We start from the raw sequence: 57671 nt of genomic DNA, 5'->3' as shown, positions 1-57671 counted from the left end.
GTTGGCCATGCCGTCAATGCCACCCTGTCCTGTGACCGGACTGTTGGGGCCAGTGGTCTGGATCTCGCAGCCGGAGGGGCAGCGGTCCACGTTGCCGACAAACGCATACTTGATGTCGGTACCGCCCAGGGTCGCGCGCGTATGGAAACCGCAATAGCGCGTGCAGAAGCCCGAGGTTTCATTGATGTTGGAGGAACTGATGACAAAATACACGCCGTTGGCATCGCGCGGCAGGGGCCCGCTGGGTGTGATCGCGTTGCTCACGGTGCTTTGCAAGCTCCTGTCGCTCAGGTTCTTGCTGGAGCTGACAATCGTGCTGCCGCCAAAATTTACCAGGCCGGTCACATTGTGGGTGGCATCGCCATAGGTGCTGTTCACCAGCTCAAGGGCTGAGCCGCCGATTGTCGAGAAGAAGTGCTCAATCACGCTACGCGTGGCCGCGGTGTTCGATCCGGTGCCGTTCCAGTTGCCGTACCAGATTATGTAAACATTCGGAGTGTTCGGCATCACCGGGCCGCCGTTGTAGTTGATGCCGTTGCCCAGGTTCACGGTCTCGCCAATAGGGCCGGCCTCGGGCGCGGGGGCCGGATTACCCTGGTGCTTGCCGTCGGGGAACTTTTGCCCGCCGCCGTCGTGGGTTTGCTGCGCCATCAGGAAGTTGGCGGCCAGAATTACAAAAAGAAAAGCTAAGGCATATCTCATTTTTCCAAGGGGAAATTTCATTCGGATGACCTCACAAGTTTGGAATGTTGTCCGTCGATAAAATCGAAGAAGCCGTTAAAAAAATGCGGGTTTTGGGACAAACCGGACCTTCCGGTTTCACGCGGCCGATTGTTTCTCTATTTCACCCTTCGTCCCCGGCCCTGAAAGCAGTTCAACGTTGCAGGAGTTTACTACGAAAGCAAATCGTTTTGAGCAAGAAAAATGACGTTCCAAAGCGGGATGGCGGCACAAAAATAGCCTCGCGCGCGAGCATCCCGGCGGCACGCTTCTGCAACGCGATGCAGTCCGAAGCAGCGATGTCTGCTCGTAGTAAGGAGAAATCGCTTACGCGGCGCTGGGTGTGAAGAGAAACATCAAATTCAACTTAAGAAGCACGGATCAGCGCCTTCGCCGAGACCAGGTCTGCGATCGGCGCGAGGTGGGAAGCAGCTTGACGGTCATCGGTACCACCGGGGACCCGAGTAGAGCTCGACGTTGTCAGGCAATGCGCTGTGAATCCAATAAATAGGGGCCGTCCAGCCCAGCAACGGCCCCGTGACAGCTAGAGGTGCAAGCTTAGAGGTGCTGCGCGCAGGCGCCGCCGCCGGAGTTGCGCCAGTTCTGCTGGAGCATCCAGTCGTTGCTGCCAAAGGTCTGGTTGTATTTCGCCTTAGCGGACGTGCCCGCGGCAGAACACAAACCATTCGCATTGCAGGTGGAGGTTGCGCCGAAGTTGAAGTTGCACTTGTCGGCGTTTTCCTGCCCGCTGGCGTCAAACCAGGCGTTCAGGTCGGGATCGGAAATCGCTTCTTCCAACTCGTGGGAGATGACATTGGCCATGCCGTCGGCGCCGCCTACTCCTGTAGCCGGGCTGTTGGGGCCGGTGGTCTGAATTTCGCAGCCGCTGGGGCAGCGGTCCGGGTTGCCGACGAAGGAGTACTTGATGTCCGCGCCGTTGATTGTGGCATGGGTGTGCCAGCCGCAGTACTGCGTACAGAAGCCCGAGGTCTCGTTGATGTTTGAGGACGTCAGCACAAAGTACACGCCGTTGGTGTCACTGGGAAGTCTTCCGCTGCTGATGGCGTTGGCTACCTGGGTGCGCACGCCCGAGTCGCTCAGATTGGTGCTGCTGCTGACGATGGTGCTGCCGGAGAAACTGACGTTGCCGCTCACGTTGCCCGTGGTATCGCCGTAGGTGGTGTTGACCAGCTCAATCGCCGATCCGCCGATGGTTCCCAGAAAGTGCTCGATCAGACTCCTGGTCGCAGCCGTGTTCGATCCGCTGCCGCCCCAGTTGCCATACCAGATGATGTACGTATGGACGGGATTGCCCTTCATCACCGGGCCATTGTGGTAGTTGATGCCGTTGCCCAGAGTCACGGTCTCGCCAATCGGGGCGGGGACCGCCGCTGTGGTCTGGCCGGACTTGCCGTGCTTCCCGTCCGGGGTATCGTCGCCGTTCTGGCCCCGGTTCAAGGGGACTTGCGCCATCAAAAAGTTGGCGGCCAGAATCACAAAGAGAAAAGCTAAAGCGTATCTCATCTTCCCAAGGGGAGCTTTCATTCGGATGACCTCACAGGTTTGGAATTTGCTGCGTCTGTTGATGATGAATGAACAGAAGAAGCCGAGGTTAAATTTGGTTGGGCCCGTGGGCCGTGACTTTCATTTCCAGAAAAGCAATGCAGATCTGCCCCCGAAGTTTCAGAACTGTACCACGAGCTTGATTGGAACGGCTGGCTTGCTCTCGTGTTGTATCGAAAACCGGATTTATGGAGAAGGCGTTCCATTTCGGGAAGGATCTTGCAAGCCGCCAGCCGTCACGGCTGGGCCACAAAACAAAGGCCGCCTGCATGAGCAGACGGCCTTTTTGATGCGGTCAAGGATTAGAGGTGCTGCGCGCAGGCGCCGCCGCCGGAGTTGCGCCAGTTCTGCTGGAGCATGTAATTGTTGTTGCCGAAGGTCTGGTTATATTTGGCGGCGGCTGCCGTGCCCGCCGGAGTGCAGAGACCGTTCGCGTTGCAAGTGGAGGTGGCGCCGAAGTTGAAGTTGCACTTGTCGGCGTTTTCCTGGCCGCTCGAGTCGAACCAGGCGTTCAGGTCAGGATCAGAGATGGCTTCTTCCAGTTCGTGCGAGATCACGTTGGCCATGCCGTCAATGCCGCCCACGTTCGCCGCCGGGCTATTGGGGCCGGTAGCTTGGATTTCGCAGCCCGAGGGGCAGCGGTCCACGTTGCCGACGAAGGAGTACTTGATGTCCACGCCGCCCAGGGTGGCGCGCGTGTGCCAGCCGCAGTAGCGGGTGCAGAATCCTGAGGTCTCATTGACGCCCGAGGAGGTCAGCACGAAGTACACGCCGTTGGCATCACGTGGCAGAGCTCCGCTGTTGAGCGCGCCAGCCACAACGTTCTGTACGCCGTTGTCAGTAAGGTTCTTGGTGGATGTGTTGGTGGTGCTGCCGCCAAAGGCCACATTGCCGCTCACGTTGCCGGTGTTGTCGCCGTAGGTGGTGTTGACCAGTTCAATCGCCGAGCCGCCGATCGTGCCCAGGAAATGCTCGATCGCGCTCTTGGTGGCCGCGGTGTTCGATCCCGTGCTGTTCCAGTTGCCGTACCAGATGATGTAGGCATTGACGGTGCCCTTCATGACCGGGCCGCCGTTGTAGTTGATGCCGTTACCGGTGACCACGGTCTGGCCGGTGGGGGCAGCATCGTGGGTGCCGTGGCCTGCGCCGTCCGGCGCCTTGTTCACGCCCGCGCCGTCGCGGACATTCTGCGCCATCAAAAAGTTGGCGGCCAATAGTACAAAAAAGAAAGCTAATGCATACTTCATCTTCCCAAGGGGCGTTACCATTTCGGAGTGACCTCACAAGTTTTTGGAATTCTGCCGCATCTGTCGTTCTTAATAGTGAACAGAGGAAGCCGGGAAGGGCGGTGATGGTGGTTCCTTCAGGGCAGGAATCTCCCTTCGTCCTTCAATATTTTTCGCGCTGAAATTGGCCTTTATCCCAATACCTGGAAGACAGTTCAATGTTGAAGGAGTTTACTACAAAGCTACTTGTTCTGTGAACAGAAAATTGATGTCTCCAAATCGGGAAGACATGCCCTGATTCCCGTTCCTGGCTGACAACTCCGTTACGCGCTCCGCGCAACGCGACTTCTCCGGCCGCGCTGGTTAAAAAGAAGGACTCGCGAGAGGTGGGGTCGTGAAGAAGACTGCAAAGTCGATTTAAGAAATCGCGATCTTCGGTCCCTATGGATTTGTTCCCTCGAACGGAGGTTGATGGGCCTGGTGATAACCAGAGTTGCTTAAGGAATAACGATCTTCCCGTTCCAGGGATCAGGGCTTTCCGTGCCGGCTTGGGGCTCAGGAACCCCGGTGGAACTAGCTTGGGGTAACGGCTGTGATACCTGGGGATCAGGCGCCGTTTGCACCAAAGGCGGTGCAATAGGGCGGGCATCTACCGGCAGCAGCTGGGGGTTCTGCGCCGCCCATTTTGCCGCCAGGCCGTTCAGGGGGCTCTTGGTGTTGTATTCCTGATAGGCAATCATGCGGCCGATGCGGACGATCAGGTCGTCCAGCCCTTCGGAAGCCGCCCAGAAATCGCCGATGCATACCGAGCTGTCGTCAAAATTAGGATGAAACACCGGAGTGAGCATGCGGCATTGCGGCGCGCGGCGCGGGTAGCCCAGCGACAAATTGACTTCCAGCACATGCTCGTCGCGCTCCAGAATGGCGCCGTCCGGCGCGACGTACAACCCGCGCAGCAGGTACTGGAAGCGGTACAACTCCGGCGGCATGCCGGCGGTGCCGACCATGCGAATCACCGGCCAGCCGGCAAGACGCTGCTGCAGCGATTCATAGTCGAGTTTCAAGCGGCGGATTCGGGGCGAAAGCATACGGTTTCCAACAACTCACATCAAGGTCAGATCGAAAACCCGAAGCCCATGTTGCGGGCCACGGCAAAGAGCACAACCAGCACGTACAGACCAACCATCACGGCGCGCGGCATGCGGAATGCAGGCGACCGTCCATGGCGCATCAGCGAGTAGTACCAGAAAGCAAACCAGGCAAGAAAAAGAGGGGCCGCCACGGTGACCAGCGCGTTGTAATTCCAGGCAGCAGATAAGTTCAGATGCAACAACTGGTAGAGCGCGCGCGTGCCGCCGCAGCCGGGACACAACAGATGAGTCAGCGCATAAAACGGGCAGAGCGGGTAGAAGTGGTAATCCTGCGGGGGAAAGTTGTAAAGGACCCCGCATCCCAACAGGAATGTCCCCAGCCAAAGGTTCGCTCGACGCTGCACAGAGATAATCATTATTATTGTGGCGCCAGGTATCCGGTTTTCTTCCACGCAGCAATGCGGCTGAAATGGTATTGGAAGTAGTAGAGGGCGAAAAAGAACGTCATTACGCCACTCAGGCGCAAGTTGATGGGCTCGACTGTGTTGTAGTACTCCACCAGCCCATCACGCAATTTGAAACTGCCGATGATCATCAGCGCCCATGCGGTCACACCCAAAAGCAAACAGAACAGTAAAGCTCCAACGGGCAGCTCCGGCTCCCGGCCGCCTGTCGTGCCAACAGCGCTTATGATGACGCCGAAGTAGACGATTACCGTCAGAACGTAGACAACAACGGCGCCTATATAGAACGCCATGCCGCTGTTTTGTGGCCGGAGTTTTTTGACAAAAGACGCTTCCATGAACATCCACACCAGGCTGAAGAGGCCGCAAAAGAAACCGATCAGCAGCACCAGAGCCCAGTGCAAATCCGGTGGCATCAGGGCCCCGCGCATCGCTCCGGTTTCATACGCCGGCAGGGCTCCGGGGTACGCGGGACCGCCTGGAGCGCCGGGGCTGCCGTAGACTGTGCCGCCGGCCGGTGTTGATGCTCCTGTGTACGACCCGGCAGGATTGCCATAGGTTGGGATGGAGCCCGGAGAAGAAGGACCAGACGCAGCGCCGGTCGCCGACGCGGGAGTTGCGCCGCCGTACACCGTGCCCGTGCCCGCTGCGGGAGTTGAACCGTAGGGTGCGCCTGCGGACGCCGCCGGGGCCGGCAAAGGAATGTTGCCGATGACCTCTGATACCGGCACCCACTCGGTCATGCTTTCATTGCGGGTCAGGTCGCTGAGCTGGATATTGCCGGAAGCGATATACCGCTGCAGGTCGGCGAGAGTATAGGGTCCATACTCGTTCAGCCCGCGCTGAATGTAGTACTTCATTCACTTTCCTCCGCTAGCTGAACTGTAAACCAGCGCTGTCTTTTTGAACAACGCAAATCTCCACAATGGCCCAGATCCAGGACACTACCAGCAAATAGCCGAGCGTGAGGATGGACAGGCACAATTGGCCGACGGCTTTTCCGGTATAGCCAGCATAGAAGTTGTGCGCGCCGAACATTCCCAGAAAGACTCCCAGCACTACAAACGTGGTCCGGCTCTTGGCGGTCCCCGCCGGGTAAGGCGACGGCTGCTGCTGATATTGGGCATAGCGGCCGTATTGGCCGAACGTGGGCACATTCGTTTGCGGCGTCATCATCACCGAGCCCAGTTCCTGCTGGGACACCTGCAGTTTAGGGTCGTCCGCCGGAGCGCGCGGGCAACCGAATACCGTGCAACCGCCGTTTTCCATGTAGCAGTCTTCATGGTGCGGCATGCCGCACGCCGTGCAGTAGATCTTCGCCGGACCGTCTTCGGCGAAATCCATCCGGCAATAAGGACAGACCGCGGGGCCGCTCATCGCTGCCTCTCGCGGAAGTGGAACGCGTAACGTCCCACCTGGATGAGGTCGCCGTTCTGCAGGGCGCGGGCTTTCACCGGCTGTCCGGAAACATAGACCTGGCCGGCGGCGTAGATAAACGTTTGCGCGCCGCGCAGTTCGATGGTCGCGTGCTGGGGAAGGATGGAGGTGTCTTTGAAGAGATAGATGTCGCACTGCTGGCTGCTGCCGATGACCGTCTGCGGCTTATACAAAATGAACTGCTTGCCTGCCAGCGGGCCGGAAGCAACGTACATCCAGCGGTCTTTGAGGGCGCTTTCCACAATGCCCATGGCCACGCCCGTGGCCAGACCGAGCATGGCAAAACCAATCGCGCGGCTGGGAGCGCCGGCGTGCGTCGCCATGGAGATGGGATCAAAAACCATCCCGCCCAGCCCGGCGCCCACGATCCCGCCCAGAATCCCGTAGCGGACTTTCTTGCCGGAGCGGTCCACCAGGCCGTAAACAATTCCGCCGACCACGCCGAAAACCATCCACGCCAGGCCGCGCGAGATCCAGAACGCAGGATTCCTGTAGGTCTGTACGCCCAGCTCAAATATGATCGCCCGAAGAATGTAGAACAGAATGCTGGCTATCCGATCAAAAATGAAACCGCCGACCACTCCCAGCAGCAGCGCCGGCAATCCGCGCCACAGCGCTTTCTGCAACGACCGTTCGACAATGCTTTCCGCAATGCCGTAGCCCAGGCACATGAACGCCGCGATCAGAGGCATCATCCAAATGTTGCCCCAGCGATGCGCTACCGGCGGGTCCATGAACCGAGGCTCGCAAATCCCCCAGCCGATCAGCGCCCCGATGAGTCCAGCCGCGCCCAGATAGAACCAGCCTTGCAGAAAGATGTTGGACTTGCCTTCGTCGTCGGCCACCGGCTCCGTGCCGGACATGGAGATGTTGCCGTACTGCCGCGCCGCTCCGGGCGCTCCGGGCGCAAGCGGGGCCCCGGCAGCTTCGCTGGAGACGGCCACTTTCTCCAGGTCCTCCAGCGTGATCTTCAAAGTCGGTTTGTCGTCAGCGTTTGCCATTCTTTCCTTTATCCGCCGGTGGCTTCTCCTGCTGCGCAGCCGGTGGCGGATTCTGAGGCTCCGGCGCTACGGCGCCGGGCGGCTGCAGGTATGGCTGCAAGAGCTGCTGGCACGCCTCAATCGGATGCCGCAAGATCTGCTGGTAGGTCTCAAGGACAGGCGCGTAGCGGTATTCGAAGAACATGTAGCCCAGCCCGAACCCCAGCGCCGCTACCGCCAAATAGCCCAGAATGCGGCTGGCCCATGTTACCCACACCGGCTCCGGCGCAGGCCCGGCGCGGCCCTTTTTGCCCGGCGGGCCGCCCAGCATGAAGCCGTGGTCTTCGGCGTCTTCGTCGGCAGCGGCTTCATCTTCGTTGCCCTGCGGTCCAGTCAGCTCCACGCTTTGCGAATAGCCAAAGCGCACTCCGGAAAGCTTTTCGATTTTGCCGCTGACCCAGCCGAAGCAGCCTTCTTCGTCGGTGTGAGGATCGTAGACCCAGGCGATCTGCTGCGGGCTGGAAAAAAAGTTTTCGTGGATGAACAGGTCATGCTCAGACAGAAATACGCCGAAGCCGGGATGCGAGTGGTACCAGCCGACGATCTTGGAGTCAGGATACTGGCGGTCTTTGATCTGGTAAATGTGCTCCCAGGTGTCCTGGGTAAAGGTGACGTGGGCCCCACCCTGGGCGGCGTTCACGCCGGCAATACAGGCTTCCACCAGAGTGCGTTCGTCGCTGGTCTCGCCGATCAGCACGCCGCAAACCTCGGCTTTCATGGAAGTCCGGGAGTGCTGGCGGATTTTGCGCGCAACTTCGGCTTCCATGACCACCGCGGGCTGGATCTTGACTTTGATTTTTGGAGCCTTACTCATGCCGGCGGAGCCCCCTTGCGCGATGCAGACTCCAAAGGCCCCAGCACGGCGGGCGCGTCGCCGGCGATCAGGTAGGCGATCTCCCGCTCTGCTGAACGTGCGGTGAAAACGTCAAACAATGGGAGTCCCAGATTGTCCAGGGTGCGCGCGCCAAAGTCTTCAGCGCCGCTGAAGCCGTGGGCGGTGATTACAGTTCGCATCGCGCCGCACCCTGGACATTTGCCGCGCGCGTACGGCACCGTGCCCACGGCGGCAAACAATTCTTCTTCCGCGCCAGGCATCTCTTCCGCTTCGCACTTGGGACACTGCAGCTTGTGCACCACGTCGCGGCTGAATTCGAGTGAGATTTCCTGGGCGCTCAGATCGCGTTGTGCTTGGGCGAAGAGCGCGGCTAGAGTCAGGTCAGACGATTTTTGCGGCAGCTTCACAACTTCGGCAAAAGTGTAATGGCTCATGCAATCGGAGTTTTCCGTGTACTCCACACGGTACGAAGTGTGGTTGAGCCCCTCAAAGATGAATCCGCGCCCGCCCAGCACGGGCAATCCGTGCAGCAGCTTCAACGCTTCCTGCACCTGCAGGCCGGCAATAATAGAGGATATGGTGGGCGTGGTGGGTACTTTGCCTTCGGCGTCACTCTCCAGCGTGAGCAGGTTGCAGGACATCCGCTTGTTCAGGATGGCCCAGTCAGTTTCTCCCAGCGTGCATTCGTAGCAGGGCGGCGTGCCGGGCAGAAAAACGCGGGCCACACCGTTGATGCCCTCGATGGCGCCGTCAATCCACGGCTTGTTCATCTTCCAGCAGGCACGGTTGATCCACAGGCGGGCTTCGCGGTTGTCCAGGCCGGCCAGCACCACGTCCGCCCAGCCGAAGATGCCCAGTCCCAGGCCGTGGACCACGTTGGCGGTGATGGGATGCACCTGGGCTTCAGGGAAAATTTCACGCGTGGCGCGCGCAGCCACGTCGGCCTTGCGCTGCCCGATGTCCGAGGAGCGGTACAGAATGCTGCGGGAGAGGTTGGAAGCGTCAATCGAATCCAGATCCACGACGACGATTTTGGCGAAGCCCAGCAGCGCCAGGTTTTTCAGGATTTCATTTCCCAAGGCCCCGGCGCCGATCACCAGCACACGGGCCGCACGGATTTTTTCCTGGTCCCACCAGGGAATGAGACGAAAGCGGCTGAACCGGTCTTCTTCCGAGACAACCGCCGCAGATTCTTGCCGCCCAGCGTTCCCGCCGGCAGGTACCGCAGTCTTCTTGTCTGCGGAGCCGGCTGCCGAATTCGTCTGAGATGGAGCGGTAGTGCGGATCATCGGGTCATCGCGCTCCGGCGGTGATTTCCGGCTGAAGGCGCAGGATGTCGCCGTCTTTCACCGCGGCGTCGGCCAACGTCTGCGCGTCCTGGATCTGGCGGCCGGAGTTTTTGTGATGGAACTTGTAGCTCAGCGGAGCGCCATCGGGGCCGTTGCGCGGCAGTTGCAGCTTCTCCACCAGCACGGCAATGATGCGGTTGGCCGGCGCATCGTCCGGCAACTCAACCGGCACCCGCTTGTTTTCCGTGGAATCGTAAACCGTCACTGTGATGTTTGCCATGTTGTTTGGAACATTCCTTATCGGGAGGCGCCGGAGTCCGCCGGCGCTTTGCGCACTTTGGCCTGGTGCAGAAAGTCAGTGAACGCGCTGCTCGCGGGGCCGCTGCCCACCACTTCCCAGTCATGCTCATGCAGAAAAACGTCTGTGCTGACGGCAAAATTCAGGTTCTCCGCCTCCGGGTCCATGGTCTTTGCGACCTTGGCAACCACCACGCCCAGCAGGTTGCCGTACTCGTCATAGAGCGGGCCGCCGCTGTTGCCGGGACTGACCGGCGCGGACACCTGCAACACTTCATCGCCGGGCGTGCGCGACACAATGCCGTTGCTAATGCTGAAGTTCAACCCCTCCGGATGGCCGATGACGTAGATCTTCTCGCCGGTCTGCACGCTCGAGTAGTTGGCGATGGACTGGCGGAAATCCACGTCGCCACTGCGCCGCTCCAGCCACAACAAGGCAATGTCCTGGCGTTTGTGGCGCGCGACCACCTGGGCGCCGGCCCAGCCGTTCATGCCGTCAGAAACCATCACCTTTTGCGCGCCGTGACGGGATTGCCAGCCTTCACCGTCAGCCACGTGCCGGGCGGTGGCCAGCAGATAACCATGCGAATCCGATTGCAGGATCAACGCTGCGCCCAGCAGGCCTGATGTGCTCGCGGTCTTGCTGAACCACCGTTTGGCCGCAGGCGAAGCCATCAATACCAGCGGCCGCAGCGTGGAACTCAGTTGCACGCCGGACATGATCTTGTCGGAAGGCAGATCAGGGAAGCTGGAGCGCTCGTCCAGGCTGGCCAGCGCCGAGCCGACCACTTCCGGCGTGGGCATCCAGTTCAAAGAGAAGCCCAGCACCACCAGCAGAGTCGTAAGGAAGCCGCTGATGATCAGCAGCGTCAGCAGGTACGACCACCACGCCTGCAACACCCGCGGCGTTTGCTTGCGCAGGGAGACCCGCACGATCAGCGCCGCCAGACTCAACAACGGCAGCACCAGCACCAGCGGAACCAGAAGCAGGCGGACCCACCAGGGAACGGGGTCGGGAAGATAGGGCTTAGGCTGCGCGACGCCCGGTACTTGCTGCGGCGCGTGGTCCACTTCCTGGTTTGTGATTACGATCCTGTCCATTGAAAAAGTTGCACCCAAAAATTGAAAACCAGGGAGGTAACTGGGCAGTCGAGCACGCCAAAAGTATTGGAAACTTTATTTTTATATTGGCTTGGGCTTTAAATCAAGCGAAACCGTCAGTACCAAGCACCTTCAGGTTGGTATTCCCAGGCCGCTGCTTCGAAGAGCATAGAGACAGAAAAAAATGATGCTGGTAGAGCTTGATGTGTGCGACGTCCGGAAGAGCCGCCTTGGATCGCGAAAGCCACGCGCGCTTTTTCAGACGGCCCTGCTTGCGAATTTGTCGCCACGGACAGAATTGTTGAGCTTGGGTTCTTGTCATCGTTTCGGGCAGAATAAGCCGCCGGTTGAGGAAGCAAAGGATCGCTCGATTTGAGGCAGGCCATTTTCGCCGCCACGCGAATTTTTGTTCCTTCACAGCCAGGCTGAGGGGTTGCGAGCAACCAGCGCAGGGAGCGATGGTACTTGTAAGTGATTAACAGCAAGTAATTTAAGGCGACGGTGAAGTTATTACCAAATTGCCATATTAGCTCTAGGCAGAATTACAACACTAATGGTTTAATATGGGGCTTCGTCGGGGCGGGCAAATATTTAAAATTCTCTAATGCGTGATGGAGCAAAACCGATATTAGAGACAATCCCCAATCTGTTTTACAATATCAACCCAAAATGGACTCGACTTTAAAGAACGAGAAACTATTAGATCAAATCGGTTGGAAGCTGCTCCATGAGTTGCAGGTGAACGGGCGGCTTTCCTACGCTGAGCTCGGACGCCGAGTGGGCCTGACAACTCCAGCGGTGGTGGAACGCGTGAAGCGCATGGAGGAAGCCGGCATCATAGTGGGATACCACGCTGACGTGGACCCCATGAAAGTCGGCATGCCGATCACCGCGTTCATTCGCATGTCGGTGGTAGGCGACGTGTTCGCCAAGATCACCGGCGTGGTGAAAGCATCACCCGAAGTGGTGGAGTGCCATCGCGGCACCGGCGCCGATTCGTTCATCATGAAGGTGCACGTGCGTTCGGTGGAACACCTGGAGAACCTGATTGACCGCCTGACGCCGTACGGCACCACGTCCACTTCCATTGTTCTGTCGTCGCCGGTGGAGCAGCGGGAGATCCAGAAGCCGGACGACGCCGCGCACGCGGCGCAAACGCAGAAGAAAGCCGAGCATCACTAGAGCCGTTTGCGGCTTGCAGACCTTTGAAGGCTGACCTCAGCGGCTGAAGCCGGCCATGTCTGGGTTTGTCTGAAACGCAGGCATGAATGCCTGCTCCACCCTGCTGCGACACAGTGACTCATCACAGCTTGAGCGTTGCGGCACCGACGATCTTTCCGTTGTCCGGCGCCTGCACAAACACCACCGCGCGCAGATCAGCGCGCTTCCAGTCCTTTTCAATCTTGAGCGAGACTTCCGACTGAAAGGCCCCGTCATGGAGTTGGCCCAGGAGGCGGAAGTCGCGCACCACGGCGGAGTGGCGAAGCAGGCGTCCGCTGTTTTCTCCTGCGCCGATTTTGTTGGCCAGGTTGTCCTCCGTCACGGCCAGCAGGACGTCGCCGGAAGCGTTGGCGGGAGCTTTCACGCGCACCAGCAGCTTGTCGGCGGAAGCGGGCGTCAGCTCGATCGCAGCCGATGCGGAATCGGCGGCAGCGCGGGCGATGGCCGAGCGAGCGCGGCCGGAGTCATTGCCGACGAATTGCTCGGCGCCGTCCACCACCATCTGCGGGGTGTAAGGGCCGTCGGGCGAAAGCCTTGCCGCGTATTTTTCCTGGCGCTGGGAAAACGCGTGGGAGGAAAAACGGTCCTGCCAGCCGAGATAATTCCAGTAGTCCACGTGGAAGCCCAGCGGGATGACCTCAATGCCGCTCAGGGATTTGTCCTCACGGAGCTGGCTGAGAAGAATATCGGCCGGAGGGCAACTGGAGCAGCCTTCGGAAGTGAACAGCTCCACCACCACAGCCTTGCGCGCCGCGGCCTGTGCGGGCGGCGTGTGCGGATACAGGCTCCGGACCACGAGAAAACCTACCACGGCCAGAAAGATGAAAATCCGCAGCCAGATGAATTTGACGGTGCACATGCTGTTTACAGTCTAAAAGAATTCCACACTTTTATCGCTTGCTTCCCAGGTCCGCGGGATAGATATCGAACTCCAGCTCCAACTCGTCCTTTACCTTGACCGCGCCGCCACCGGCGTTGACCGGCTCGATCCCGAATTCGGTCTGCTTGAACCTGGTCTTGCCCTGGTATCGCTGGGGTCCGCCGGTGACTTCAAACTCCAATTCTTTGGTCACACCGTGCAGGCTGAGCTTACCGGTTACGCGGAAATGCCTCGGGCTGGTCTGCTGGACGCGTGACGACTTGAAATGGATTTCCGGAAATTTATCCGCGTCCAGGACTTTGGGTCCCAGCATGGTTTTCTGGACTTCGGCGCGGTCTTTCTCCGACGCGTCTGAGTCCGTGACCTTCATCTGCGTGGTGATTACGGTGATCTCCACCACCATGGCCTTGGCGTCCACCGATCCGTGGGCGATGGGCGCGACGACCACGTGGTCGTGGCCAAAGCCGGAAAACACACCGGACTTGCCGACGTGGATGGTGATGGTGGAGCGCGGCGTCTGCGCGCCGGCCGACGACGCCAGTGCAATCGCAATAAGAGCAGTCAAGAAAAACAAATAAAACCGTGGTCGAAACAAAGAATCTCCTTCTTGCCCGGATAGTAAGACGCTGGGGTGTTGTAAGGAGGTTAGATGCAGGGAAGCGAGACTAGGCTGGAAGAAAATCAAAAGAGCTCCATGGTTTTGGTATAGTTCCAGTCCGTGAACGCAGAAAGCCCTTCGCAGTCAATGCCCAGTCGGGCCACCGGACCAGGCAAACAACGTCTGCTTGCAGCAGGGTTTCTTTCGGCGCTGGTCCCGGGCGCGGGACAGCTCCTGGCAGGCCGCAGGATCAAAGGTCTGGTTTGCTTATTTCTGTTCTCCATTCTCCTGTTGTTTTATTGGCCCGTACGTTTGCCGGCGCATTTTGCAGGACTCATCGGCTTGATTTTTGCCATGGTTGCGCTGTGCATCTTTGCGGCAACGGATGCGCCTTATCGAAAGAAGCCTGGCTGGGAAAGACCTTCACAATGGTGGCTCGCGGCGCTGCTTCCCATGGCGTTTCTGGCCGCTGCAGCCCATTCCAATTGGTTGTTGCGGTCAGCGGGCTTTCGGTTGTTCAGCATACCGTCGGCGGCGATGGAGCGCACCATTCATCTGGACGAACACTTCATCGTAGACCTCAGATATTATCGCCAGCGAGCCGTTGCTCACGGCGAGCTGGTCGCCTTCACTCTCGCAAACGAACCCGGCATTACTTTCCTGAAGCGAACGATCGCCCTGCCCGGGGACACCGTTCGAGGCATTCACGGGAGAATTTGGCTCAACGACGTCGAGTTGAATGAGCCTTATGTTCTGCGCCAGGGCGATGTCTTCTTGCCGGAGATGGACAACTTTGGGCCTTTGACCATCCCTGCCGGCAGGCTTTTTGTGCTGGGAGACAATCGCAACAACAGCCGCGACAGCCGAATGCACGACTTTGGGCTGGTGGACTTGGCAGACGTTATGGGAAGACCACTTTACATTGTCCCCGGTCTAGGCGGCGGCAGCCCAAGAACGCTGAGGTAAGTTCAGGGGCTGAAGCCCGCAGAAAAATGGACGGCTCAGCGCGGCACGTAACGGGCCGCTCTTCCACTTTCTGCGCAGCGTTCCTACTCGTGAGCCGTTACGTTACTGACCTTCAGGACACTTGACAGCTGTGCGCGAGGATGAACGGATTCGCGCTTGATTGGGCGAACACAAGACGATAGAATAGGATATCCAGGAGCCGGTAGCTGCGAGCCCCTGGCGAAAAGCCCAATCGCCCAGGAGGCGGGTTGAAGGTTCTTTTGAAAACTACCCTAGCAAGCGGTTTGTGGCTGGTTGAGCAGAACCTTAAGAATCGCACTGACCGGCAAGCCGCACCTAATTTTTGAAGAATCAATGAGTTAGGGGATAATTTTACCATCCAGTAAACAGTTGGGTGACCGTTGGGTCGAATGGCATAAGTCCTTTTGTTTGCAACAAAGCCACAGAGCCAGGGGTGGGGGGGTGAGATTACTGAGTGGTTATTTGCAAAGTAATTAAACCGGCACAGGCAGGAGTGCGGTAAATCAAGGGAGATTTGGATTTGGCCAGGCGTGCGTGGGGAAAACTCCCTGACACGGCATGGTATTGGAAAGATTCTCGGGATCCTTCGACTGCGCGACGCCGTGCTGCGCAGCGTCGCTACGCTCAGGATGACAGACCTGGAAGTGCGTCTGTAGATCCTGAGTCCAAAAAGAGTTTCATGTGACTCATCAAGACATGAGATCTCCGTGCCTCCATGAAGGGCCATTACCTAACACCGTGCTGATCAGTGTTTATCAGCGTAATCAGCGGCGAGCTTTCGCTTGCGTTAGAATAAAAGGTTCTCTGACATCATCAGCCCCATATCTAATCGCAAAAGGACAATATTATGGCTACCACGCTGGAAATTTCGCGCGCTACGCTGCGCGTCCCCCGCACGCCGTTCAAGAACGAGCCTCTCACCGACTTCACCAACGCCGACAACGCCCGGGCCATGCGCCAGGCGCTGGTCAAGGTGGGCTCTGAGTTGGGCCGGGAATATGACATGGTGATCGGCGACAAGCTGATCAAGACCACGAACAAGATCACGTCAGTGAATCCGGCGCGGCCGTCACAAGTGTTGGGCGTGTTTCAGAGCGCGGGCAAGGAGCACGTGGAGCCGGCCATCCAGGCGGCGCTGGCGGCTTTTGCCGGGTGGCAGCGGACGTCAGTGGAAGAGCGCGCGGCGCTGATCCACGCCGTGGGCGGCATCTTGCGCGAGCGCAAATTCGAATTTGCCGCGTGGATGGTGTATGAAGTCGGCAAGAACTGGTCGGAAGCCGACGCCGACATCGCCGAGACCATTGACTTCGCGGAATTTTACTCGCGCGAAGCTCTGCGCCTGGCCAACGCCGAAACGCCGGTCACTCTGCCGGGCGAGGACGACCGGCTGATGTACATCCCGCTGGGCGTGGGCGCGGTGATTCCGCCGTGGAATTTTCCCTGCGCCATCATGGCCGGGATGACCATGGCGGCCATCGTCACCGGCAATACCGTGGTGATGAAGCCGTCGCACGATTCGCCGGCCATCGCCGCAAAATTCTTTGAAGTCCTGCAGGAAGCGGGCATTCCCGATGGCGTGGTGAATTTCTGCCCCGGCTCGGGGTCCAGCTTTGGCGCCGGGCTGGTGGAGCATCCGCAGTTGCGATTCATCGCCTTTACCGGATCAAAAGAAGTTGGCTTGGACATCAACCAGCGCGCCGCGGCGCCGCGTCCGGGGCAGAAGTGGATCAAACGCACGGTGCTGGAAATGGGCGGCAAGGATTCCATCATTGTGGCCGATGACGCCAGCATGGATGCCGCGGTGGAAGGCGTGGCTCAAGCCGCGTTTGGTTTTCAAGGACAAAAGTGCTCGGCGTGCTCGCGCGTGATCGTAGACGAAAAAATCTACCCCGTGTTCCTGGAACGCCTGAAAGAGCGCGTCAACAAAATCACGGTCGGCGATCCGGTGGAAAACAAGGCCATGGGGCCGGTGGTGAGCCAGGGCGCGTACAAGAGCATTTTGGAATACATTGAGGTCGGCAAAAAAGAAGGCCGGGTGATCAACGGCGGCGGCGCGGCCAAGGAAGCCGGTGAAGGCTACTTCATACAGCCCACGGTGATTGCGGACGTTGCCCCCACGGCGCGCATTGCGCAGGAAGAAATCTTTGGGCCGGTGCTGGCGGTGATCAAGGCGCGCAATTACGACGACGCGCTGCAGATCGCCAACAACACGGAGTTCGGCCTGACCGGCGCGGTGTATTCCACCTCGCGCGAGAAACTGGAACGCGCGCGGCATGAATTTCACGTGGGCAATTTGTACTTCAACCGCAAATGCACCGGCGCCATGGTGGGCGCGCATCCTTTTGGCGGGTTCAACATGTCGGGCACCGATTCCAAGGCCGGCGGGCCGGATTACCTGCTGCTGTTCACGCAGGCCAAGTCGGTTGCGGAGAAGATCGGGGACGCGGGACCGGTCACCGGCAAGCCGGCCAACAGCTAGCCTTCTGCCAGCTATTTTCGGGTCAAGGCCGCAAGCGTGTTCATGGCTACCGCGATGAACGTCGAACCGGCCTTTCTTTTATTTGACTTGAGGCGGACGCGTGCAGCAGAATATGGCAGTTTGCTTTAGCTGTCCGGCGAATGCTTCCGGGTAGAAAAGTCTTCGCCGCAGCTAATATCCCCCGAAGACGCGCTCTGAACGCGGGCGCGCCGCCGTTAAAGGACGCCCATCATGGCCAGGATCCTTTGCGTAGACGACGAACCACACGTGGTCACCCTGAAGTGTGCCATCCTTGAACAGGCTGGCCACACCGTGACAGCGTCCACCTCCGCGCGCGATGCCATCGATAAGCTGCAGAACAATGTTTACGATGCGGTGGTGACGGACTGGCGGCTGGGCGACGCCAACGGACGTGCCGTGGTCCAGGCGGCAAAGAACAACAGCAGCATGCCCGTGGTGGTGGTGTCAGGATTTGTGGCTGAGGCGTTTCAGGCCGCGGAACCGCTGGCTGACTTGTATCTGGAAAAGCCGGTGAATCCGGAAGAGCTGGTGACGATTGTCAACGAACTGCTGAAGAGCAGCGAACGCGCCGCTTCCCGCTAAAGCGTCTACTCCTGAAAATTCTTAAGCCCGGCTCTGCGTGGCGACTGCCGCGACGGAGGTGGCTGCGGCTTCCGCCAGAATGCGGTGATGGATGGTGAACAACGCCAGCTCCAGCCGGTCAGAGACGCCAATCTTGTCATACACATTGCGCAGGTAGTTTTTGATGACCTGTTCCGTGGTGCCCAGCTGGGAGGCGATCTCCTTGTTCTTATAGCCCTGCACGATCAGCGCCACGATCTTTAGTTCCTTGGCGGTAAGGCGGTCGCGCACCCGCGCTCCCACCAGATCATTTTCCGCGGTTTCTTTGCTCTCCTGCGTGTCCTGGACCCAAGTCTCGCCCTTGCTGACTTTGCGCACGCATTGCACCAGGGATTCGCCGCTCACGTTGCGGTAGATCACGCCGTGCACGCCGTTGGTCAGGAAATGGCGGGAATCCTGGCCGGTATCGGCGATGGCCACCAGCTTGGTTTTGAATTTGCGCGCGGCCTCTACGACCGCGGGAAGGCTGGTATGGATATCGGCGCCAAAGATCATCACCGTGGCGTGGAATTTTTCCAGGGCCATCATCATCTTTTCTGAGTTTTCCGCCTGAGCGACAATGCGCAGATCGTCTTCAACCGCCAGGACCTTTGCCGCTCCGGTGCGGAAAATAGCTTGGTTATCGGCCAAAATGATCTTCAGCATTACTTGGTTCCTTTGCCTTTGCGTATGAATTTGTACTGGTCAATGACGCAAGCGACGCCGTTCTTTTTCTTCTTTTTCCCGGCGTTGGAGCCGGCCGCCGTCTCGGTATCTTTGCGCACCACGCGCCCGGTGCAGCGCACTTCCACGTCGGTGGGGGTGCCCAGCACGGCGGCGGGAAGGGTGATATCAAATTCGATGGGCGAGCCTACATTGAGATCAACATCGGCCATGATGTAGACGCCCGCGGAGCTCATATCGGCGGTGGTCCCTTTGTCATCGCCGCCTTTGCCGTGGATACGAATCGGCAGCTCAAGCGGAAACCGTTTTCCTGTCCTTGCTTCTGACATTTGCCTCCTCAGCGTAAGCCACGCGCCGCACTGCAAGCGCCTTTCTGGAATGAGAGAAGAACGAATGAAGGTTTATATCATGAATGCTTTAAGCAGGGTAATTGATTCCTAAGCTACGGGCAATACCAAGGATGGGCCAGGCGATCCACGGTCAGAAGATCCTTAAGCAGGGCCGGCTTCTGAGGCTTCCGCCTGATTTTTCCTCAGGAAAGGCCTCAGTCTGACAGATGTTGTCAGGGAAGCAATTGGCCTAATTCATCGTCGCTCAGGCTTTCGATCCATTGCTTGAGCTTTTGCTTGCCTTGCTCGTCCAGGCTGTCCAGCCACATCTTCGTTTCCTCAGGAGACGCGCCCACCGGAGGAGGCGCCGGGATGCCGAAGGGCAACTTGGGAATCTTCGGGTCTTTGTTGTTTTCGTCTGCCATGGTGCGATCCTCGGGGCACAACTGGAAAAGAGCAAAATAACTACCAACCGCCGGTGCCACCGCCGCCAAAGCCGCCGCCGGAGAAGCCCCCGCTGGAAAAGCCGCCTCCGCTAAATCCGGAGGAACTGGAACTGGCGCGCGGAGCGGCCACGAAAGCCGCGCTCGCGGTCTGCGACATAGTGCCCAGACTGTTCACAAAGTAGAAGGTGTTAAAGGTTGTCCAATCGCCCTGGTACCAGTTGGGCGGGTTCTGAATAATGCCTTCAAATGCCTTGGCCCAATGATGCTCCACGCCCAGGGCCATGGCGTAAGGCAGAAACTTCTCAAACGTGTCGGGCGGCATGCGCTTGAGCCGGTCAGCGTCCACGCGGTTCATGAAGTCCTGGAACCCGAGAATCTGCACGCGGGTGCGCGCGCCTTTCATGCTGGTGGCGCTGAGCTGCCGTCCAAAAAGAACAATGATGGCCACGGCGATCACTACGCACACAATCGCTGGCCCGATGGAGTTGAGGAAATCAGCGATCTTGAACCATTGCGCCAGCGCGTACGGAGCCAGCACGGCCAAAGCGCCCAATCCCAGGTACGCCTTGGATGAATCAGGGTCCAGCGTGTACATGCCCTTGGTTTTGAGCGCGCCCATGATCTCGTCTTTGATCAAGGGAATGGCGGTGTAGAAGCGGTTGCGCAGGTCTGACACGCGCGTGGTATTGCCGGCATAAAAAATCCGGTCCAGCATGGCGCGCTCGTAGTCGGTGAGGCCGCTCCAGTCGTTGCGGTCTTTCAACAATTGGAGATCGTAATCCTTGGTGGTGAAGAGCAGTCCCTTGTTCTGGGTCTCCACGATCTTGATGTAGCCGCGGACCGCCAGGTCCACCATCACGGAGGTGATGTCGCGCGGCTCCACGCTGTCATCGATCAGCGTGCCGACTTCCGCCGGCCCCATCTTTTCCGGAGGCTCATACATGGGCGCCACAGACATGCCAGGGTCAGGGTCGCGTCCTTTGAGCCACCACAGCGGGAACATCACGGCAAAGGCCCACAGCGGTAGGGTGACGATCGGGTTGCTGCGCAGGAACCAGCCGATTTTGGTGAATGCACCCGGTTCTTTCAGGAGATCTTTCGGGATGTAAACATCAATCGTGAGGCCGCCGTGCATGGGCAAAGGCGCAGTTGTTTCGGCGCTCGCGACGGGACCTTCCACCGAAACGCGGCCGCGCTCTGTCGATCCATAAGTGCCGACGAAGGCCTGCGCCTGCAGCGAACCACTGGTGTTCTCGGGCAAATAGACGATGGCCGAGGCGTGCTCAATGGGCAAGGGCGAATCATTGCCGGTCACATTCCAGTAGAACTCTTCGTGATCGCCAAAGAACTTCACCGCGTTGGCCACCGAGTATTCGAAGATCACCATCTTGGAGGCGTCCACCGCTCCCGGCACGGTGACTTTGAGCTTCAGGAAGCCGTCTTTGGTGCTCTTCTCGTACTTCAGGGGCGAGCCGATGGCGTCCGTGACTTTCTCAATTTTCAGGAACAGGGAGTAGTTACTGCCTCGGGGACCCGGATACTCGATGGGGATATCGCGGTACACACCGTGATACGCCCCGGTGAACAGGTAGGTGATTTGTTCCGTGATTCGAGCGGAGCCATCGGAACCCACGTGCGCTGTGGTGTCCCAGCGCGTTACGCGGATACTCCTGCCCCAGGCCGGTGCAGCGGCCAGCAGGACAACGAGAAGAAGGAGCCCTATCCTGCCCATCCCGCGGAGCGAGAACGCTCTGGCCTTGTGCGTCATCTGGTTAGTACTTCACGCGTCAGAACTTTACCTGGACGTTTTCGCGGTCGCCGGGCGCCTCTACTTCAAAGAACTGTTTGCTGGTGAAGCCGAACATGCCGGCAATGATGTTGCTGGGGAACGATTGCACGCGCGTGTTGTAGTCGCGAATCACGGCGTTGTAGTAGCGCCGCGCATTCTGAATGTTGTCTTCAATCGAGTTGAGCGAGCTCTGCAGGCCGGTAAACTGCTCAGAAGCTTTCAGTTCCGGATAATTCTCAGCCACCGCGAACAAGCTTTTCAATGCGCCGCTGAGCTGGTTTTCTGCCACAGCTTTGTCGCCCGGCGTGGTGGCTTGCATGGCCTGAGAGCGGAACTTGGCGATGTTTTCGAACGTCCCTTTTTCGTGCGCGGCGTAACCCTTGACGGTCTCCACCAGGTTGGGGATCAAGTCATGGCGGCGCTTGAGTTGCACGTCAATGTCCGACCAAGCCGAGTCGGCCCTCACCCGGAGCTGCACCAGGCTGTTGTACATGCCAGCCAGGACCAAGACCACCAGGCCGATCAGGACCAGAACCACAATCAGCGCCATTATTCCTCCCACGTGGATGTTCTTCTGCGAACCTGAGCGGAAGTTATCACACTGAATCCACGGGGCGCAAATCAGGAGGGGTCTTTTCGCGGATGTCGCATCGCGATATAATCCCCGGCCGGGATTGGCGCGCGGGTGGTCGGGCGATTTTCCACGTGCTGCCGCGGTCGCGATGATGGACTTTGTGCGCCTGGGGCAAGGACCAGAGCACCCCATCTCACTGGGACTCAAGGCCAGAGCGCGCTATGTCCGTGTAGCGACTGAAAGCGTGTCTGTTAGATCAGCTTGCTGATGAACGAAAGGACAGCATGACGCACGCGGGACTTTAACTTCTTCGTTCAGCACCGTACTATTTCCTGCATATACGCTATTGAATTTGGAATGAGCGCCAAGATCGCTGCTTGTGGCATTCGCGATAAGCGCTTGAATACTAAAGGCCAAGCACATGAATCGCGCAGTGGCAGACGTTGTGCTAGTACAGCTAAGACACCTGAATTTCCCGGTGAATGTGTAACTCAAAATCAACCTTGTCTGCAATTCTTTAAGATCGGGTGATAAGCAAACTCTAAGGAGCGACAAATGATGGGAAAGAGAATCTTGCTAGGCGCTTTAATCTGTGCCCTCTTCCTGTTTTTAGGCGTTGGCGCGTTTGCGCAGGAATCTGCCGTGAAGGGCAATTTGGGCGGATCGGTGGTGGATACCACCGGAGCCGTGATTCCCGGGGCCAAAGTCACGCTGGCCACGCCGACCGGCTCAGAAACCGTGAACAGCGATGCTGAGGGAAATTTCCTGTTCAGCCGGCTGGCTCCCGGCATGTATAGCCTGAAAGTCGAGAAGCAAGGTTTCAAGGCTTCTGAAGTCAAAGGAGTGGAAGTAGCCATTGGTCGCACGGCGAACGTGAAGATGCAATTGCAAGCGGGCGCCATCACGGAAACCGTGGAAGTGAGCGCTGAAGCCGTCACGGTTGATGTGACCTCCACCGCGTCAGGGTCAAACCTGAGCGACACTTTCTATTCCAAAATCCCCACGCCCCGCAATGTTTCCAGCCTGTTCTACGTGGCTCCGGGAGTTGCGGACAGCGGCGGAGCAGGCCGCGCGAACCCTTCCATCTCCGGCGGCTCCGGCCTGGAAAACCTGTACGTGGCTGACGGCGTCAACATTACCGATGCGGCCTTCGGCGGGTTAGGCGTCTTCACCCGTAACCAGGGCTCGGTGGGTACCGGCATCAACCTGACCTTCATCAAGGAAGTCCAGGTGAAGACCGGCGGCTTTGAGCCTCAATACGGCCAGGCGACGGGCGGCGTGGTGCAGATCGTCACCAAGTCCGGCGGCCAGGCATACCATGGCGCCATTGCGGGTTACGGTTCGTCACGCAGCATGGCGGCCACCCGCAAGAGTCCTGACGACGTGCGTTTCTTCAATTCCGGGCGGCTTGATAACCCCGCCGACTTTGACGTGAGCGGCGAGATCGGCGGCTACGTTCCCAAGTTCAAGCAGCACCTCTTCTTCTTCGGAGCGTACAATCCATCCTGGGTGTTCAACTACGCTACGGCGCCCCAGTTCGCGGATGACCATATTCCCACCCCCGCAGATCCGGCCATACCGGTTGGCCTGTTCTCTGCTCGCGGCAACAGCCCCTTCGTCCTGCGAACGTTTGTGAACAACTACGCCGGCAAGCTGACGTACAAGATGAATGACAAGCATTCGATCGAGTCTTCCGTGTTCGGAGACCCTTCGCGCAACAACCAGGGTCCTGAGAACCTGGCGCTGGCGTCCTCGACGGACGGCGGCTTCAGCAAGTGGGACTACGGCACACGCAACTGGGTGGTTCGCTACAACGGAACAATGTCTCCGACGTGGCTGGTGAATGCAAACTTTACCTGGAGCAACAACCGCTTTACGGAAACACCGCTGCGTGACATTTTTTCGATTACGGATTTGAGCCAGGGAGCTCCCATCGCGCTCTCCGGCTTCGGTTTCAAAGAAGACCATGACGCGAATGATTTCGCGTACACTGTTGATACCTCCAAGGTGGTCAAATTCTGGGGCCAGCACACCTTGTCTCTCGGCTTCAACGACCAGTTGCTGAACTATGACAACAATCGCACGCGCAGCGGTCCCAAATACGCTCCGCCGGCCACCAACGCAGTGGGCGCGGCAGTGTCTTATTCCACCTGTCCCGGTCCCGTTTGCCCGCTGAACCCCGGTACCCTGGCGGACGCCAGTTTCAATGTCCTGGTTGAGCCCGGTTGCACGTTGTGTCCCGTTACGCTCGTGCCCGGGAACCCTATTCCACAGCCAATAGCGCTGGACGTGAGCCGTGGCCAATTCGGCGGCAACTTTACGCCGACCGAAGGTTTGTACTACGCCGGGTATGCCAACGACACCTGGAGCATGAACAAACACATTACGGTAAGCGCCGGGCTGCGTTGGGAGCAGTACACCATGCGTGGCACCGCGGTGGGCTACACCTTCACCGGTAACTGGGCCCCGCGGTTGGGGGTAGTGATTGATCCCAAGGGCGATCGCAAAGGCAAGATTTACGCGAACTTTGGACGCTACAACTACCAGATGCCGCTGGACGCCGCGATCCGGTCTCTGAGTTCGGAACTGGATCTTTCCGGAATGTTCTTTGCCCCTGGCTCACCGGGCCAGGTACTGACTAGAGGTGCTGACGGTTCGCTGCCCTTGACCGTTGCCATTGACGGCGCGCATTTCCTGAACAACGCTGCGGGCGGTGTCGCCGGAGCGCCCATCGTGTCTGCCCAGGCGGCTGGCGAAGCATTCGCGCCTGGAACCAAGATGCAGTACGAAGATGAATGGATCGTAGGCTACGAACACGAACTCAAGCACGGCGTGGTCTTCAGCGTACGCTATCTTGACCGCCGCTTGAAGAGAGTGGTGGAGGACATGGCGGGCGTCTCGCCCGAGGGCGCGGTCGCGGGAATCACGCAGAATTTCGTGATCGGCAACCCGTCGAAGAGCACGGACCTGTTCATCAATGAGCCAGCGTCTGTCATTCAAGCCGCGGGCGCGGCTTGCAGCGGTCCCGTGAATCTGGGTACGTCAAACACCGGCGCTGCGGGGCCGGTGGATGCCAACGGCAACCTGATCGGTGGTCTGGTCAACCAGCAGTTGTGCTTCCCGGCACTGGCCAGCGGCGCAACCCCTGCTGCCATTGGAGCTGACGGCACACCAGACGGCTTCGTTAACCCGGTACGCAACTACCAGGCAGTCGAAGTCGAATTCAACAAAGGGTTCAGCAACGGCTGGCTGATGCGCGCCAACTATCGGTTTGCCCGCTTGCGCGGCAACTACGAAGGCGCGTTCCGCAATGACAACGCCCAGACTGACCCCAGCATCAGCTCGTTGTTCGACTTCACTCCGGGATCGTTCAACCTGTTGGGCGACCAGTTCAAGACTGGCTCGTTGAACACGGACCGCCATCACCTGCTGAATACGTTCTTCAGTTACACCATGCAGAGCGGACGCTTCAAGTCGCTGACCTTGGGCACCGGCATACGGTTCCAGGGCGGCACGCCGATCAGCCAATTGGCGGACCATCCGGTGTACCAGAACTCCGGTGAAGTACCCATCGGCGGACGCGGCGCCTTGGGACGCACCTCCATGCTTGGCCAGGGCGACATGCACGCTGACTACCCGTGGAAGTTCAACGAGCACTCCACGGTGCGTTTTGCCGTGGACCTGTTCAACGTAACCAACTCCAAAACCGCCACGGTGGTGGACCAGAACCGCGATCTTTCCGGCGGCGCTGCGTTCTCCAACGTGGACTTCAATAAGCCCGGCAATTCCAACACCAACGCCGGGTTGCTGACCGGTTATCAGGAGCCTTTCCGCGCCCGGTTCTCCCTGCGCTGGGAGTTCTAGGCGGCAAGAGGCGTCAACGATTTTGGGGAGGACCACGATCCTCCCCAAAATTTTTTGCCCGAGGGAATGGAGATTGTCCACTAAGGGGCGGCTATGTTGCGCTCTAGCTTCGTCGTCACTTTGCTGTTGGGCCTAGCGGCAACGGCCGGCGCCCAGTTGACTCCCGGGTCGGCCCGGGAACGGCAGATTTACGGCCAGATCCGCATTGATGGCCGTGCCGCGCCGCAAGGAGTCCTGGTATTGCTGGACCGCGCACGGGGACGCGACGCGACCTACAGCAACGGCACCGGCGAACTCGGCACCGCCATGACAGATTCACGCGGCAAATTCTTTTTTGATCACGTGGACCAGGGGCAGGAGTTTACAGATGGCGCGCGCTACGTGGTGACCGTCCGTTACCCCGGTTACCGGGTGGCAACACAAGTCCTGGACTTGACCGCCACGCGCACCGGATACGCCAACCTGGACTTGCTGCGCGATACCAGCAAGGACGCACCCAACGTTCCACCCGGCGGCCCGGGAGCTACGATTTCAGCCAAGCAACCTGCAACGCCCAAGGCCCAGGAAGAGTGGGCCAAGGGCCAGGAGTTGCTCAACAAACATGATCCCAGGGCCAGCATCAAGAATTTCAAGAAGGTTGTTGAACTCGAGCCGCAATATGAAATGGGCTACTTGCTCCTGGGGACTGCGTACCTGCAGACGCAGGAATTTGGGCAGGCCCAGTCGGCGTTTGAAAAAGCGGCCAAGATTAATCCCCGCGATCCTACGGCGTTCCTGGGCCTGGGCAATGCGATGAACCAGCAGCACGACTTCAGCGGCGCCGTGAAACCGCTGCAACATAGCCTGGAGCTGGCCAATTCGGCGGAGGCCCACTATGAGCTGGGCAGGAGCCTGTGGGGACTAGGCAAGTGGCAGGACGCCGAACCGCATGCACAGAAAGCCCTGGAGATCAGTAAGGACTTTGCTCCGGCGCACGTCCTCATGGGCAACATCCTGTTGCGCCATCGCGACGCCAAGGCTGCACTGGCTGAATTTCAGGAATATCTGCGGCTGGAGCCACAAGGGCAATTTGCCGCGCCCGTCAAAGAAATCGTCGCCAAGATCGAAAAGGGCCTGGCGCAGCGGTAGACTTAAAGAGAACTTCCACACCTTTTATGCGTCTTTTTATACGAGTGTTCCTACTGTTTCTGGTTGCCGGTCTTTGCAGTTCGGTGCTGCCGGCAATAGACTCTGCAAAAGATTTGCCGCCGCGCTACCGCGCGTGGCTGGCGGATGAAGTCAACTACATCATCACCCGTGAAGAGCGGAACGTCTTTGTCCAGCTTCCCAATGACGAAGCCCGCGACAAATTCATCGAGCAGTTCTGGGACCTCCGCAACCTGGTGCCCGGCGCTCCCGCCAATCCTTACAAGGAAGAAATCTACCGGCGGATCGAATACGCCAAGCAGTACTTGGACGGCGTCCACAGCGCCATGGGGCAGGTCTACATCACCCTGGGTGAGCCCAAACAACGGGCCCGGTACACCGGCCGTTCTGAAGTCCGGCCCATGGAGATATGGTTCTACCAGAACACCAACCCCGCGCTGCCACCGTATTTCTCCGTGATTTTTTTTGACCGCGACAACAGCGGCACCATGCGGCTTTACAGCCCGTACATGGACGGCCCCAGCAAGCTGACTACGTCGGTCATGACGGTGAACGACAACGTGCACTCGCTGCAGGCGATTGACCGCGCCCTGGGCCGCGAAGTGGCCCGTACCACTCTCACGCTGCTGCCGGACGGGCCCGTGGACCTGCAAAACGCCACCACCAGCCTGGAATCGGACGTGATGCTCAGCATCATCAAGAACCTGGCCAACCATCCGCTGACCAAGGCGGAACTGGAGCAGAGACGGCTGGCCGAGCGGGTCACGCACCGCATCATACTCAATGAGGAATTCCTGGACGTAATCACCGTTGCGCTGCGCGACGCCGCGGGCAACATGAACCTGCATTACCTGTTGCGGTTGCACCGGCCATCCGATTTCGCGGTGCAGCAGGCGGACAACAAGGTGTTCTACAGCGTTTCTTTCGCGGCGCGGGTTTACGGGCAAGACGGCAAGCTGATTTTCAAACAGGAAAAAGATGTTGCCCAGTACCTTGACCCGGTGGAACTGGACCGCCTTAAAAAAAGCCTTTTCGGATACGAGGGCTGGCTGGCCCTGGCGCCGGGGAAGTACAAGATTGATTTTCTGCTCACCAACAAACTGAACAAGACGGCGTATCGCGCGGAGCGCGAAGTGACGGTCCCCGGCGCGATCAGCAAAGGCGTGCGGCTTTCTGATGTGGTGGCGTTCTCCAACGCCGAGTCGGTGGGCCCCAATAAAGACTATCTGCCGTTCACCCTCGGCGGCGTGAAGTTTACGCCCATCACCGGGGAAGGGCTGACCTACACTCCGGGGCAGAATGTGAACATCCTGTACCAGATGTGGGCGCCGGCCGGCGATCCCGCCACGTACAGCGGGAAAAACCTTGCGGTGGACTACGCGTTTGGCCGTCTGGGCGCGACCGGCGACGCCAAGAGTCTGCACGAAGAAGTGGCCAAGCAGCAGTTTGACGGTTTTGGTTCCATGCTGACAGGCAAGAAGATCGCGCTGCCGATGGAAGCGGGCGCAGGCAACTACCGCCTGCTGATTACGGTCACCGATCCGGGCGATCCACAGAAAGTGTATTCGTCACTCAACTTCCGCGTACTGGGCGTGCCGGGTGCGGTGTCTCCCTATGACGTCCACGACCCTGACCTGGCGGACGAGGTGCGCAAAGGCGTGCCGGACTTTGACCGCGCACTGTGCTACCTGGCGCAAGACGACAAAGACAACGCGCTGCGCTGGTTCAAGTCTGCTCTCGCCAAAGACCCGTCGAATGAAATCGCCCGCTCGCGTTTGTCAGGGTTGTATTTTGCCAAGCAGAATTACGCGGAAGTGGCCGCGCTGTTCAGCCGCGTGCCTTTGACTTCAGAGACCGATGAAGAGACCGTTCTGCGCGGTGCGGAGAGCATGGCGAAAACCGGTGACGTCCACCGCGCCATTTCATTCCTGGAGAGCGCGTTGAAGGAACACGATAACAGCGGCCCGCTGTACCTGGCCCTGGCCAGCTACTATCGCGACGAAGGCAACGTGGAAAAAGCCAGCCAATTGGAGTCCAAGGGCCGGGCGCTCACCAAGGAATAAGCGCGCAGGTTTTCTGGTTTGCCGCGTTCTCCCTCTAACAGGCCTTTCCTGTCCCGTCTACAATAGAGGCTGTTACTCCCTTATGCGTAAACTGTTGTTGATCTTGTCTTTCATGCTGTGGTCCGGGTTCGCCCTGGGCCAAACCGCAGCGGCTCCCCAGCCTGTTCCGGTTCGTGAGATTACCGGCCAGGTGCGGCTGGGCGGACGTCCTGCGCCCGCGGGCGTAGTGGTTTCACTGCGCGTTGTCTTCAATCGCGACTTGATTGAAGCCGACCAGGAAGAGTCCGTGCGCACGGCCACCGACGTCAGCGGCAGGTTTGTTTTCCATCATCTGGAAAATCTAGGCAACGGCGGGAAAGATCTGTTTGCTGTGAGCACAATCTACCAGGGATTCATGTCCGGGCAGCAACTGGTTGACTTGACCGAGAGCCTGCGGAGTGACGTGGTGCTGGACTTGCAGCGGACCTCCAACACCCCGGCCGCGCCGCGGGCGGCGAGCGATTCCGCCGCGACGACTGCGCCGGCCGTGGACGGTGATCCCGCGCCGCGCCGTCGTCCGCGCAGTCCGGCGGCCCAGGAAGCGCTGGACCGCGCGCAGGAACTGCTGTTTCGCAAACACGATCCTGACGCCAGCCTTGCCGAGTTCAAGAAAGCGGTGAAGCTGGATCCCTGGTACGGCCCTGGGTACGTGCTGATGGGGCTGGCGTACACGCAGTTGCGTCGCTGGGACAGCGCGCAACTGGCCTTCGAAGAGGCCATCAAAGTTGAGCCGGGCAACGCCCAGGCGTTTCTGGGTCTGGGATCAAGTTTGAATGAGCAGCACGATTATCCCGCCGCGCAGAAGGCGCTGGAAGAAAGCCTGAAACTCAAACCAGAGTCGGCGGAAGCGCATTATGAGCTGGCGCGGGCGCTGTGTTCGCTGGGCAAATGGCAAGCCGCCCAGCCGCACGCGCAACAGGCCATCGCCATCAATCCCGACTACGCCGGTCCGCACGCGCTGATGGGCAACATCTACGTGCAAGCCGAAGACGCGGAAAGCGCGCTCAACGAATTCCGCGCGTACCTCCGCCTGGCTCCGGAAGGCGATCTTGCCCCGCAGGCGAAAGAAATGGTGCAGCAGTTGGAAAAAGTGCTGGCGGAAGACGCGGGCAAATAGCCGCTGAGCATGGTGCAAGCTTATTTTGCCGCGGTCAGCACCACCTGCTGGGAGTCGCCGGCGCTCACTCCACCGAATAGAGTTCTCAATTCGGGATAGGCCTGCACGGGAAAAGCCATGTTGGCGATCGCGAAGTCGCGGCGGAAGTGAATCGAATTGCCGGTGGACGTCCGCTCGAACTTGAATATGGCGAAGTCCGTCTGAATGGGTTGGGTCCGGGGCAGGTCCTCCACCTTGTAATCCGGGGGCAGAGAGATTTGCACGTCGTCAACGACGCGGTAGGGATAGCTCAGATACACGGCGGCTTTGCGGTCAGCGTGCGTGAAGGTGGAATGCTTTTTGGATTCAAATACTCCTGAAGGAACGATCAGGCGTTTACCGGTGACGCCCGCAAGCGCCGGGACCTGTACTTTGAATTTTGCGGTGAGGGCCGTTTCCGGGGAGTCCCAGCCAGTGCTCGATTCCATTTGCACTTCGGCGCCATTGGGCAGAAGCGCGCGCAATTCATCTTCCAGTTCTTTCTTGCGTCCGGCTTCATCGGTCCTGGCGGCCCTGATGCGGCGGGCCAATGCCTCTTGTCCCGTCCATGACAGGTTGGCAATTCCTGAGGCATCGCCGTTGCTGGTCAGGGTGAGTGCGGCGGTGCGCAAGGTAAGGGTTTTGGTGTAGTCGGGCGGCGGCGTAGTTGCGAACTCGGTGCCGCCATCGGCAGTCTGGCGGACGCCCTGGACAGCGGTGTGTCGCCAGTCCAGCAATCCAAACGGGCAAGCGGGTGTGCCCGGGTCAAGAAACAATTCTTTGCCGTCCGGTCCCTGCACCACTGCGACTTCAGAATCCAACTGGCGCCAATCGGGAAGGTTCTGCTGGAAAAAAGTTTCGTCGCGCGAGGTCACCCGGGCCACGTACGCCGGCAAGTTGACGGAGCGAACCATGGCCACGAACAGGCGCGTGAGTTCGTCGCGCTTGCCTTCGTTGTTCTTCAGAACATCTTCGGCGGTGATCTGTTCCTGTGTTCGCTTCTCGGTCCTCAAGCGCTCCAGACCTTCCTCACGGCGGGTGGCATCTTCATACGAAAGGTTCTTCATTTTCTGGACGCCGGCATAGATTTTGCGCAGCTTTTGATCGGGCGTGTCTGACGGACTCACCAGTTGGTTGGCCGCGGCGGCGACAGCGGTGGAGTGACCGGTGAACTTTTCCACCTCCTTGGTCCAGTACTTTCCCTCTTCTTTCCAGAACTCGGCCGGCTTGGCCATCTTGTCCGTGCCATAGTAGAAGTTCACCCGCCACTTGAGCATGGCGGACGGAGGCGCGAGTTCTTCCTCTTCGAAAGCGGGAATGTCCTTCAGTTCCAGTTGCAGTTGCCGGTCATTGATCGACTTGATGGCCGCGCCGGAAGGAAGGCCGACCGTGGTAAAGAAAACCCGCCCGGTGTTGCCACGCTTATCAACAACATCACGGCTGCCACTGTAAGGGATAAAAGTGAACAGGGCCCGCTTTTGCGGAAGCTTTTCCTGCACAATCCAACGGGGAGCATAGACGCCGGCGTCCCAGTACTCGGTGTACTTGAATTCAACAATGCAGCCGGGTTGGACGTTGGGCAGCGCAAAAGCCTTGGCCTGCAACTTCACGCCCTGTCCTCTGACGATGGTTTTGTCGAATACTTTGCCGGTGTAAGGCGTGATGCTGCCGTCCGGAGCGATGGTGCGACCCTTGACGTCAGTGAGATGGAATGTTGTACCTAGATAAGGGATCTCGACGTCGCCCCACTCGCGGCCCTTTTCCGTGAAGATCTTAATCCGCATGTAAACGATTTGGTGCCTGCGATTGTCGTCAAAGGTTTCTTCGTGATTAAGGATGATGGCATCCGTAGGGTGCGCGGGATTGGCGGTCATCTTCAGCTCTTCTTGCTGGATGGCAGGCCAATCGTCCAGTGCGGACAATGAGCGAGGGTTGAACAAAGCAACGGCTAGCAAGATTGCCGGCAAACGCAGGGCACGGGGCATGGTCAAACCTCATCTTGGTCATGATGGTGTGAAGGTCTGGGTAGGTTTTTATACCTCAGCTGGATAGTTTGCGGCAATAGGGCATGGAGGATGGCCCTGTAGTTCCAGGTAAGTTTCGTGCGAGGGCAGTTTCGCTCAGCTTAGTTTACGGGCTGAGAATCGCGCGGTGGAACGGAAGCTTTGATCCGCTCGAACACGGCCTTGACTACGCGATCGCAGCGCACCGCGTGGAACTGGTAAAGGTCGGCACTGCGGCCTTTGGCGCGACTATACAGTTCTTTGCGCAGCATGGCGTGGGCGCGATGCAGGCGCGTCTTGACCACGGCTTCGGTTACGCCCATGCTGTCCGCGGTCTCCGTCACGCTCATCTCTTCCACTTCACGCAGTACGACGACGGTGCGATAAGCCTCCGGCAAGTGCTCGATGGCTTCTTCCAACAAGCGCCGCGTTTCGGTGCGGGCCGTGGAGTCTTCCGGAGTGGGATCTGAGGATTTCAGCATGGGCATGGAATCTCCGTTGTTCGGCAGGGCGTCAAGCTCCTGGTAACGTCCGCTGCGCCGCTTGCGCGCCAGCGCTTCATGAATCGCGATCCGAGTGAGCCAGGTGGAGAACGCGGCCTTGCCGGCAAATTGGTCCAGATGCGTATAGGCGCGGACATACGCGTCCTGCATTACGTCTTCCGCCTCTCCATCATTGCGCAGGATGATCCGCGATACACGGTAAAGACGCTGGTTGTAACGCCGCATCAGGATCTCAAACAGCGCGGTTTCTCCAGCCAGCACGCGGCTCACCACCTCTTCGTCTTGCATTTCACTCTGCGTATCGGGTTGGAGCGCCGCAATCATCGCCATTTGGGGATCCTCCTGCCTGCACAGCTATAGAGTAGCGGATACGGGCGGAAGTTACACGATTTTAGGGCGCTGTTGGTGGCAATCTCAGGATCACAGCACGTTTGTTTACAATAACTTAAGGGGTTCGCAACTTCTGAAGGCGCTTCTTCCAGGGCACCAATCTGAACACCTGTCGCGTGGCAAAGCTTAACCTGCTGAGGATTAAAAAGGGTTTATGATTGTCGATTATGCCGGCCACAGGTCCAGGTTCGAATTCAGCCATTATTGAAGTGAAAGCATACTCCGGGGAGCAGGCACGCTGGTATTGCGACCAACTCGAACGTGGCAAAGTCATTCTCTTCTCTGAAGTGCCGTTCGATTTTCCCGAAGACGACCGCAAGTTTCTGCTGTCGCAGAAGCAGACCGGGTCGCGATTCCACAAGAACATTTCGTATCGTCCGGGCAAGGACATTCTCAAGGGGATGTCCGCCGGGGCAGAAGACCGGGAGCGGCTGCAAAGCGTGCTGCGGCAGTTCTCCGCCGATCTCACGCGCTTTGTGTCCAAGTTTCTGGGGCCGTACGCGGGCAAACTCAAGCTGGACTTTGCCAGCTTTCGTCCGCTGGAAGAACAGGGGCGAGATCTGCCTCTGCACAAACGCAATGACCTTCTGCACGTGGACGCCTTCCCCACCCGGCCCACGCACGGGGGACGCATCCTGCGGGTGTTCGTCAACATCAACCCGGCGGTGGCGCGCGTTTGGAACGTGGGCCAGCCGTTCCATGATTTTGTGCCGCGGATGATGCAGACCCAAAAGATTGAGCCTCCGCAGCGCAGCAGTTTCGCGCGGGCCTTTGCGCGAGTGGCGTCGCGCATGGGCCTGCCGGTGCCTGACCGTTCGCGCTATGACGAATACATGCTCTACCTGCACGACTGGCTCAAAGAGAACGCCGACTTCCAGGAGAAGTCGCCGAAGCTTGAGCTGAGCTTCCCGCCCGGCTGCTGCTGGATGGTTTATACCGACGGTGTTCCCCACGCCGTGATGTCCGGGCAGTACGCCCTGGAGCAGACGTTCATTGTTCCCCCCGATGCGCTGGTGAATCCGGCAGCGTCGCCCGTGCGTGTGCTGGAAGGCGTCACGCGCCAAAAGATGGCCAGCTAAGAAAGCTTCTGGGAAAAAAGAAGGCGGCCCACAAGGGCCGCCTTTTCAGTTGGAAGGAGCGAGCAAATGGTTCAGTGGATCAAGGTGTCTTTCTGGAATCAACGCCGTGGTCGTCGTTGGCGTCGTGATCGTTGTCGTTGGCCTCACGCGTTTCCTTCGCGTCGTGGAGGTCCGCTTTGGCTTCTTTGTCGGCCAGCTTGACTGCGGCCTTCGCGTCCACTCCGGGCTTCAGGTCCTGAATCGCTTTGCCCAGGCTTTCTGCGCCGGGTCCGGTCAGTTTGGCTTTTAGCTGGTCAAAGGGAATTCCCAAGTTCTGGGAAACATGCAGCGCCGCCACGAACTGGCCCAGGTTCTTGAAGCCCTGGGCGGCTGCGTTGAGATCAGTCCCAGGAGGCAACAGGGCCTGGAGCTTGGCGGCCAGCGCCGGATCGCGCGCCAGCTTGGCGGATATGCTGCCATGCCCGCCATGATGGCCGTGTCCGTGGTCGTCGGCAGATGCGGACCCGCCGTGTGATGAGTCGGAGTGCGAATCGCCGTGTCCGCTGTCAGCGCTGTGGCTGTCACCGCCGTGGCCGCTGCCAGAGCCGCCGCCGTGTCCGCCACCGTGCTGGGCGAACGCCGGCAATGCCGCAAAGCACGCCATTGCCACCAGAGTCAAAAACATTCGAGTCTTCATTTGTTACCTCCCTTAGGAACTTCTTCTTGAACGCAGCATTCGTCCCACGTTGAAGCGCAGGTTGAAAGCAAAGCTGTTCAAGTTAAACGTGATGCTGCGGGTGAATCCGACTTCCGCACGCCACATCGGCGAGGGCTCAAACGCAACCCAGGCGTTGAACCCGTTTTCCCGAGTGATACCGTTGCCGGTGGTCTGGGGGGCATTGTCAAAAGCATTGCCGCCTTTGCCTTTGCCGTTGATCTTGCTGAAAATCGTCTGGCTGCCGAAAGGAACAATCTGGTAGCCGGAAGCGCCCAGGTAAGTGCGCTTGATGATGCGATAATCCGCGCCTTCCTCCCAGTGCGTGATGGCCCCCAGCGAGGTAAACGGCTGGGCCAGGAGAGTGGAATCGGGTACCGTGTTGCTCACCCCGCCTTCCAGGAAAGGCGTGAATTTGTGAAACGAGTGCGCGAAATGGTTGGTGAAGTCCACGCCCGCCCGGCCGGTGCTGAAGCCATTGGCCGTGCTGCCGGTAGGAGCGGAGACGGTGAGCACGCCCGCATAGTTCAGTGCCGGAGTCTTCGCCCGGAAAGCCATTCCGGCGTAAACGTTGCCCATGCCCCGGTTGGTGGTGCTGGTGGTGCCGGTGGTGGCGGCGGCAGCGTCAGCAAAGTACAGCGGCAGACCTGCGAACACGCCAAAGTGTTTGTTGAAGTCCCAGCCCAGCGTGGTATCAATCTTGAACAGCCGGACGTCGGTGTTGATGGTGCCCTGAAATGTTTCAACTTCAGTAAAGCCTTTTTGGGTGTCGATCGCCAGCGAATTCGGTTTCTGGTTCTGTACATTTTGGACGCTCTGCGTACTTGGGGTGCTCTGCGCATTCTGCGCATAAGCGGCAGTGAACGCGAACATCAGCGCGACAACGCCCAGCGTTTTATAAGATACAAATCTCATATTTCTCCCGGTCCTTGATTTGGTGGCAAATGCCTTGTTCGATCATTCGTTGCTGATCATCCGCGTAAGCGCCCGCTGAGGGTGAGGGGTGCAACGGCTTACGCAACCGGAAGGACCCTTTTTGGCCAGATTTGCTGGAGATAAGTGCACGGCCCATGCCAAAGGGCTTGGCATCGCAAGGTATTGATAATTAAGGATGTCTCTTGGGTGTTTCACACGTTCAGTCGTGGTGATAATACCCATCCGGCGGATATTCGATACAATCCCTCACCTGGCCATGTACAAAAGTTTCATGCGAATCAGAAGACTCCTGGTTGTCGCCGCCGTTGTGGTTCTTCCACACGTCTTTCCGTTTGCGCTGCCGGCGCAGGAAGCGCCGGGCGTCATTACTATTCACGCCGGGACGCTGCTGGATGGTCGCGGGCACGCGCAACACAACGTCCGTATTGTGGTGCAGGGCGGAAAGATAGTCAGCGTGGGCAAGAGCGACGGGCGAGGCCAAGCGGCTGCAACCTACGACTTCACCCGGCTGACGGTGATGCCGGGATGGATTGACGTCCACGACCACGTGATCTGGCACTTTGGTCCGAACGGCCGCTTTGAAGACAAGACTGAAACGGTTCCGCAGGCGACGCTGGCCGAAGCCGCAAACGCGTACGCCACGCTCATGGCCGGTTTCACCACCATACAGAGCGTCGGCTCGCCGGAGGACAAAGACCTGCGCGAGGCCATCACTCGCGGCGCGCTGCCGGGCCCGCGAGTGCTGACGTCGCTGGAGCCGATTGAAGACGCCGCACTGACTCCCGATCAGATTCGCCAGACGGTGCGCAAACTCAAGGCGGACGGCGCGGACGTGATCAAGATCTTCGCTTCGCGCAGCATCCGCCAGGGCGGCGGGCAAACGCTGTCTGACGAGCAACTGCAAGCCGCGTGCGGCGAAGCCAAAGCCCAGGGCTTGCGCAGCGTGGTCCATGCGTACCGCGCGGCGGTGCGGGCCGCGGCCATCGCCGGTTGCACCCAGGTGGAACACGGCACGTACGCCACGCAGGAAGACCTGGACGCCATGGCCGCACACGGCACGTTCTTTGATCCGCAGGTCGGTCTGGTGATCCACAACTACCTGGACAACCGAGCCAGGTACATCGGCATCGGCAGCTACACCGAAGAAGGTTTTGCCAAGATGCAGGAAGTGTTGCCGGCGATCGCGGAGATGTTCAAGCACGCGCTGGCCACCAAGAACCTGAAGATCGTCTTTGGCACCGACGCCGTGGCCGGAGCGCATGGCCGCAACGCGGAAGAATTCATTTATCGCGTGCAAGCCGGACAGGACGCGATGGACGCTCTGGTGGCCGCCAACGCGCGCGCCGCGGAGTCACTCAACCTGCAAGGCGAAATCGGCGCCATCGGCCCGGGACTGCAAGCGGACATCATCGCCCTGGACGGCGATCCGCTCAAGGACATCACCGCCGTGCGGCGCGTGGTGTTTGTGATGAAGGGCGGCAAGGTCTACAAGAATGAAGCTGCGGGCCGTTGAAAAGGCAGCCGAGCATTTGCTCGCCAGGGGATGGCCAACACACGTGAGGCCAGGCGCGTGCGGCGACGACTGGCTTGCTCTGGCCACCCAACCCGCGCGCGGCGACGAAGATATGGAACCCATCTGGTACGAACTCACCGCCTTCGCGGAGAAGTTCAGCGGGGTCTATGATGGCTGGGAGCGCCCCATGGACAGCGGGGACTACCTGAACTAAGTTCCGCGCTTCAGGTCGCGCAGTAGTAGGTCGCGCAACACAGCGCGCGCCGCTCATTTCTTCTTGCGCCTGACTTTTCGCGCCGGTCTTGCTGCCGCCGCTCTCTCGGCGCGACTTCTGACTTTCTTTTTCCGCCCGCGTTTCTTGAAGACCATCTTGGTCATGGGCTTCTTGGCCAGCTTGTACTTCTTGCCGATCCTGGTGCCTTTTACCAGGCGAGGCATGCGTTTGCGCAGGCGCGCGATCTGTTCCTCGGTCCACAGGTGGGTGTTGCGCTTGCCGGGGATGACAAACTTCGGCCCGCTAACCTTCCCGCTTCTGACAAACTGGGCCAACGCCGACGGACTGATGCCCAGCAACTGTGCCGCCTCCCGGCTCGAATAGTTAGACATGGTGGCCTAATTGTACTAGCGGAGGCGAAATTATGGTGCGGGATTTGTGTGTGTGCTCGCTGCGGGTTCCGGGGAGGTGAGATTGCCAAAATCGCCGGAATTGGCAAAATCGGGGTGATTGAAAAGCCAAACCCCGGTCACCGCAGAGGACGCAAAGGTCGCAAAGGAAACACGGCAGCCGAGGACTACCGTTGTCACAGGGTATCGCGAGCCGTCGGCGAAGAGAAAGTTGCGCTATCCCCTAGTGCCCGTTCTTCACGTACCTCGACCGTACCTCATTCAGCTTTTCCAGTTCGCGGATGGGGAGAGTTTGGGCACAGCCGAGCTGTCGCGCTGCCAGGACGATCTTGGCGTAGTGCTCCACCGACTCCATTCGCATGTACGCCTGGCGCAGGTCTTCACCGTAAGTGACCACGCCGTGGTTGGCCATCAGGATGGCGTCATGCCGCGGAATAAACGGCCGCAGTGATTCGCTCAACTCGCGGCTTCCGGTGGTGGCGTAAGGCGCCAGCGGCACCGCGCCCAGGGTGATGACAATCTCCGAGCACAGCGGCTGGTCCAGGGCAATGCCCGCGGACGCAAACGCGGTGGCCGTACAGGGGTGAGCGTGCACCACGGCGCCCACGTCCGGCCGCATCTTGTAAATGGTGAGGTGCATGGCGATTTCGCTGGACGGGTTGCACGTGCCGCTCAGCTTTTTGCCGTCAAGGTTGACGATGACCATATCGTCGGACTGCATCATGCCTTTGCTGCAAGCGGTGGGCGTGACCAGGACGCGGTCGCGGTCCATGCGGACGGACAAGTTGCCGTCCGTGGCGGCGACGAAGCCTTGCTGGTGCAGCATCCGCCCGTACTGGACCAGGTCCAGCCGCAACTGGCTCTCGGCGCTCAACGTTCTTTTTACAAAAGGCAGCACCGTGCTCACGAAGGGGACCATCGTGCCGGCCTCAAGAATCTTTCTTATATAGCTCATGACCTGCCACACCTTTCACTTCCCGATGGCTGGGCGTTGCCGGGGAGCTTCCTAAGTTTTTGCGTGCACTGTGCTTCTGTTTCCGGCAGCCACTCAAGCGCATGTGCGATAGCGGCTTTGGCCGGGTTGGCGCCTTCGGCTGCCTGCGAGTCGCGCCTGCGATCACTTCGCGGGGGACCAACGCCCCCCAAAAACAGCTCCAAGGGCGGCCTGCGCTGCGCATCGGCCAGGAACTTATGACCTGCCGCTGTGGTCTTCATTTTTGTGGTCTTTTTACCGAAAGACTCGCCAGTTGAGTTCCGCTGCGCCAAGCCGTGGGCGGCAACCTCGATGCCCTTACAAACCGCGCTAGCAGAGCCGCACGCAGAGCTTATCGAGAACATCGTGCGCGGAGCCGTATCCCAGAACCGAAGGCACTACGAATAAGGAGACAACGGGTAAGAGCAGTCCGAATAAAGCGGGTGTGACAACAATGAAATGGTCCACCGCGGCCTTTCCCAGGCAGTTGGCGCCAATCTCCGGCAACGGGAAGATCAGCAAGTACAGGATGCCGTAGATCACCAACAGCAGAAAAGCGCTTTTGAGTCCGGGGGCCATTGCCCCACATAGTATCCGATTTCTACAGGGTAGAAAAGGGATTTGCGGCGCAAAATGGCGGGGCGTTGAGCCCCAAAGCGGCAAGGCTTATCTCTTTAAGACTGGGAAAACTTAGGAAAAAAGTCCCGAGTGCCAGATGTCAAGCACCATGATTGACAGGAAGAAGAACGTTTGACCATCGTCGTCACCGGGCGCTTGCTCCACCGAATTCGCGTTTCGCCGACGGCCGCACGGCGCGCAGTTCAAAAGTCCGCGAGGTCGCGCTGGCGGACGGTGACTCGCAACGCGTTCAACACCGCGGCCAGATCAATGACCTCCTGGGCGATGGCGCCGTTGAGCGGAGAAAGATGTCCCAGGGCCGCCGCCGCCATGCCGATGGCGCTCAGCAGGATGCCCCCGACCGCGCTCTGCAGGGAAATCCGTGTCATCCGCTCACCGATGTGGATGAGTTCATCAATCTTGCGCAGCGAAGAATCCAGCACCACCGCGTCCGCCGACTCGGAGATGGCGTCACTGGTGCCGCCCAGCGCCACGCCGACGGTGGCCGCCATCATGGCCGGCGCGTCATTGATGCCATCGCCCACGAACAACGTCTTCCTGTGCGCCGTCGCTTCCTTGACGAACGCGAGTTTTTCCTCAGGGCTTTGCCCGGAATGAATCTCTCTAATGCCCACCAGTTCGGCCATGTGGCGGACTTCACTTTCCTTGTCGCCGGAAAGCAGGACGATTTTCTCCGCGCCGTGCTTGGGCAGCAGGTGCCCGATAAACGGCGAACTCTCCTGCCGCGGCTCGTCCTGAAAGCGCAGCAACGCCGCAAATTTCCCGTCTATCAGGACGATGCACTCCAGTCCGCTCTCCGCCGGAGGCAAGGCGGGCAGCGCGCCATAAATCGCCTCCGCTTTTCTCCTGCCGGTGATGTGGACCTTATGCCTCTCCACCGTGCCGCGCAATCCATCACCAGGAGTTTCGGTTACGTTTTCCGGCGGGGCAGTCACGATCTTGCGGGCCTCGGCCACGGCCAGGATGCCTTTGGCCAGAGGATGGCGCGAATAATTCTCCAGGCTGGCGGCCAGCGAAAGGATTTCATCTTCGCGGTACCCTGGCGCGCAGCGCACTTCCGTCAGCGCCGGACGCCCGTAGGTGAGCGTGCCGGTTTTATCGAAGATGAACACGCGGCAAGCGGCAATCTGCTCCAGCATGGCCGCGTTCTTGACCACGATGCCCCGCCGCGCCGCCAGAGAAATCCCGCCCAGGATGGCAATGGGAATGGCCAGCAGAAGCGGGCACGGCGTGGCGATTACCGCCACGGCCAGGAAGCGCTGTGGATTTCCGCTCAGCGCCCAGCCGAGTCCGGCAATGGCCAGCGCCAGCGGCGTGTACCAGGCGCCCAGCCGGTCGCCGATGCGGCGAATGCGCGGCTGATGCTGTTCGCTTTCCTTCACCACCCGCAGAATGCGGGCGTAGCGCGAATCTTCCGGCAAGCGGGTGGCGCGAACTTTCAGCACGGCTTCACCGTTGACCGCGCCGGAGATCACTCCCGCGCCCGGGGCTTTGGACATCTCAAACGGCTCGCCCGTGAGAAACGATTCGTCCATGCGGCTGTAGCCCTCCAGGACTTCGCCGTCCACTGGGCAGATCTCGTGCGGCAACACCAGCAGCGGATCGCCGGGACGAATCTCCGCCACGGCCACGTCCCTGAAACTGCTTCCGTCCACGATGTGGGCGATGGTCGGCATGCGACGCGCCAGCGCACCCAGTACCGACGACGCTCGCCGCATCGCGTAGGCTTCCAACGCCTGCCCGCCGGAAAGCATCAGAATGACCACGCAGGCCACCAGGTATTCCTGCATCAGAACCGCGCTGACAATGGAGACGCCGGCGATCAAGTCCGAACCAAATTCAAAATGCGCCAGGCGGCGCAGCAGCTCCCAGAGCAACGGAAGACCCAGCGCCAGAGCGATGAGCAGCGGCGCGAGCGTGGGCCAGGCGCTGGACGTCCAGCCCAGCGCGAAGCGCAGCACAAGATACGTGGAAATCAGAAGGAGAACGGCCAGTGCAATTACGCTGTCGCGTGACCACTCCATGCGCGGAAGTTCGGGTTGCGGTAGAGCAGTGCGTTCTGCAACAGATGATTCAGCCATGGCTGGTTGGGTTTTCGCAGCAAAGATTTTCAACAAAAACCCAAGTTTAGTTTAGATGGAGCAGTTGGCGCCTGCCGTGACGGGCATCACCTGCACATACGCTGGTTTTCGCCGATGGCAAGCGCGGCGCTTTATCCGCGTGTTGGGCCCGGTTGCGCGTGGCGGGCCAGAAACTCGCGGGCCTCGCGCGCCGTGAACGTCTGGTTGTAGATAGGAGAGTCCGGCTCCTGGAGTCGGCCGCCTTCGCGCAGGGAACCGGTATCCACCGGCGCGAATCCGATTTCTTCAATCAGACGCGCTACAACTTGTTTGGCATCGCGATCGTCGCCGGCCAAGTAGATGGCGTGGCGATCTTCCACCGGCAGGTCTTTGCGTCCGCGCGTGGCCAGATGTTCGTAGTAAATGGTGTTGAAGGTCTTGACCATGCGCGCGCCGGGCATGCGCTGCAAAACGATTTCACTGGAGGTGGAACCTTTCAGATCAAAGAACCCGCCCTCCGGCCGGTAAGGATTCATAGCATCCATCACAATCTTGCCGCGAAGAATCTCTTTGGCCGGCAGAGCGGTTTCAACGTGCCAGGGGACGGCCAGCAGAACAACGTCGCCGAAGCGGGCGGCGTCGTTGGTGGTCATGGCATGCGCGCGCGGAGCAAGTTCCGCGATCAGCTCGCGCAGCGAATCCGGGCCGCGCGAGTTGCTGATGGCCACTTCGTGCCCGGCGCCGACAAACAGCCGCGCGGCGGTGGCGCCGATTCGTCCGGAACCTATGATGCCAATCTTCATTATTTATGTCGCTGCGCTCCAAACCGCTCACGAACTTGGTCCACTCATGCGTACTTCCGCACTTGTTGGGCGCCACTCGGCGCACGGGCCGGCCTCGCGGCGCTGGTTGCTTATTACTGTAGGGAATTATATCGAAGGGATTTTGCGAAGCAGGGAAGAGCCGGTGCGCGACAACAGTCAGATCGGTCTGCCGGTTGCGCGGAGAGCCCGGCGAACGTGGAAAAAACGCGGACAGGCTCGCCGCCCGTCCGCGCGGAATCTCTAATACTTTCTCAGCACGCCAATCACCCGGCCTTGCACCTGCACGGACTTGGCGGGCACCATGATGGGTTTCATGGCGGTGTTGGATGGCTGCAGCCGGATGGTCTGGCCTTCGCGGAAGAGGCGCTTGAGCGTGGCGTCAGTGCCATCCACCAGGGCGACTGCGATTTCTCCGTCGCGCACCGTGTTGGCTTTCTCCACCAGAACGTAATCGCCATCCACAATGTGTTCGTCCTTCATGCTCTCGCCTTTGACCTGGAGGACAAACACATCTTTGGAGCGGGTAATATCGCCCAGCGAGATGGTTTCCGGGTTTTCCACCGCCTCAATCGGCTGGCCGGCGGCGATGCGCCCCATCAGGGGCAGTGCCGTCTCCGGTTTTTGTACGGTCCGCTTGAACAAGCCGCGCACCGGAAGAACATCAATGGAGCGGCTGCGGTTGTACTCGCGCTTGAGCAGCCCTTTTTTCTCCAGATTGGTGATGTGCTTGTGCACCGTGGCCAGGGAACTCAAGCCCAGCCCTTCGCCAATCTCTTCAAACGATGGCGAGTATCCGTTGGTCTGCATGAAGGTCTGCAGGAAGTCGTAAACCTGACGTTGCCGTTTAGTAATAGCCATAAGCGAATTATTTACGAACAAAATACGAACTGTCAAGATAATTGTGCAAAACGAAGGAAAAAAGAAGGATTTACTGGTTTGGTTCGGGGATTTCCTTCACCACGGAGACACGGAGACACGGAGGAAGCAAGACTCGCTTCGCATCAGGGCTTGTTCACCACGGAGGCACGGAGACACGGAGAAAAAAAGAATGAGGAGCGAACGGACGAACCGTTGTTTTTACGACAACCAAGCAAACATCTGTTGAAGCGGGGTTTGCGATTACGACGATGGGAGTTCGCGAAAGAGGATATGGGCGGAATCCATGAAACACAGATCCCAATTCCCGCTCTGCTTTTCTCCGTGCCTCCGTGTCTCCGTGGTGAAAGCTTTACAGCGACCCGCGAAACCGATAGAGTTCCCTCCCCTTCGGCTTCGCTCAGGGTTTCGGGTCATGCGACCCTCAAGTACGAACGCTCGGGACAAAAGCAAACCCTACATTCCTGGAAACTTCATCCCCGCCAGCTTTCTGCCAAAGCTGGCCTTGCCCATGTCCTTGAACATTTTGCGCATCTGGGCGTATTGCCGCAGCACCTGGTTCACTTCCTGCACGCTGGTGCCGGAGCCGCGGGCGATGCGCTTGCGCCGGCTGCCGTTGATCACCTCATGATTCAGCCGCTCATGGCTGGTCATGGAATTGATGATGGCTTCCACGTGGGTGAGCTGTTTGTCGTCCACGTGGTCAGCGGCTTTTTGCATGCCGGCAAACGGGCCCACACTGGGCAGCATCTTGATCACGCTGGCCAGCGATCCCATTTTCTTCACCTGGCGCAACTGGTCGCGGAAGTCTTCCAGGGAAAAGCCGCCTCCGGAAAGCGCCTTGGACGCGAACTCCGTGGCCTTTTTCTGGTCCACGTGTTCTTGGGCCTTTTCGATGAGCGTCATCACGTCGCCCATGCCCAGAATGCGGCCGACGATGCGGTCGGGATGGAACGGCTCCAGCGCGTCGTACTTTTCGCCCACGCCGATGAACTTAATCGGCTGCCCGGTCACCTGGCGGATGGAAAGCGCGGCGCCGCCGCGTGCATCGCCATCCATCTTGGTCAGAATCACGCCGGTGATGGCCAGCTTCTTATGGAATTCTTCGGCGGAGTTCACGGCGTCCTGTCCGGTCATGGCGTCGGCCACGAACAAGATTTCCTGCGGGTTCAGCAGCTTTTTGAGCGACTGCATTTCCGCCATCAGGTCGTCATCTATATGCAGGCGGCCGGCGGTGTCCACGATCAGGAAATTGCAGCCCGAGTTGGCGGCTTCTTTGCGGGCTTCCTTGGCCAGGCGCTCCACCGTGGGCGTGTCGGCATGCTCAACCTTGCCTTCGTAGAGGTGGGCCTTGATGGCCTCGGCCACAACTTTCAACTGCTGGCGCGCCGCGGGACGGTACACGTCCACGGACACCAGCATGGGGCGATGCCCGCCTTTCTTCAGCCATGCCGCCAGCTTGCCGGATGTGGTGGTTTTGCCCGAACCTTGCAGTCCGGCCATCAGGATGACCGTGGGCGGCTGCGAAGAAAACTTCAGCTTGGATGTGTCTTTGCCCAGCATGGCGACCAGTTCGTCGTGGACGATCTTGATCACCTGTTGCGCCGGAGAGAGCGCCGTCAGCACCTGCTGGCCCACGGCCTTTTCCGCCACGGTGTCAATGAACTGCTTGACCACTTTGAAGTTGACGTCGGCTTCCAGCAGCGCCAGCCGGATTTCTTTCAGCGCTTCCTGGATGTTTTCCGGAGTGAGCGTGCCCTGCCCGCGCAGGTTCTTGAACGCTCGCTGCATCTTTTCTTGAAGGTTCTCAAACATAGCTAGTCAATGAAGGTCCGCGCGGATCAGATATTGGTTTGCGGGGCGCGCTTGCTATCCATTGTACCAGCGGGTTCAGCGACGCCAGCGCTCACGCCCAGATAGGTCAGAAACATCCGGGTGAGTTCGCGCCGGAGGGCCAGATCGTCTTTGGGCAAAAAACTTTTCAGCGGACCAATATCTGTGGGCATTACCACAATTTCAAACAGCGTGCTGATGACCATCATCAAGCCCATGGAGATGGCCGCGCGAGGATCAGGGTGTTTGATTGCGTCGCGGTGGGACATGAATAAATCCACCACTCGTTCAAAGGAGCGGACTTCCAGCTTGGTGGCCTTTTTCCAGAACGGCGTTTTGCATCGGCCTTGGACAAACTGCCGCAGAGCGCGCAACAGGGGAGCATTCATGCGATAGCCCAGGACCATGCCGTTGATCATCTGTTCAGCAAACACTGGCAGAGGAATCTGCCGGACAGCTTCCGGCGTCATGCCGGTGCGTGTTCTTTCTTCCTGGCGTTCCAGAATTCCCAGGATCGCCGCCTCCAGCAGCGCTTCTTTGTCGTGGAACCGCCGGTAGACCGAGCCCGGTGTGAGCCCGGCATGCTGGGCGATACGCGGGATGGTGGTCCCCTCCACGCCGTGCTGGCCCAGCACTTCGGCGGCGGCCTTCATCAACTTGCGCAGCGACTCGCGGCTGCGGGCCTGCTGCGGTTCCAGTGTCTTTTTTGCCTTGGGCATCGGCTCCTTTATATCAGCCTTGCGCGGACGGCGTCAGCGCGAGAAAACGCTTGACAAAAGGGAATATGTAAATGTAAATTCACGTTTACATAATACCACGGCGGGCGAGGATGGTCATGAGCACAGCCGTTCCGCAGACGAAAGAAAGCAAATTCTACGCAGGGCTGTACCTGCGTACTCGCACTGGCGCCCGCTTCTGGGGATGGGGGCAGCCTCCGCTTAACGAAAACCAGAGTCAGGCGCCTAATCTGTCGCCAAGAGAAGCCCCTAAACAAGCCGAAGCTGAGCGCCCCTGGGCCAGCCTGGCGGAATGGCTGCGTCAGGCGCATTCGTCCACGTTTGCTCAGAACAGCAGCGTTCCGCCGGAGTTGAGTTCTGCGGGGAAGGCGCGAGAAGCCGAGCGCGCACTGCCAGCGCAGCAGCGTGTTCCGGCCGCAAGCTCCGGCGAAAAACGCAGACTGCGTTTCGTATGGGACCGCAAATTTATCGGATTCGTCATCCGCTAATCGAACCGTTCACCAGAAAGGACTTTCCCATGGCAGCAGCCGCCATTCCCGCACCCGACGCGCCTAAGGTTCAAGCAAAGCCGCCGCACCCGTTGCGCGAGCGCAACTTTGTCATGTGGTGGCTAGGCGCGAGCATCTCTCTGCTCGGCGACCAGTTCTACGTCGTGGCCCTGCCCTGGGTGGTGTTGCAGCTGACCGGCTCGGGGTTGGCGATGGGCACCGTCGCCATGGCCGCGGGAATCCCGCGCGCCGTGCTGATGCTGCTGGGCGGCGCAGTGACTGACCGCACGTCGCCGCGCAAAGTTCTCATGGCCACCGCTTCGGCGAGGACGCTGTTCGTCGCCGCCATCGCACTCCTGCTCTGGCAGCACAGCTTGCTCCTCTGGCACCTCTATTTGCTGGCCCTGGCGTTTGGCGTGGCTGACGCGTTTGCCCTGCCGTCTTCCGGCGCGATGCTGCGCTCGCTGGTCAAGCCGCAACAACTGCCCGCCGCCAACTCCGTGTGGCAGAGCAGCGCGTTGGTGACTTCCATCGCCGGGCCAGCCCCAGCGGGACTGATCATGAAAACGCTGGGCGCAGCGTGGGCCTTCTTCCTCGATGCAGTCAGCTTTCTGTTCATCATCGGCGCTTTGTGGAAGCTGCCTGATCCTCTGCAGAACCAGCCCGCGGCGGGCGCCAAGCCCAGCGTGTGGAGTTCCATTGGCGAAGGCCTGAAATACGTGACCAGCGACGCGGCGCTGCGTTCGCTCATGCTGCTCACCGCGGTCCTGAATTTCTGCCTGGCCGGTCCCATGAACGTGGGGCTGGCGTACATGGCCAAGGCCCGATTCGGCTCGCCTGCTTCTTTCGGCCTTTGGATATCGAGCGTAGCGGCGGGAATGCTCATCGGGATGCTTCTGGCCGGCGTGCTCAAATCCAAACGCCGCGGGCTCTTGCTGGTAGCCATCACTTCCGTGCTTGGCCTCTTCACGGCCTGCATGGGATTGCTCCCCGGGCTTTGGCCGGTGGCCGCTCTGCTGGCAGTCATGGGCTGCTTCAGCGGCTTCATCAACGTGCAGTTTCAATCCTGGTTCCAGCAGCGGGTGGAACGCGCAGTCCTTGGTCGCGTGATCAGCGTGGTCATGGTGTTCAATCTCGGCCTGGCTCCGCTGTCCATGGCGGTGGCCGGCGCCGCGGTCGGCTGGAGCGCCAAATGGATGTTCATCATCGCCGGGCTGGCGATGGTCGTGGTTTCTGCGTTCGGCGCGCTGCAGAAGCCGGTGCGGGAGATTGCGTAGCCGGCCATCCCTGCAGAATGACTGCACAGTTTTTCATCAAGCAAGCAGACAGCATGCGGGTGCAGGCCGTCCTTCCCGGAAGACATTTTGTTGGCAACTTGCGACTGAGAAGCGGCAACGAAAATAGGAGTAGCATTAGAGCCAAGGAGGGCCTGCCTGATGAGCCGACCTTACCAGTATTTTTCTGCGTTGTTATTGACCGCCGCCTTGGCTGCTCCCGTGATGACCACCGGTTGCACGTGGGGATACCGCATTCATGACCGCGCGCACAACGACTACCATCGCTGGAACTCGGATGAAGACCGCTATTACCGTCAGTGGGAAGTGGAAGTCCGGCTGCCCCATCGCGACATCAAAGACCGCGATCAGGATGACCAGCGGCGTTACTGGGATTGGCGGCACAGCCACAGCGACCAGGATCGCGACAAAGGCAAGAACCGGGATAGAGACAAGGACAAAGACCGGCGCTAGCCCTTGGTCTGTTCAGGAGCCGCGTCGGCCCAAACCACCGGTGTACAATTCCTCACGTCAGCCATCCTCTTTATGTTCCGGGAACCAGGAGGCACTCACGTGAAGTTCAAACGCTCCACCATCATTCTTGCCGTATTTGTAATGCTGGTCGCCGCTGGCATCGAAGTCGCTCAATCCCAACCCGCGCGTCCTCCCGCCACCGCGCCTTCACCCATGCTTGTACAGGCCGGAGGCCCCACGCAGTGCCGGATGGCGATTCGCGGAACGAAACAAGGCCAATTCAAAGGGCAAAGCACGGGGCGCGGGCAGGAGAAATGGATTCCGTGCTCGCAGTTCCTGCTCTCGCTCACCGCGCCCAGAGACAACGCGACTGGTGTGGCCAGCGGACGAAGACAGTACTCGCCCATCGTGGTGACCAAGGACTGGGGCGCCGCCTCACCGCAGATCATGAGTGCTGCTGCTACCAACGAACTTCTGCCTTCGGTGGAATTCGAATTCTTGCGGACCAACGCGCAAGGGATGGAATACGTTTTCCAGACGGTGACGCTGACCAACCCCACAATCTCGGCGTTCAAGGAATACATCGGTTTCCCCGACGCGGGTGAGCCGCCGAACCCTCACCCGCTGGAAGACGTTTCATTTACCTTCCAGAAAATTGAAGTGACCAACAATGACGGCAAGACCACGGCCATGGACGACTGGAGCACCCGCTAGCGCTTGCGGGTGAAGCTCAGTACAGTTCCCGCGCCGCCACCACCGTGTTGCAGTGGATGGTCACCGTGTCTTCCACTTTGCGCGCGTAGCCGCCGGCAAAGGTCACCATCACCGGGACGCCGCGCGTCTTGGCCACTTTCATGACCAGTTCGTCGCGCTTCTTCAGGCCTTCGATGGTCATCGCCAGGCCGCCGAGCTGGTCTTCTTTATAAGGGTCAGCGCCGGCAATAAAGCACAGCAACTCCGGCTCAAAGTTACGGAACGCGGAGCTAAGCGCCTGGTCCAGCCAGCCAATGTATTCTTCGTCGTTGGTGGCGTCAGGAAGATGAACGTCAATGGAAGACGGAGGCTTGTACGCCGGATAGTTGTGCGCCTGGTGCAACGAGATGGTGAAGACCTCCAGTTCGCCGTCGCTCGCGCCCAGCATGTCCAGATCGCTGTTGCTGCGCCGCAGATCATGGCGAAGCCCGCCGGCGCTGGGCAGATTGCCCGGCTTCTTTTTGGGAGGAAAAATCGCGGCCGTGCCGTTGCCGTTGTGGACGTCAAGGTCCACGGTCATGGCCCGCGTAATTTTTCCTTCCTGATGCATACGCTTGATGGCCACGGCCACGTCATGCACCACGCAGAATCCTTCGCCATGATCAGGGAACGCGTGATGGAATCCGCCGCCGATGTTGAACGCGATCCCGCTGCGCAGCGCCAGGTCTGCCGCAAGAATCGAACCGCCGGCCGCCAGCCAGAAGGCCTTCACCAGTTCCGGCGAATAGGGGACTTCCATCTGCAGCTCTTCCATGGCGGAGAGAGTTCCGGTCTTCAGCTTCTGCACGTACTCCCGGGTATGCACCAGCAGGATGTCTTCATCGCAGGCAGGCTGCGGCTTCACGAAGTCTGCCGCTTCAGCGATACCCGTTTCCAATAAGTGGCGATGGATAAGCCGGTACTTTTCCGCCGGGAACACGTGGGCCCCGATGGGCAGGTAATAGTCGTCACTGTAGACCAGTTTGAAGGGGAGCATGGCTCCATCAGACTAACGCGGGCGGGGCGTGGCCGCAAATGATCGCCAGCATGGTACGCCGCGGATTTCTTTGTTAAAATCCATAAGTAATACCAATCTTTCCCGTCCAGGGTTTTCCGGAAACTATTTTTCAATCTGTAAAAACCACACGGGCGAGGAGTGTGCAATCCAAGTGATGCGCGGCAAGACGGCGGTGATTATCGGCGCCCAATGGGGTGACGAAGGCAAAGGCAAGATCGTAGACGTCCTCTCGCATAGTTTTTCCGTGGTGGCCCGCTACGCCGGCGGACACAATGCCGGCCACACGGTCATCATCCAGGGCAAAAAATTTGTGCTGCAACTGGTGCCTTGCGGCGTGCTGCGCCAGGGCTGCCGCTCAGTGATTGGCAACGGCGTGGTGCTGGACCCTTTGGCCTTCCTGAAAGAAGTGGCCATGCTGCGCCAGGCCGGCGTGCAGGTGGACGGCAACCTGTTCGTCTCTAACCGCGCGCACGTGATTCTGCCCTACCATCGCATGATTGAGATGGGCGCGGAAAACGCGCCGGGACGCGTGAAGATCGGCACCACGTCGCGCGGCATTGGTCCGGCGTACGAAGACAAGATGGGCCGCCGCGGCCTGCGCGTGGCTGATTTGCTGGACGCCAACCTGCTCAAGAGCACAATCGAAAACGCCTGCGCGGAAAAAAACATGATCGCCCACGCGCTGTTCAACGCCGATCCGCTGGACGCTGACAGCATGTACCGCGAGTACGCGGAAGCCGCGGAAAAGATTGCGCCGTTCGTCACCGACACGGCGCTGCTCATCAACCAGGCGCTGGACCAGGGCCAGTCCGTGATGTTTGAAGGCGCGCAAGGGACGATGCTGGATATTGACCACGGGACTTATCCCTTCGTGACTTCGTCCAGTTCGACCTCCGGCGGCGCGGTCACCGGTACCGGCGTTCCGCCCAACGCGATTCAAAACGTCGTCGGCGTGACCAAGGCATATTGCACCCGCGTAGGCGGCGGACCGTTCCCCAGCGAAGTGGACGGCGCAGTGGCTGACCAGCTTCGCGCACGCGGCAACGAATATGGAGCGGTCACCGGACGTCCCCGGCGCTGCGGATGGATTGACCTGCCGCTGCTGCGCTACGCGCAGATGATCAACGGCGTGAACTGGTGGGTCATCACCAAAATGGACGTGCTGGACCAACTGGCGGAAATCCCGGTGTGCGTCGGCTACAAAATCAACGGCAAGAAAACGGACGCTGTCCCCGCGCTGGCCACGGGATTTGAAACCGTGGAAGCCATTTACGAAAAGATGCCGGGTTGGAGCACGTCCACGGAAGGCATCACCAGTTTTGAGAAGCTGCCCAAAAAGGCGCAGGAGTATTTGCGCTTCCTGGAAAAAGAGAGCGGCGCCAAGATCGGCATGGTGTCCACCGGCCCGGACCGCGACCAGACCATGGTCATGCCGGAGTTTGCCGCTGAACTGGAAGCGGCCAAACCGCAAGCCGCTGCATCGCAAGGCAAAGCCGCGAGGGTGAAATGATCATCCTGAAAGTGGACATGCTGGTGAAGCCGGGCACGGAAGAGAAGTGCAAAGAGTATATCCGCATCCTGCAGGAGCATTCGCGCCAGGAGCCCGGCTGCGTGATGTATGTGGGCCACCAGTCCATGGCCGACCCGCGCAAATTTCTTTTCTACGAGCAGTACAAAGACCAAGCCGCGCTGGACGCGCACCGCAACGCGCCTTACTTCAAGCAATATGTGAACGGCGGCCTGGACCCGATCATGGAAGATCGCACGCGCGAGTTGTACACGGCGATCGAGTAGAGCAGAATGATCGAGATTCATCGCTTGCGCGATGAACGTCTGCCTAAAGGCCCGCAATCCCGGCACGCCGGGACCGCTAGACGCTGATACCGCTAGTCGGCCAGTTTTTCAAACTGACCCACTACCCTGCTAGAATCGGCAGACTGCAGCCCATGTCGCGCCCGTTATCACTTTTTCCGCGCAATTTCCGTAAGGATTATCCTCGCGCCGTCCGCGGCGAAGGCTGCTGGATTTACTCGAGTGACGGCAAGAAGTATCTTGACGCCGCGGGCCAGGCAGCGGTGGTGAGCATCGGGCACGGCGTTGCTTCCATTGGGCGGGCGATGGCAGATCAGGCGGCGCAGCTGGCTTTCGCTCATACGTCACAATTTCACACGCCCGTCGCAGAGAAACTGGCTGAGCGTTTGCTGGCCCTGGCTCCTGCGGGAATGCGCAACGGCGGACGCATCCATTTCACCTCCGGCGGATCAGAAGCCACAGAAACGGCCATCAAGCTGGCGCGGCAATTCCACATCGAGCGCGGCGAGCAGGAGCGTTTCCGGATTGTCTCGCGCCGCCAGAGCTACCACGGAAGCACTCTGGGCGCGATGGCGGTGAGCGGCAACGTGGCGCGTCGCCAACCGTATCAACCGTTGCTGCCTGAGTGGGGGCATATCGCGCCGTGCTTTTGCTATCACTGCCCGCTGAATTTGCAGTTCCCCCAGTGCGAACTAGCCTGCGCCAACGAACTGGAAACGCTGTTGCAGAACGAAAGCGGGAATGTCGCCGCGTTCATGTTTGAACCAATCGTCGGCGCGACGCTGGGCGCGGCCGCGCCGCCTGCGGGCTACGCGCAGCGTCTGGCGGAAATCTGCCGTCGCCATGACATTCTGCTCATCGCTGATGAAGTGATGACCGGCATGGGGCGCACCGGTCGCAACTTTGCCGTGGAACACTACGGCGTGGAGCCGGACATTATTACTGTGGGCAAAGGTGTAGCCAGTGGATACGCCCCGCTGGGAGCGCTCATCGTGGGGCCACGTGTGGTAGAAGCTTTTGCGCAGGGATCAGGCGCATTCCAGCACGGATTTACCTATCAGGCCCATCCGGTGTCCATGGCCGCTGGAAATGCCGTCCTGGACGTGCTGGAGGAGAAGAACTTATTTACCTGCCTTGAGGAAGCCGGCCGCGATCTTTTTGCCTCGCTTGAGCCCTTGAAAGCGCATCCGCATGTGGGCGACATTCGCGGCTTGGGCCTGCTGGCCGGCGTGGAATTCGTGCAAGACAAAGCATCGCGCACGCCGTTCCCGCGCGAAGAAAAGATTTGCGAAAAGATTCGCCAGGCAGCGATGGAGCACGGCGTGCTGACTTATCCCACGCAAGGCTGTGTGGACGGCCTGCGTGGCGACCACATTCTGCTGGCGCCGCCGTTCATTGTTTCGCAAGAAGAGTGCGCGATGATAGCCAGCGCCATTGCCGCGGCGCTCAAACAGGTTTTCGGTCCGTGAGCAAGCTCAATTCGGCAAGAAGCTGGGAGATTGCATGAGGCAAAAGTCCTTATTCGGAAAGTGCGTTTTTGCTGTGGCGGCCGTGGTTACGCTGTTGGCCATCTCGCTGGCCGCTCCACAAGAGAAGACCGCGAAAGCCAAGCCAGACGCCGGCAGCAAGCCGGCCATCAGCGGCCCCATCCTCGGCTTTACCGCAGGCTCCGCCGCGCGCGAATGGAAAATCGAACAGGATTTTCTCCGCATCCCCACCGCCGAGCGCACGCGCCAGTGGCACCGCTACTTCACCCAGGAGCCCCATCCCGCGGCGTCAGACCGCAACAACGAACTGGCGGCCTACATCGCCGCGCAATGGACGGTGCAAGGCTGGGAAAATGTTGCTCTGCGCAAGTATGACGTTCTGCATTCCGCGCCGCGCCAGGTTTCCCTGGAGATGGTGGCGCCGGTCCAATACAAAGCCAGTTTGCGCGAAGACCCGTATGACGCCGATCCGGACACGAAAAATCCCCGCGTGTCGGCGGCGTATCTGGGGTATTCGGCTTCCGGCGACGTGACAGCCGAAGTCGTGTACGCGCACAGCGGCAACCCCGACGACTACGATCTTCTGCGCAAGAACGGTATTGAAGTAAAAGGCAAGATCGTCCTGGTGCGCTACTCCAATCCGTATAGCTATCGCGGATTCAAAGCGCTCACCGCGGAGCGCGAAGGCGCAGCGGCCATGCTGGTCTATTCTGATCCGGCGGAAGACGGCTTGGCCAAAGGCAAAGTTTTCCCTGATGGGCCGTGGGGGCCGGAGAGCCACATACAGCGCGGCGCCGTCACCTATGACTTCATCGTCCCCGGCGATCCCACCACGCCTGGATGGGCGTCCGTCCCCGGGGCCAAGCGCATCAAGCCGGAAGACGCGCGCTCGCTGCCAAAAATTATTGCCCTGCCGCTTTCCTGGCGCGATGCCAAGCCGCTGCTGGAAAACATGAACGGCCCGGAAGCGCCCAAAGAGTGGCAGGGCGCGCTGCCGATTACGTACCGCCTGAGCGGCGGCGTGCGGGCCCACGTGAAAGTGGACATGGATACCAGCATCCAGCCGTACACGGTGGTGGAAGCGCGCATCCGCGGCAGCGAGTTGCCGGACGAATGGGTGCTCATGGGCAACCATCGCGATGCATGGGCCTTTGGCGGCATTGATCCTTCCAGCGGCACTGCGTCCATGATGGAGCTTTCCCGCGCGCTGGGCGAGATGAAGAAAAAGGGCTGGCGCCCGCGGCGCACGCTGGTGATTGCCAGTTGGGACGGCGAGGAATACGCGCTCACCGGATCCACCGAGTGGGGCGAACAGTTCAGCGGCGAACTGGAGAAAAAGCTGGTCGCGTATCTGAACGTGGATTCGTCCGCGTCCGGGCCGGGCAATCGCGGTACCGGAAACGAATTCGCCGACTTCCACTCTGACGCCGTCGCTTCACTGGCGCCCATGATCGTGGAAGCCACGCACACCATCCAAATCCCCTCCGGTGAAACGCTGTACGAACGATGGAAGCAAACCCGGCAGCAGGAAGAAAAGTCTGACAAGCCGCTGACGGATGCTGAGCTGGTGAACACGCGCATCGGCTCAGGATCAGACCACACGGTGTTCCTCAACCATCTGGGCCGGCCTACCGTGGGACTGGAGTTTGACGGCAAGTACGGCGTTTACCATTCCATGTATGACAACCACTACTGGGTGGAACATTTTGGCGATCCCGGCTATCAATATCACCTGATCATCACCCGCCTGTGGGGGACGCTGGCGCTGCGCCTGGCGAACGCCGATGTATTGCCGTTTGATTTCGCTTCTTATGCTGCCAACATCCGCAAGTTCGTGGACGACCTGGACAAGAACAGCAAAGTGCAGCCCAACGTGGACCTGGCGTCGCTCTATGCAGACATCAATGAGTTTGAGAAAGCGGGCGGAGAACTGAATGCGGCGGTTGCGCGGTTGTTGTCAGACAAATCTTTGTACGAAGCCGCACGCAAGGCCCAAATCGCCTCCCTTAACCGGACAATCATGGACGTGGAATCGAACTGGCTTACGCCGGAGGGAATCCCCGGACGCCCGTGGTTCAAGCATCTTCTTTATGCCGCGCGCTATACCTACGCGCATTTGGAACTTCCCGGGCTGACCGAAGCCGCCGAGAAGGGTGATTGGAAGGTGGCGAAAGAACAGCAGGCGCTGCTGGAAGCGGCCATCAAGAAGAACACGCAGCTGCTCAGGGCGTCAGTGGCGGAAATAGAAAGAGCGAAGTAAGACGATCGGCCCGACATAGCCAGGTGGAAAAGGGAAGCCGGGCAGGCCTCTCTCGTGAAGGGCCCGCCCGGACTGATGGTTACTTGACCTTTACCGGCAGCGCGTTGGAACTTGCTGCCTTGTAATTTGCGTCGCCGCTGTATTGCGCTCTGATCGAGTGCGATCCCACGGTCAACGAAGCTGTTGTGAAGCTGGCTGAACCATTGCTCACCGGAATTGGGCCTGATATGGCTGTGGTCCCGTCGAAGAACACCACGGTCCCAGTTGCGCTGGCCGGAGTGATTGTGGCGATGAAGGTCACTGGCTGGCCGGGCTTAAGGGCGGTAGTGCTCTCCCCACGTTCCAGATCCACTTGCGTTGGGGCCTTAGCGACGTTCTGAACAAGCGCAGTGGAGACAGCCCCGTTAAAGCTCCCATCGCCGCCATATTGGGCGGTGATCGAATGAGTTCCGGCCGTCAAAGCTGAGGTGCTAAAGCTCGCCGTCCCGCCAACCAGGGGTACGTTTCCGGACATGGCAACAGGTCCATCAAAGAAGACCACGGTCCCAGTTGCGGAGGCTGGCGTGACCCTGGCTGTGAAAGTCAGCGGAGCGCCAAAGACAGAAGGATTGGTTCCTGAACTCAGGACGAGAGTGATGGCGGCATTTGCTTTCGGGCTGTTGACGATCTGGGTTAACGCCGGGGACGCGGCTGCGTTGAAATTAGCGTCCCCGCTATATTGCGCAGTGATGGAGTGGGTCCCCGCCGGGAGTGACGAGATAGTCAGACTCGCCGATCCGGCAACCAAAGGTACGTCGCTGGAAATGGGTGTGGCGCCGTCAAAGAAGGCTACGCTTCCCGTAGCTGAAGCGGGCGCGACGCTTGCCGTGAAAGTAAGAGAATCTCCCACCAGGGCAGGATTCGTCCCCGCCGTGAGGGTGAGGGCGACGCTTGCGTTGACCCTGGTCACAGTTTGAATCAGTACGGGGCTCACGGAGGCGCTGAGTTTGTTGTCGCCCGTGTATCGCGCGGTAATGGAATGTGTTCCCAGCAAGAGGCCCGGCGTACTAAACGATGCCGAGCCGTTGTTCAGCTGGATAGCGCCCGAGACCGGCGTGGTTCCATCAAAGAACATGACCGCTCCAGTCGCCGTGCCCGGGGTTACCGTGGCGGTAAAGGTCAGGCTATCGCCGACGATAGATGGATTAGAACCTGTGGTTAAGGTGACGGCCAGGCTGCTGGCGGAGGGGCGCGGCAGCACGGGATTGTTCCGTTGGTTTTGCAGCATGAACGGCCAGTCGTTATTGGCATCGGCAAAGCCGGCATGCGTATCGAGCACGGTAACCACGCCAGGGATGGTGGAGCCGCCGGAAAGCTGGTAGGCCACGGCAATGTCGGTGGTCCCGTTCTGGTCAAAGTCCATGAGGGCCGGGGCCGGATACAGAAATGGCGAAAAGCCATTTGGTCCGGTGAGTTCCCAGCTTTTCATGATCGTGCCGTCCCTGCGGACCGCCAAAATCTTTGGGCCGCCCAAGGTGACATCAAAACGTGAGGTTACGATTTCAGGGAAGCCGTCTCCATCCACGTCACCAATCACCACCGCGCCAAATCCGATGAACCCGGATTGCAACGGCCACGCGCCAGGGAACAGCGTGCCGTCGCTGTTGAAGACATAAATCGCGGCATCGCGTGACAGCACGATCTCTTCATGACCGTCGCGATTGAAGTCAGCAACCGCCAGGAATGACTGGGTGAACTGCTGGTTGGAAAGGGAAACGTCTATCGGCCAGCCCGGGCGCTCCGTTCCATCGGGCTGAAAAACGTGAAGCAGGACCTGCGGCCCGTTGTAATTCACCAGGATGGTTTCGAGTTTGCCATTGTGGTCCAGGTCCGCGGCCACCATGGCAAAGGGAATGCCTGTCAGGACTGGAGCATTGAAAGTTTTTGGCGTGCCATCATGGTTGAACAAGCGCAAGGCGTAGTCGGCTTGAGTAAGTCCCTCCTGCACCATTATTTCTTTTGCCCCATCGCCGTCAAAATCACCCGCCATGATGCGTGTGTGATTGAACCAGTTCTTAAGATCATTCTGGTCCTGTACCTGGATGGGGAACCCGGGGGCCTGCTGGCCGTTTGGCTGCCATGCATAAACATAGGCAGTGTTGGTGGGGTAGTTATTTCCGATCACAATGGTTTCGAGGTTGAAGTCGCTATTCAGGTCTTCCAGCAGCAGAGGGTTTTTGGTGAAATCAACGTCAATTCCGGGGTTCAAAATGTCGAAGCTGCTGTCGGGATGAATCACGCGGATTACGTTGAAATCGGGCATGACGGCTTCATCGCCGGGGAGACCGTCAATGTTGCCGACTGACGGCTGGTGGAAGCTACCGAACTGGTCAAGGTTGGTTTTCTGAAAGGACCCGTCCAGATTGAATACCCATGAAGCGGCCAGGGTAGTGCCTTGGTTGGGACTCTCCATTACCAGCCGAGTGGTACCGTCAGCGTTCCGGGCGGGCACCACCCCCGAATTGAAGTAGGGTCCCAGATCAAC

54 protein-coding genes (2 of these 54 running past the window's edge) are annotated in these 57671 nt (G+C 59.4%); 20 read left to right on the top strand and 34 right to left on the bottom strand.

Translation table 11 applies throughout. The features are described 5' to 3' along the window. On the bottom strand, positions 1-702 hold the 5' portion of the coding sequence (locus LAO20_00945; GenBank protein ID MBZ5529971.1) for an EXORDIUM family protein. It extends 252 nt beyond the left edge of the window; only the first 702 of its 954 coding nucleotides appear in the window; its start codon is at positions 700-702; its stop codon lies off the left edge, out of view. 44 nt (positions 703-746) lie between these two features. On the opposite strand from LAO20_00945, the gene LAO20_00940 reads away from it, so the two are divergent. Continuing rightward, positions 747-1067, top strand: a complete 321-nt coding sequence (locus LAO20_00940) for a hypothetical protein (protein ID MBZ5529970.1) — start codon at positions 747-749, stop codon at positions 1065-1067. A gap of 211 nt (positions 1068-1278) precedes the next feature. On the opposite strand, the gene LAO20_00935 is transcribed toward LAO20_00940, so the two are convergent. The 12 genes from LAO20_00935 to LAO20_00880 form a co-directional block, all read right to left on the bottom strand. Continuing rightward, a complete protein-coding gene (locus LAO20_00935; protein MBZ5529969.1) occupies positions 1279-2244 on the bottom strand; it encodes an EXORDIUM family protein in 966 nt (321 codons plus the stop codon). Between the two features lie 341 nt (positions 2245-2585). Continuing rightward, positions 2586-3530 (bottom strand): EXORDIUM family protein, encoded by a 945-nt coding sequence (locus tag LAO20_00930; GenBank protein ID MBZ5529968.1) that lies wholly within the window; start codon positions 3528-3530, stop codon positions 2586-2588. A 476-nt stretch (positions 3531-4006) separates the two neighbouring features. Beyond that, positions 4007-4597 (bottom strand): hypothetical protein, encoded by a 591-nt coding sequence (locus tag LAO20_00925; GenBank protein MBZ5529967.1) that lies wholly within the window; start codon positions 4595-4597, stop codon positions 4007-4009. 26 nt (positions 4598-4623) lie between these two features. Further along, the gene (locus LAO20_00920) at positions 4624-5016 is read right to left on the bottom strand and encodes a DUF2752 domain-containing protein (protein ID MBZ5529966.1); all 393 of its coding nucleotides are present in this window, start codon (positions 5014-5016) and stop codon (positions 4624-4626) included. A gap of 2 nt (positions 5017-5018) precedes the next feature. After that, a complete protein-coding gene (locus LAO20_00915; protein ID MBZ5529965.1) occupies positions 5019-5924 on the bottom strand; it encodes a GYF domain-containing protein in 906 nt (301 codons plus the stop codon). Between the two features lie 13 nt (positions 5925-5937). Beyond that, positions 5938-6441 carry an NINE protein gene (locus LAO20_00910; protein ID MBZ5529964.1) on the bottom strand — a complete coding sequence of 168 codons (504 nt, stop codon included), beginning with the start codon at positions 6439-6441 and terminating at the stop codon, positions 5938-5940. Further along, complete coding sequence (locus LAO20_00905) at positions 6438-7502, bottom strand: FHA domain-containing protein (GenBank protein ID MBZ5529963.1); 1065 nt, start codon at positions 7500-7502, stop codon at positions 6438-6440. The genes LAO20_00910 and LAO20_00905 overlap by 4 nt, the downstream gene beginning before the upstream one ends. Continuing rightward, a complete protein-coding gene (locus LAO20_00900) occupies positions 7489-8355 on the bottom strand; it encodes a Mov34/MPN/PAD-1 family protein (GenBank protein ID MBZ5529962.1) in 867 nt (288 codons plus the stop codon). Before LAO20_00900 ends, LAO20_00905 begins: the two co-directional genes overlap by 14 nt. After that, positions 8352-9665 (bottom strand): ThiF family adenylyltransferase, encoded by a 1314-nt coding sequence (locus tag LAO20_00895; GenBank protein ID MBZ5529961.1) that lies wholly within the window; start codon positions 9663-9665, stop codon positions 8352-8354. Before LAO20_00895 ends, LAO20_00900 begins: the two co-directional genes overlap by 4 nt. A 4-nt stretch (positions 9666-9669) precedes the next feature. Continuing rightward, the gene (locus LAO20_00890; GenBank protein ID MBZ5529960.1) at positions 9670-9945 is read right to left on the bottom strand and encodes an EsaB/YukD family protein; all 276 of its coding nucleotides are present in this window, start codon (positions 9943-9945) and stop codon (positions 9670-9672) included. A 17-nt stretch (positions 9946-9962) separates the two neighbouring features. Then, complete coding sequence (locus LAO20_00885; protein MBZ5529959.1) at positions 9963-11063, bottom strand: serine protease; 1101 nt, start codon at positions 11061-11063, stop codon at positions 9963-9965. Positions 11064-11179: 116 nt separating this feature from the next. Beyond that, positions 11180-11461 carry a hypothetical protein gene (locus tag LAO20_00880; protein ID MBZ5529958.1) on the bottom strand — a complete coding sequence of 94 codons (282 nt, stop codon included), beginning with the start codon at positions 11459-11461 and terminating at the stop codon, positions 11180-11182. Between the two features lie 271 nt (positions 11462-11732). On the opposite strand from LAO20_00880, the gene LAO20_00875 reads away from it, so the two are divergent. Next, positions 11733-12245, top strand: coding sequence for an Lrp/AsnC family transcriptional regulator (locus LAO20_00875; GenBank protein ID MBZ5529957.1), 513 nt, complete (start codon positions 11733-11735; stop codon positions 12243-12245). Positions 12246-12366: 121 nt separating this feature from the next. Here the strand turns inward: LAO20_00875 and LAO20_00870 are convergent, their stop codons facing one another. Together LAO20_00870 and LAO20_00865 are read right to left on the bottom strand one after the other, a co-directional pair. Beyond that, positions 12367-13143 (bottom strand): DUF1223 domain-containing protein, encoded by a 777-nt coding sequence (locus tag LAO20_00870; protein ID MBZ5529956.1) that lies wholly within the window; start codon positions 13141-13143, stop codon positions 12367-12369. A 31-nt stretch (positions 13144-13174) separates the two neighbouring features. Continuing rightward, entirely contained in the window at positions 13175-13729 is a 555-nt protein-coding gene (locus LAO20_00865) for a YceI family protein (GenBank protein ID MBZ5529955.1), read from the bottom strand. Between the two features lie 180 nt (positions 13730-13909). Here LAO20_00865 and lepB point away from each other — a divergent pair, with 180 nt between their 5' ends. From lepB to LAO20_00850, 3 genes are all read left to right on the top strand, one after another. After that, the gene (lepB, locus tag LAO20_00860; protein ID MBZ5529954.1) at positions 13910-14728 is read left to right on the top strand and encodes a signal peptidase I; all 819 of its coding nucleotides are present in this window, start codon (positions 13910-13912) and stop codon (positions 14726-14728) included. A gap of 868 nt (positions 14729-15596) precedes the next feature. After that, complete coding sequence (gene pruA / locus LAO20_00855; protein ID MBZ5529953.1) at positions 15597-17228, top strand: L-glutamate gamma-semialdehyde dehydrogenase; 1632 nt, start codon at positions 15597-15599, stop codon at positions 17226-17228. Between the two features lie 231 nt (positions 17229-17459). Beyond that, positions 17460-17831, top strand: a complete 372-nt coding sequence (locus LAO20_00850; protein ID MBZ5529952.1) for a response regulator — start codon at positions 17460-17462, stop codon at positions 17829-17831. Positions 17832-17852: 21 nt separating this feature from the next. On the opposite strand, the gene LAO20_00845 is transcribed toward LAO20_00850, so the two are convergent. The 5 genes from LAO20_00845 to LAO20_00825 all read right to left on the bottom strand — a co-directional run bounded on the left by LAO20_00845 (position 17853) and on the right by LAO20_00825 (position 21647). After that, a complete protein-coding gene (locus tag LAO20_00845) occupies positions 17853-18515 on the bottom strand; it encodes a response regulator transcription factor (GenBank protein ID MBZ5529951.1) in 663 nt (220 codons plus the stop codon). Next, positions 18515-18862, bottom strand: coding sequence for a PilZ domain-containing protein (locus tag LAO20_00840; GenBank protein ID MBZ5529950.1), 348 nt, complete (start codon positions 18860-18862; stop codon positions 18515-18517). The genes LAO20_00845 and LAO20_00840 overlap by 1 nt, the downstream gene beginning before the upstream one ends. A 233-nt stretch (positions 18863-19095) precedes the next feature. Further along, complete coding sequence (locus LAO20_00835) at positions 19096-19287, bottom strand: hypothetical protein (protein ID MBZ5529949.1); 192 nt, start codon at positions 19285-19287, stop codon at positions 19096-19098. 40 nt (positions 19288-19327) lie between these two features. Next, positions 19328-21076, bottom strand: a complete 1749-nt coding sequence (locus LAO20_00830; GenBank protein MBZ5529948.1) for a DUF2207 domain-containing protein — start codon at positions 21074-21076, stop codon at positions 19328-19330. A gap of 19 nt (positions 21077-21095) precedes the next feature. Next, entirely contained in the window at positions 21096-21647 is a 552-nt protein-coding gene (locus tag LAO20_00825; GenBank protein ID MBZ5529947.1) for a LemA family protein, read from the bottom strand. 666 nt (positions 21648-22313) lie between these two features. On the opposite strand from LAO20_00825, the gene LAO20_00820 reads away from it, so the two are divergent. The 4 genes from LAO20_00820 (at position 22314) to LAO20_00805 (ending at position 29900) form a co-directional block, all read left to right on the top strand. Then, positions 22314-25535, top strand: a complete 3222-nt coding sequence (locus LAO20_00820) for a carboxypeptidase regulatory-like domain-containing protein (GenBank protein MBZ5529946.1) — start codon at positions 22314-22316, stop codon at positions 25533-25535. Between the two features lie 93 nt (positions 25536-25628). Continuing rightward, complete coding sequence (locus LAO20_00815) at positions 25629-26663, top strand: tetratricopeptide repeat protein (GenBank protein ID MBZ5529945.1); 1035 nt, start codon at positions 25629-25631, stop codon at positions 26661-26663. Positions 26664-26707: 44 nt separating this feature from the next. Beyond that, on the top strand, positions 26708-28744 hold the full coding sequence (locus LAO20_00810) for a GWxTD domain-containing protein (GenBank protein MBZ5529944.1): 2037 nt from the start codon (positions 26708-26710) through the stop codon (positions 28742-28744). Positions 28745-28826: 82 nt separating this feature from the next. Then, entirely contained in the window at positions 28827-29900 is a 1074-nt protein-coding gene (locus LAO20_00805) for a tetratricopeptide repeat protein (protein ID MBZ5529943.1), read from the top strand. Between the two features lie 20 nt (positions 29901-29920). On the opposite strand, the gene LAO20_00800 is transcribed toward LAO20_00805, so the two are convergent. Together LAO20_00800 and LAO20_00795 are read right to left on the bottom strand one after the other, a co-directional pair. Beyond that, positions 29921-31903: a DUF3857 and transglutaminase domain-containing protein gene (locus LAO20_00800; GenBank protein ID MBZ5529942.1), complete on the bottom strand. Its 1983-nt coding sequence runs from the start codon at positions 31901-31903 to the stop codon at positions 29921-29923. Between the two features lie 140 nt (positions 31904-32043). Continuing rightward, positions 32044-32748 (bottom strand): RNA polymerase sigma factor, encoded by a 705-nt coding sequence (locus tag LAO20_00795; GenBank protein ID MBZ5529941.1) that lies wholly within the window; start codon positions 32746-32748, stop codon positions 32044-32046. Positions 32749-32981: 233 nt separating this feature from the next. Here LAO20_00795 and LAO20_00790 point away from each other — a divergent pair, with 233 nt between their 5' ends. Continuing rightward, positions 32982-33893 (top strand): Kdo hydroxylase family protein, encoded by a 912-nt coding sequence (locus LAO20_00790; GenBank protein MBZ5529940.1) that lies wholly within the window; start codon positions 32982-32984, stop codon positions 33891-33893. A 79-nt stretch (positions 33894-33972) separates the two neighbouring features. On the opposite strand, the gene LAO20_00785 is transcribed toward LAO20_00790, so the two are convergent. Together LAO20_00785 and LAO20_00780 are read right to left on the bottom strand one after the other, a co-directional pair. Then, positions 33973-34569, bottom strand: coding sequence for a hypothetical protein (locus LAO20_00785; protein MBZ5529939.1), 597 nt, complete (start codon positions 34567-34569; stop codon positions 33973-33975). A gap of 12 nt (positions 34570-34581) precedes the next feature. Next, positions 34582-35502 carry a hypothetical protein gene (locus tag LAO20_00780; GenBank protein ID MBZ5529938.1) on the bottom strand — a complete coding sequence of 307 codons (921 nt, stop codon included), beginning with the start codon at positions 35500-35502 and terminating at the stop codon, positions 34582-34584. Positions 35503-35800: 298 nt separating this feature from the next. On the opposite strand from LAO20_00780, the gene LAO20_00775 reads away from it, so the two are divergent. Continuing rightward, a complete protein-coding gene (locus LAO20_00775) occupies positions 35801-37036 on the top strand; it encodes an amidohydrolase family protein (protein MBZ5529937.1) in 1236 nt (411 codons plus the stop codon). Next, the gene (locus LAO20_00770) at positions 37017-37250 is read left to right on the top strand and encodes a ribonuclease E inhibitor RraB (protein ID MBZ5529936.1); all 234 of its coding nucleotides are present in this window, start codon (positions 37017-37019) and stop codon (positions 37248-37250) included. Before LAO20_00775 ends, LAO20_00770 begins: the two co-directional genes overlap by 20 nt. Positions 37251-37303: 53 nt before the next feature. Here the strand turns inward: LAO20_00770 and LAO20_00765 are convergent, their stop codons facing one another. The 8 genes from LAO20_00765 to LAO20_00730 form a co-directional block, all read right to left on the bottom strand. Next, entirely contained in the window at positions 37304-37642 is a 339-nt protein-coding gene (locus tag LAO20_00765; protein MBZ5529935.1) for a hypothetical protein, read from the bottom strand. Positions 37643-37883: 241 nt separating this feature from the next. Continuing rightward, entirely contained in the window at positions 37884-38579 is a 696-nt protein-coding gene (locus tag LAO20_00760) for a class II aldolase/adducin family protein (protein ID MBZ5529934.1), read from the bottom strand. Between the two features lie 384 nt (positions 38580-38963). Next, positions 38964-39212: a hypothetical protein gene (locus LAO20_00755; protein MBZ5529933.1), complete on the bottom strand. Its 249-nt coding sequence runs from the start codon at positions 39210-39212 to the stop codon at positions 38964-38966. Positions 39213-39454: 242 nt separating this feature from the next. After that, positions 39455-41296 (bottom strand): cadmium-translocating P-type ATPase, encoded by a 1842-nt coding sequence (gene cadA, locus LAO20_00750; GenBank protein ID MBZ5529932.1) that lies wholly within the window; start codon positions 41294-41296, stop codon positions 39455-39457. Between the two features lie 188 nt (positions 41297-41484). Then, on the bottom strand, positions 41485-42135 hold the full coding sequence (locus LAO20_00745) for an NADPH-dependent F420 reductase (GenBank protein ID MBZ5529931.1): 651 nt from the start codon (positions 42133-42135) through the stop codon (positions 41485-41487). A 261-nt stretch (positions 42136-42396) separates the two neighbouring features. Further along, positions 42397-43014, bottom strand: a complete 618-nt coding sequence (gene lexA / locus LAO20_00740; GenBank protein ID MBZ5529930.1) for a transcriptional repressor LexA — start codon at positions 43012-43014, stop codon at positions 42397-42399. A gap of 474 nt (positions 43015-43488) precedes the next feature. Then, entirely contained in the window at positions 43489-44847 is a 1359-nt protein-coding gene (gene ffh, locus LAO20_00735; protein MBZ5529929.1) for a signal recognition particle protein, read from the bottom strand. A gap of 26 nt (positions 44848-44873) precedes the next feature. Next, on the bottom strand, positions 44874-45584 hold the full coding sequence (locus tag LAO20_00730; GenBank protein ID MBZ5529928.1) for a TetR/AcrR family transcriptional regulator: 711 nt from the start codon (positions 45582-45584) through the stop codon (positions 44874-44876). A gap of 116 nt (positions 45585-45700) precedes the next feature. Between LAO20_00730 and LAO20_00725 the strand changes: the two genes are divergently transcribed. The 4 genes from LAO20_00725 to hcp all read left to right on the top strand — a co-directional run bounded on the left by LAO20_00725 (position 45701) and on the right by hcp (position 48552). Continuing rightward, positions 45701-46090, top strand: coding sequence for a hypothetical protein (locus LAO20_00725; protein MBZ5529927.1), 390 nt, complete (start codon positions 45701-45703; stop codon positions 46088-46090). 29 nt (positions 46091-46119) lie between these two features. After that, positions 46120-47367: an MFS transporter gene (locus LAO20_00720; protein ID MBZ5529926.1), complete on the top strand. Its 1248-nt coding sequence runs from the start codon at positions 46120-46122 to the stop codon at positions 47365-47367. A gap of 159 nt (positions 47368-47526) precedes the next feature. After that, positions 47527-47838: a hypothetical protein gene (locus LAO20_00715; GenBank protein ID MBZ5529925.1), complete on the top strand. Its 312-nt coding sequence runs from the start codon at positions 47527-47529 to the stop codon at positions 47836-47838. A gap of 99 nt (positions 47839-47937) precedes the next feature. Continuing rightward, entirely contained in the window at positions 47938-48552 is a 615-nt protein-coding gene (gene hcp / locus LAO20_00710) for a type VI secretion system tube protein Hcp (GenBank protein MBZ5529924.1), read from the top strand. Positions 48553-48568: 16 nt separating this feature from the next. On the opposite strand, the gene LAO20_00705 is transcribed toward hcp, so the two are convergent. Beyond that, positions 48569-49567 carry a histone deacetylase gene (locus LAO20_00705; protein ID MBZ5529923.1) on the bottom strand — a complete coding sequence of 333 codons (999 nt, stop codon included), beginning with the start codon at positions 49565-49567 and terminating at the stop codon, positions 48569-48571. 175 nt (positions 49568-49742) lie between these two features. Here LAO20_00705 and LAO20_00700 point away from each other — a divergent pair, with 175 nt between their 5' ends. From LAO20_00700 to LAO20_00685, 4 genes are all read left to right on the top strand, one after another. Then, complete coding sequence (locus tag LAO20_00700) at positions 49743-51098, top strand: adenylosuccinate synthase (protein MBZ5529922.1); 1356 nt, start codon at positions 49743-49745, stop codon at positions 51096-51098. Then, entirely contained in the window at positions 51095-51382 is a 288-nt protein-coding gene (locus LAO20_00695; GenBank protein ID MBZ5529921.1) for an antibiotic biosynthesis monooxygenase, read from the top strand. Before LAO20_00700 ends, LAO20_00695 begins: the two co-directional genes overlap by 4 nt. A 152-nt stretch (positions 51383-51534) precedes the next feature. After that, on the top strand, positions 51535-52869 hold the full coding sequence (locus tag LAO20_00690) for an aspartate aminotransferase family protein (GenBank protein ID MBZ5529920.1): 1335 nt from the start codon (positions 51535-51537) through the stop codon (positions 52867-52869). A gap of 34 nt (positions 52870-52903) precedes the next feature. Continuing rightward, positions 52904-55147, top strand: a complete 2244-nt coding sequence (locus tag LAO20_00685) for a M28 family metallopeptidase (protein ID MBZ5529919.1) — start codon at positions 52904-52906, stop codon at positions 55145-55147. A 79-nt stretch (positions 55148-55226) separates the two neighbouring features. Here LAO20_00685 and LAO20_00680 read toward each other — a convergent pair whose 3' ends face one another. After that, a protein-coding gene (locus tag LAO20_00680) for an Ig-like domain repeat protein (protein MBZ5529918.1) crosses the window boundary here: on the bottom strand, positions 55227-57671 show its 3' portion. 2112 nt of this gene lie beyond the right edge of the window; only the last 2445 of its 4557 coding nucleotides appear in the window; the start codon falls outside the window, past its right edge; the stop codon is at positions 55227-55229.

This window comes from Terriglobia bacterium, from assembly GCA_020072815.1.
GTDB lineage: Bacteria > Acidobacteriota > Terriglobia > Terriglobales > Acidobacteriaceae > Angelobacter.
The sequence above is the reverse complement of the archived record's forward strand: the minus strand, read 5'-3'. Positions and strand labels throughout refer to the sequence as shown.

Coding starts and splice junctions, on each gene's coding strand:
- LAO20_00940 (MBZ5529970.1), top strand. CDS start 747: ATGTTGTCCGTCGATAAAATCGAAGAAGCCGTTAAAAAAATGCGGGTT.
- LAO20_00935 (MBZ5529969.1), bottom strand. CDS start 2,244: ATGAGATACGCTTTAGCTTTTCTCTTTGTGATTCTGGCCGCCAACTTT.
- LAO20_00930 (MBZ5529968.1), bottom strand. CDS start 3,530: ATGAAGTATGCATTAGCTTTCTTTTTTGTACTATTGGCCGCCAACTTT.
- LAO20_00925 (MBZ5529967.1), bottom strand. CDS start 4,597: ATGCTTTCGCCCCGAATCCGCCGCTTGAAACTCGACTATGAATCGCTG.
- LAO20_00920 (MBZ5529966.1), bottom strand. CDS start 5,016: ATGATTATCTCTGTGCAGCGTCGAGCGAACCTTTGGCTGGGGACATTC.
- LAO20_00915 (MBZ5529965.1), bottom strand. CDS start 5,924: ATGAAGTACTACATTCAGCGCGGGCTGAACGAGTATGGACCCTATACT.
- LAO20_00910 (MBZ5529964.1), bottom strand. CDS start 6,441: ATGAGCGGCCCCGCGGTCTGTCCTTATTGCCGGATGGATTTCGCCGAA.
- LAO20_00905 (MBZ5529963.1), bottom strand. CDS start 7,502: ATGGCAAACGCTGACGACAAACCGACTTTGAAGATCACGCTGGAGGAC.
- LAO20_00900 (MBZ5529962.1), bottom strand. CDS start 8,355: ATGAGTAAGGCTCCAAAAATCAAAGTCAAGATCCAGCCCGCGGTGGTC.
- LAO20_00895 (MBZ5529961.1), bottom strand. CDS start 9,665: ATGATCCGCACTACCGCTCCATCTCAGACGAATTCGGCAGCCGGCTCC.
- LAO20_00890 (MBZ5529960.1), bottom strand. CDS start 9,945: ATGGCAAACATCACAGTGACGGTTTACGATTCCACGGAAAACAAGCGG.
- LAO20_00885 (MBZ5529959.1), bottom strand. CDS start 11,063: ATGGACAGGATCGTAATCACAAACCAGGAAGTGGACCACGCGCCGCAG.
- LAO20_00875 (MBZ5529957.1), top strand. CDS start 11,733: ATGGACTCGACTTTAAAGAACGAGAAACTATTAGATCAAATCGGTTGG.
- LAO20_00870 (MBZ5529956.1), bottom strand. CDS start 13,143: ATGTGCACCGTCAAATTCATCTGGCTGCGGATTTTCATCTTTCTGGCC.
- lepB (MBZ5529954.1), top strand. CDS start 13,910: ATGCCCAGTCGGGCCACCGGACCAGGCAAACAACGTCTGCTTGCAGCA.
- pruA (MBZ5529953.1), top strand. CDS start 15,597: ATGGCTACCACGCTGGAAATTTCGCGCGCTACGCTGCGCGTCCCCCGC.
- LAO20_00850 (MBZ5529952.1), top strand. CDS start 17,460: ATGGCCAGGATCCTTTGCGTAGACGACGAACCACACGTGGTCACCCTG.
- LAO20_00845 (MBZ5529951.1), bottom strand. CDS start 18,515: ATGCTGAAGATCATTTTGGCCGATAACCAAGCTATTTTCCGCACCGGA.
- LAO20_00840 (MBZ5529950.1), bottom strand. CDS start 18,862: ATGTCAGAAGCAAGGACAGGAAAACGGTTTCCGCTTGAGCTGCCGATT.
- LAO20_00835 (MBZ5529949.1), bottom strand. CDS start 19,287: ATGGCAGACGAAAACAACAAAGACCCGAAGATTCCCAAGTTGCCCTTC.
- LAO20_00830 (MBZ5529948.1), bottom strand. CDS start 21,076: ATGACGCACAAGGCCAGAGCGTTCTCGCTCCGCGGGATGGGCAGGATA.
- LAO20_00825 (MBZ5529947.1), bottom strand. CDS start 21,647: ATGGCGCTGATTGTGGTTCTGGTCCTGATCGGCCTGGTGGTCTTGGTC.
- LAO20_00815 (MBZ5529945.1), top strand. CDS start 25,629: ATGTTGCGCTCTAGCTTCGTCGTCACTTTGCTGTTGGGCCTAGCGGCA.
- LAO20_00805 (MBZ5529943.1), top strand. CDS start 28,827: ATGCGTAAACTGTTGTTGATCTTGTCTTTCATGCTGTGGTCCGGGTTC.
- LAO20_00800 (MBZ5529942.1), bottom strand. CDS start 31,903: ATGCCCCGTGCCCTGCGTTTGCCGGCAATCTTGCTAGCCGTTGCTTTG.
- LAO20_00795 (MBZ5529941.1), bottom strand. CDS start 32,748: ATGATTGCGGCGCTCCAACCCGATACGCAGAGTGAAATGCAAGACGAA.
- LAO20_00790 (MBZ5529940.1), top strand. CDS start 32,982: ATGCCGGCCACAGGTCCAGGTTCGAATTCAGCCATTATTGAAGTGAAA.
- LAO20_00785 (MBZ5529939.1), bottom strand. CDS start 34,569: ATGAAGACTCGAATGTTTTTGACTCTGGTGGCAATGGCGTGCTTTGCG.
- LAO20_00780 (MBZ5529938.1), bottom strand. CDS start 35,502: ATGAGATTTGTATCTTATAAAACGCTGGGCGTTGTCGCGCTGATGTTC.
- LAO20_00770 (MBZ5529936.1), top strand. CDS start 37,017: ATGAAGCTGCGGGCCGTTGAAAAGGCAGCCGAGCATTTGCTCGCCAGG.
- LAO20_00765 (MBZ5529935.1), bottom strand. CDS start 37,642: ATGTCTAACTATTCGAGCCGGGAGGCGGCACAGTTGCTGGGCATCAGT.
- LAO20_00760 (MBZ5529934.1), bottom strand. CDS start 38,579: ATGGTCCCCTTCGTGAGCACGGTGCTGCCTTTTGTAAAAAGAACGTTG.
- LAO20_00755 (MBZ5529933.1), bottom strand. CDS start 39,212: ATGGCCCCCGGACTCAAAAGCGCTTTTCTGCTGTTGGTGATCTACGGC.
- cadA (MBZ5529932.1), bottom strand. CDS start 41,296: ATGGAGTGGTCACGCGACAGCGTAATTGCACTGGCCGTTCTCCTTCTG.
- LAO20_00745 (MBZ5529931.1), bottom strand. CDS start 42,135: ATGAAGATTGGCATCATAGGTTCCGGACGAATCGGCGCCACCGCCGCG.
- lexA (MBZ5529930.1), bottom strand. CDS start 43,014: ATGGCTATTACTAAACGGCAACGTCAGGTTTACGACTTCCTGCAGACC.
- ffh (MBZ5529929.1), bottom strand. CDS start 44,847: ATGTTTGAGAACCTTCAAGAAAAGATGCAGCGAGCGTTCAAGAACCTG.
- LAO20_00730 (MBZ5529928.1), bottom strand. CDS start 45,584: ATGCCCAAGGCAAAAAAGACACTGGAACCGCAGCAGGCCCGCAGCCGC.
- LAO20_00725 (MBZ5529927.1), top strand. CDS start 45,701: ATGAGCACAGCCGTTCCGCAGACGAAAGAAAGCAAATTCTACGCAGGG.
- LAO20_00720 (MBZ5529926.1), top strand. CDS start 46,120: ATGGCAGCAGCCGCCATTCCCGCACCCGACGCGCCTAAGGTTCAAGCA.
- LAO20_00715 (MBZ5529925.1), top strand. CDS start 47,527: ATGAGCCGACCTTACCAGTATTTTTCTGCGTTGTTATTGACCGCCGCC.
- LAO20_00705 (MBZ5529923.1), bottom strand. CDS start 49,567: ATGCTCCCCTTCAAACTGGTCTACAGTGACGACTATTACCTGCCCATC.
- LAO20_00700 (MBZ5529922.1), top strand. CDS start 49,743: ATGCGCGGCAAGACGGCGGTGATTATCGGCGCCCAATGGGGTGACGAA.
- LAO20_00695 (MBZ5529921.1), top strand. CDS start 51,095: ATGATCATCCTGAAAGTGGACATGCTGGTGAAGCCGGGCACGGAAGAG.
- LAO20_00690 (MBZ5529920.1), top strand. CDS start 51,535: ATGTCGCGCCCGTTATCACTTTTTCCGCGCAATTTCCGTAAGGATTAT.
- LAO20_00685 (MBZ5529919.1), top strand. CDS start 52,904: ATGAGGCAAAAGTCCTTATTCGGAAAGTGCGTTTTTGCTGTGGCGGCC.